This is a genomic window from Pseudomonas alkylphenolica (assembly GCF_016009175.1).
Taxonomy (GTDB): Bacteria; Pseudomonadota; Gammaproteobacteria; order Pseudomonadales; family Pseudomonadaceae; genus Aquipseudomonas; species Aquipseudomonas alkylphenolica_B.
Window position 1 is genome coordinate 55,104 of record NZ_JADUCM010000019.1, and the last position, 43,090, is coordinate 98,193.

A 43,090-nucleotide genomic window follows, 5' to 3' on the forward strand; every position below is an offset into this window, starting at 1 on the left:
CGCTGCTCTGTGAAGGGCAGTTCCTGGTGGCCTGTGTGCGCGCCGATACTTTCAAACCCCGGGCCATTCCCCCAGCGCTGCGTACGGCATTTGCCGAGGCTGGCGATCCGGGTACTCATTCAAATGCAGGAGATTAAGCGTGGAAGCTAACGTCGTCGACCATACCTCCATGTGGAGCCTGGTCAGCAATGCCAGCATCGTGGTGCAGCTGGTCATGCTGGTTCTGGTTGCCGCATCGGTAACGTCATGGATCATGATTTTCCAGCGCAGCACCATGCTGCGCGCCGGTCGTCGAGCCCTGGACAGCTTCGAAGAGCGCTTCTGGTCGGGTATCGACCTGTCCAAGCTGTACCGTCAGGCCGGTAGCAATCCGGACCCGGACTCGGGTGTCGAGCAGGTGTTCCGTGCCGGCTTCAAAGAGTTCTCGCGTCTGCGCCAGCAACCGGGCGTTGATCCTGATGCGGTCATGGAAGGTGTCGGGCGTGCGATGCGCGTTGCGATCTCCCGTGAGGAAGAGAAGCTCGAGCAGAGCCTGCCGTTCCTGGCAACCGTGGGTTCCACCAGCCCGTACATCGGTCTGTTCGGTACCGTATGGGGCATCATGAACTCCTTCCGCGGCCTGGCCAGTGCTCAGCAGGCCACCCTGGCCACCGTTGCCCCGGGTATCGCCGAGGCGCTGATTGCCACCGCCATCGGCCTGTTCGCCGCGATTCCAGCGGTTATTGCCTACAACCGTTTCGCTGCCCGCAGTGAAGTCTTGATCGGCCGTTACTACACGTTCGCCGACGAGTTCCAGGCCATCCTGCACCGTAAAGTGCACACCAGCGAAGAGTGATCAGGTAAAAGCCCATGGCCCGAGTTCGCCACAAACGCAAGCCGGTCGCCGAGATGAACGTGGTGCCTTACATCGACGTGATGTTGGTACTGCTGGTCATCTTCATGGTGACCGCACCCATGCTCAACCAGGGCGTCAAGGTTGATCTGCCCAAGGTTTCCAGCGAAGCCTTGCCGCAGGACAACAACGTTCAGGTCCTGACCATTTCGATCAAGGCTGACAAGACCTATTACTGGAACCTTGGCAGCGAAGTCGACACCGACAAGCAGATGGACAAGGCCATGACCTTGCCGCAAATGACCGACGCCGTGACCAAGATCATTGCCGCCGGACGTGATCAGGGCAAACAGACCCAGGTCTTCATCCGTGGCGACAAGTCTGTCGACTACGGCGCGGTCATGGGTGCCATGGGCGGGTTGCAGAAGGCTGGTGTCGGTAACGTTGGCCTGATTACCGAGGCGCCCTGATGCAACAGCGAGAGCCATCCGCCTCGGAAAGCTATTTCTGGCCCAGCGTCTGGGCCATTGCGCTGCACGTTCTGGTGTTCGGCATGCTGTTCGTCAGTTTTGCCATGACCCCTGAATTGCCGCCGGCCAAGCCTATTGTCCAGGCAACCCTGTACCAGCTGAAATCGAAAAGTCAGGCCACCACCCAGACCAATCAGAAGATTGCGGGTGAAGCGAAGAAAACCGCTTCGCGCCAGACCGAAGAAGAGCAGATGGAGCAGAAGAAGGTCGAGCAGCAGGCAGTAAAAGCTGCGGAACAAAAGAAAGAAGAAGCTGCTCAAAAGGCGGAAGAAGCGCGCGCCGAAGCCGAAGCGAAGAAAGCCGAGGAAGCCAAGAAGGCTGACGAAGCGAAGAAAACCGCCGAAGCCAAGAAAGCCGAAGAGGCGAAAAAGGCCGCCGAGAAGCAGCAGGCAGACATCGCCAAGAAGAAGGCCGAAGAGGAAGCCAAGAAACAGGCTGAGGAAGAGGCCAAGAAAACGGCGGCAGAAGAAGCCAAGAAAAAAGCAGCCGAGGACGCCAAGAAGAAGGCGGCCGAGGATGCCAAGAAGAAAGCAGTGGCCGAAGAGGCGAAGAAAAAGGCTGCTGAAGACGCGAAGAAGAAAGCCGCAGCCGATGCGGCCAAGAAGAAGGCACAGGATGCAGCCCGCAAGGCGGCAGAAGACAAGAAAGCCCAGGCTTTGGCCGAGCTGCTGTCTGATACCACCGAACGGCAACAGGCATTGGCTGACGAGCAAGGCGACCAGGTAGCCGGCGATTTCGACGACCTGATCCGTGCGCGTGCAGCTGAAGGCTGGGCACGTCCCCCTTCTGCGCGCAAGAACATGACGGTGGTTCTGCAGATCGGCATGTTGCCAGATGGCACCATTACCTCGGTGAGCGTAGCCCGCTCCAGTGGTGACGGTCCGTTCGACAGCTCGGCTGTTGCAGCGGTGAAGAACATTGGTCGCCTAACCGAAATGCAGGGCTTGAAACCGAGCGAATTCAATCCCTATCGTTCATTCAAGATGACATTCACACCTGAGGATCTAGCCTTGTGATTAAACTTCTTCGAGGACTGCTGGTCGCTCTCTGCTGCGTAGCAGGGATCGCCATGGCAGAAGAAAAGAACATTCTGGTCACCAGCGGTAGTGACCGCGCCACGCCGATCGCGGTCGTGCCGTTCGGTCTGCAGGGCGGCAGCGTGCTGCCGGAAGACATGGCTGACATCATCGGCAATGACCTGCGCAACTCTGGTTATTACTCGCCGATTCCGCGCCAGAACATGATCAGCCAGCCAAGCCAGGCCAGCGAAGTCATCTTCCGTGACTGGAAAGCGCTGGGTGCCCAGTACGTGATGGTCGGCAGCATCGTGCCGGCAGGCGGTCGCCTGCAGGTGCAGTACGCGCTGTTCAACGTCGCCACCGAGCAGCAAGTGCTGACCGGCAGCGTCTCGGGCAGTGTCGATCAGCTGCGCGACATGTCGCACTACATTGCTGACCAGTCGTTCGAGAAACTCACCGGCATCAAGGGTGCGTTCTCTACTCGCATGCTGTACGTGACGGCCGAGCGTTTCTCCACCAACAACACCCGCTACACCCTGCAGCGTTCGGACTACGACGGTGCGCGTGCGGTGACCCTGCTGCAGTCGCGTGAGCCGATCCTGTCGCCACGTTTTGCACCTGATGGCAAGCGTATTGCCTATGTGTCGTTCGAACAGAAGCGTCCGCGTATTTTCGTACAGCACATCGACACTGGTCGTCGTGAGCAGATCACCAATTTCGAAGGCCTCAATGGTGCACCCGCCTGGTCGCCGGACGGTTCGCGCCTGGCATTCGTGCTGTCCAAGGACGGCAACCCGGACATCTATGTAATGAACATGGGTTCGCGTCAGCTGTCGCGCGTTACTGCAGGCCCGGGTATCAATACCGAGCCGTTCTGGGGTAAGGATGGTTCCACCATCTACTTCACTTCCGACCGCGGTGGTAAACCACAGATCTATAAAACCAGTGTTTCTGGTGGTGGTGCCGAGCGTGTAACTTTTGTAGGCAACTACAACGCCAACCCTAAACTTTCGGCGGATGAAAAGACCCTGGTGATGATTCATCGTCAACAAGGTTTCACCAACTTCAAGGTGGCGGCGCAAGATTTGCAACGCGGTAGTGTAAAGATTCTCTCGGAAACAAGTCTTGATGAGTCTCCTACTGTTGCGCCCAACGGCACCATGCTAATCTACGCCACCCGCCAGCAGGGCCGGGGAGTCTTGATGCTCGTCTCTCTCAACGGACGCGTGAGGCTCCCGCTTCCTACCGCTCAAGGCGAAGTCAGAGAACCGTCCTGGTCCCCTTACCTGAACTGATGCGGCGCTTCACGCTTTACGCTTTACGTTGTACTTAACACATTGGGGTTCATTAGGAGTTTCACGATGGAAATGCTGAAGTTTGGTAAGTTTGCTGCGCTGGCTCTGGCCATGGCCGTAGCCGTAGGTTGCTCTTCGAAAGGCGGTGACGACGCAGGTCAAGGCGCTGTCGACCCTAACGCTGGTTACGGTGCCAACACTGGCGCTGTTGACGGCAGCCTGAGCGAAGAAGCTGCTCTGCGCGCAATCACCACCTTCTACTTCGAATACGACAGCTCGGACCTGAAGCCAGAAGCCATGCGCGCTCTGGACGTTCACGCCAAGGATCTGAAAGGCAACGGCGCTCGCGTCGTGCTGGAAGGCAACACCGACGAGCGCGGTACTCGCGAATACAACATGGCTCTGGGCGAGCGTCGTGCGAAAGCCGTTCAGCGCTACCTGGTACTGCAAGGCGTTTCTCCTGCCCAGCTGGAACTGGTTTCCTACGGCGAAGAGCGTCCAGTTGCCACCGGCAACGACGAGCAGTCCTGGGCTCAGAACCGTCGCGTCGAACTGCGTAAGTAATTCGATATGCGAATGTGCCGTCGTGCTGTAACCGTCCTGGCGCTCAGCCTGCCACTCGTGGCATGGGCTGAGGTTCCTGTTGTTGATGACAACGCTGGCTATAGCGGCGCAAGCAGCTATCCGCCATCGGGTTATGGTACGAACGGCGCCTACGCCGGGGGAGGGGTTACGGCCCCTGCCTCGGCGCAGGGTCAGCTGTTCATGCAACTGCAGCAGATGCAAGATCAGTTGTCGCGTCAACAAGGCATCATCGAAGAGTTGCAAAACGATGTGGCACGCATGAAACAGGAGAGCCTGGAGCGTTACCAGGACCTGGATCGGCGTATTGGAAGCGGTGTTGCACCTGCCGCCACTCCTGATAATTCCGCTGCCGGTGGCGCTGCCGCCGCCGGTGCTGCTGCAGGCGCTGCCAGCGCGCAAGCTCCTGCAGCCAGTAGCGAACCTGGCGATCCGGCCAAAGAGAAGCTCTATTACGACGCTGCCTTTGACCTGATCAAAGCCAAGGATTTCGACAAGGCCAGCCAGGCGTTCAACGCCTTTCTGCGCAAATACCCCAACAGTCAGTACGCGGGCAATGCCCAATACTGGCTGGGTGAGGTGAACCTGGCCAAAGGCGACCTGCAAGCTGCAGGGCAAGCCTTCGCCAAGGTCAGCCAACTGTACCCGAAGCACAACAAAGTGCCGGATTCCCTGTACAAGCTGGCTGACGTTGAGCGCCGCCTGGGGCACACCGACCGGGTCAAAGGCATCCTGCAACAAGTCGTGACCCAATACCCGGGTACCTCGGCCGCCCAGCTGGCCCAGCGCGACCTGCAGAAGCTCTGATTCAAGCGTTTCAAAGAAACCCGCGCTCGCCGCGGGTTTTTTCGTTAGAATCTCTGCCCTTTTATTTGAATACGCTGCTGCGAACTGCGCGATGCCGGGTTCTCAGCAGTGCCTGACGGAGGCGGACAGCCTGTTTAGCTGTTACGCCCGTGGCGACTATGCAAGACACATTACGTATTACCGAGGTTTTTTACTCTTTGCAGGGTGAAACGCGTACCGCTGGCCTGCCCACGGTATTTGTCCGTCTCACCGGCTGCCCGCTGCGCTGCCAGTACTGCGACAGCGAATACGCCTTCAGCGGCGGCAGCATTCGCACCCTCGATTCGATCCTTGAGCAGGTTGCCGGCTTCAAGCCGCGCTATGTCTGTGTCACCGGTGGTGAACCGCTGGCCCAGCCCAATGCCATTCCTTTGCTTACACAGCTCTGTGATGCCGGCTACGACGTTTCGCTGGAAACCAGTGGTGCGCTGGATATTTCCAAGGTGGACGCTCGCGTCAGTCGGGTTGTCGACCTGAAAACCCCGGGGTCCGAGGAAGTGCACCGCAACCGCTACGAGAACATCGAGCTGCTGACCGCCAATGATCAGGTCAAGTTCGTTATCTGCTCTCGCGAGGACTACGACTGGGCGGTGTCAAAGCTGATTCAGTATGGTCTGGAGAAGCGCGCGGGTGAGGTGCTGTTCTCGCCAAGCCACCATCAGGTGAGCGCCACGGACCTGGCGGACTGGATCGTGGCAGACAATTTGCCGGTTCGTTTTCAGATGCAGCTGCACAAGCTGCTGTGGAATGACGAGCCAGGGCGCTGACAGGAGTGAATGCAATGACTGAGAAACGTGCGGTAATCCTGCTTTCCGGTGGCCTGGATTCGGCCACTGTGGTGGCCATGGCCAAAGCCGATGGCTATAAGTGCTACACCATGAGTTTTGACTACGGCCAGCGTCATGGCGCCGAGCTCGACGCTGCGGCGCGTGTAGCCCGTGACCTCGGTGTAGTCGAGCACAAGGTGATCGGCTTGAACCTGGACGGTATCGGCGGTTCGGCACTGACCGACAGCAGCATCGACGTGCCCGAGGCCCCGACTGAAGGCATACCGGTAACCTACGTGCCGGCACGCAACACGGTGTTCCTGTCCCTGGCCCTGGGCTGGGCCGAGGTGCTCGACGCACGGGATATTTTCATCGGTGTGAACGCCGTGGACTATTCTGGTTATCCAGACTGCCGTCCAGAGTTTGTCGAGGCGTTCGAGCGCATGGCCAACCTGGCGACCAAGGCCGGTGTAGAGGGGCAGGGCTTTCGCATTCAGGCGCCGCTGCAGAACCTCAGCAAGGCGCAGATCGTTCAGGCCGGCATGGTCCGTGGCGTGGACTACAGCCTGACGGTTTCCTGCTACCAGGCGGACGATGAAGGCCGTGCCTGTGGCAAATGTGACAGCTGCCGCCTGCGTGCCGATGGCTTCAAAGCGGCCGGTGTAGAAGACCCAACACGATATTTTTAAACTTTTTTGCGATGGGGTGTTGATTTCCTGTTAGAAATCAGTATTATACGCGCCATCCAACGGGTCGTTAGCTCAGTTGGTAGAGCAGTTGGCTTTTAACCAATTGGTCGTAGGTTCGAATCCTACACGACCCACCATACGCTGTAAGAGAGAGCCCGCGTCCTGAGAAGGTCGCGGGCTTTTTCGTTTTCGGCCATTTTTCCTTACCAGTGGGTGCGCGCGCCGTGTTGTTCAGATTAATTCTGGTCGCCATGTTGTTGGCGATTTCTGCATGCAGTTCTCAACCCACCGGCTCAGGTGGCGACACCGCCAAAGTGGTGGGCGGTGCCTACAAGGTCAAACGCGGTGATACGCTGTATTCGATCGCTACACGCCATGGCTGGAACTTCAAGGAACTGGCGCGCTTCAATGGCATCAGCCCGCCGTACGCGGTCAATGTCGGCCAGACCATCCGCTTTGGCGGTTCGAAAACCACCACCACACGTACCACGGCCAGCGCCAGCAAAGGCAAACCGGTCGCTGCAACCACCAAGGTAACCTTGCGCGGCTGGGCCTGGCCGCTGCAGGGGCCGGTGATTGGCCGCTACTCTGCCGCCGACAAGCTCAACAAGGGCATCCGCATCGCCGCCACTGCCGGGCAGCCGGTGTTCGCCAGCCTGGATGGCAAGGTGGCGTTTGCGGTGAACATCCGTGGCTATGGCAACCTGATCATCCTCCAGCACGGCGTATCCCACGCCAGCGTGTATGGCCACAACAGCAAAATGCTGGTCAAGGAAGGGCAGACTGTCAGCAAGGGCCAGAAGATCGCCGAAGCCGGGGACCTGGATACCGATCGGGTGCAGTTGTACTTCGAGATTCGCCAGAACGGCAAACCGATCGATCCGTTGAGCGTGTTGCCAGCAGCCAGCTGATGGGCTGCTGCATCTACCAGACGTAGTTCACACGCAATGTCCAGGTGTTCACATCGGGTGACTTGTCCCGCTCCGACACTGTGTCGGTATAGGCAATCATGCCGCCGAACTGCGGCGAGAGCATAAAGCCCATGCTGGCGCCTGCCAGCACGTTCTCCTGCTTGTTATCCTGGTTGACGCCGTCGACCTTGGTTTCGCCGCCGGTGCTGTAGGTGGCGTCCAGCGAGGCCCAGAGGGCGCGGTTGATGGTGTAGCTGTAATGCCCCTCGATGGCATACAGCGGCTTTTGCTCAAGCTTGCTGTCGCCAAGGTAGTCGTCGTTGTCGCCAAACAGTGAGACCCAGGTGTTGACCTCCAGCCAGGTCGGGCCAAACGGCGTGCCAAAGCCGACTTCAGGTTTGAATACCCAACGGTTGGCACCGATGTTGATCACCCGGTCTTTGTCGTAGTCGCCGTTGGGGATCGTCAGCCACATTGCACCGGTCATGAAGGTTTCCGGCGTCCAGGTGGCAAACTCTTCGGCGGTCAGCGCCGGGCCACCAAAAAAGTTGTGGGCGAAGACGATTTGCGTGTCGCCCAGGCCTCCGTTGTGTTTGGTGCCGCTGAAAAAGCGCGCATCGTCGAATGATGCCGCTACATCGGCATAAGGCTGGATCAGCTGGATCGCGCTGTTGCGTCCGGCAATGTCGAATGAGCGTGCCAGGCGCAGCAGGTAGAGGTCGGCATCCAGCGACAGGCCGTCAATCGGCAGGGCAGTATCGATGGGGGTGTTGGTGTCGATACGGTTGTAGTAGCCAAAAACCATGTTCAGGTCGATGGGAATGTTCTGCCAGTCGCGTGCGTTGTCTGCCTGGCTCAGCATCGACATTGTGCTCAGTGCCAGCAGCGATACTGAAAAACTCACCCGTCTTAGATTCATCATGCTTTCCCGGCGATGCTACGCGATCATTTGTATTTGATGACAATGCCCTTGAGCTTGCGCCCATCGATGGTTTGCACGTCACGGCTCCACAAAGGCCCGCTGACGTACGCCGACACTGGCTGGATGCGATCGTAGACCACCACCACCGCGTCGCCACCGATACTGGCGGCCTGCTCACGCAGTTTCTGCTCGACGTCGGTAATTGGCGGGGCCGGTTCGATACTGGCGTCGATGACGATTTCACCGAGCCGTGTATGGGGCCGCAATGGCTCGGTACGCAGTACCTGGACGCTGCTGGCGGAGGTCGGTGCGGCATGCGGCACGCCAACGTACTCGGTGGTGCGCGCGTCGATGCTGGTGCAGCCGGCAATGGCCAGCAGCACTGCGGCGAGAAGTGTGCTCCGGGTGAGGAGCCTGCTACCTGTGATCATCCCGCGATTCCCTCCGGGGTCGGTCATGCGTTGAGACAAAGGCTTAACTGAAAGTAGCTGCAATTAAGGCAGTCGCAAGCGCCCCGGAGAGAATCCAGGTTTTGTGACGTCAGCCCAGTACCTCGCGCAGGCGGTACCACAGCATGCCAAGCGCCAGCAGCGGCGAACGCAGGGCCTTGCCGCCCGGGAAGGTCATATGCGGCACGGCGCTGAACACATCCATGCCGTGGCTGTGACCGGCATCAATGGCCTCGGCCAGCAGGCGTGCGGTCCAGTGCGTGACATTCAGGCCGTGGCCGGAATAGCCCTGTGCATAGAACACATTGGGGTGCTGGGACAGACGGCCAACCTGTGGAAAGCGGTTGGCTGTAATGCCGATCTTGCCGCCCCACTGAAACGCGACGCGGGTGTCTGCCAGTTGCGGGAAGACCTTGAGCATCTTCGGTCGCATGTAGGCGGCAATGTCCAGCGGATCGCGTCCGGAGTAATGGCAGGCGCCGCCGAACAGCAGGCGTCGGTCTGCCGTGAGCCGGTAATAGTCCAGGCCGACTTTCTGGTCGCACAACGCCAGGTTCTGTGGGATCAGCGTGTTGGCCAGCGCCGGGGACAGCGGCTCGGTGGCGATGATGTAGCTGCCGGCCGGCAACACCTTGCCGCTTAGCCGGGGTTCTAGCTCGTCCAGGTGGGCGTTGCAGGCCAGCACCAGGCTGCCGGCGCGCACGCTGCCCTGAGCGCAGCGCACGTGCACGGTGCTGCCGTGGTTGAGTTCGAGCACCGGGCTGTGTTCGAAAATCCTCACGCCCAGCGACTTCGCCACGCGCGCCTCGCCAAGCACCAGGTTAAGCGGGTGCAGATGGCCCGAGCCGCGGTCGATCAAGCCGCCGGCGTACACCGAGGAGGCGACTACTTCATGCATGCGTTCCGGGCCGACCAGCTGCGTTTCGTGGCGGTAGTCCAGGGCGGCGAGGCTCTCTTGCTCGTCACGAAAGGCGGCGAACTGTGCCGGCGTGTTGGCCAGTTCGCAAAAGCCCCAGCGCAGGTCGCACTCGATGCCATGCTCGCGGATGCGGTTGGCAACCACCTCGACCGAGTCGATTCCGGCGCGTTGCAGGTACTTCACCCCTTCCTGGCCTACGTAGCGGGCAAAGCCATCGACTTCATGACCGATGCCACGGATCAGCTGGCCGCCATTGCGACCACTGGCGCCCCAGCCAATACGCCGGGCTTCGAGCAGGATCACCGACAACCCGCGCTGAGCCAGTTCAATGGCGGTGTTGACGCCGGTAAAGCCGCCGCCGATAACGCACACATCGGCGCTCAGCTCACCTTCGAGCACCGGATGTTCCGGCATGTCAGCGACCGTCGCCCGGTAGTAGGAGCTGGCATGTTGTGCAGCAGGGTTCATAGTGGCTTCCCGGTTCATTTGTTCGACTTCACTTTGCTCCAGGAGCGGGTCATCAAGCGCATGATTGCCGGGGTCGGGGTGTTGGAAACATACAGCTTGTCCAGCACTGCCTGCGGTGGATACACCTCGGGGTTGTTGACCAGATCGGCATCCATGTACTGCTTGGCCGGCGGGTTGGCGTTGGCGTAGCCGACGGTGGCGCTGACCTTGGCGATGACTTGAGGGTCCAGCAGGTAGTTGATGAAGGCGTAGGCCTGTTGCGGGTTGCTGGCGTCAGAAGGAATGGCCAGCAGGTCAAACCACAGGTTGGCGCCTTCCTTGGGAATGGCGTAGGCAATGTTGACGCCGTTGTTGGCTTCCTTGGCGCGGTTGGCGGCCTGGAATACATCGCCGGAGTAGCCGAAGGCCACGCAGATATCACCGTTGGCCAGGTCCGAGACGTACTTGGAGGAGTGGAAGTAAGTGATGTACGGGCGCAGGGTCAGCAATTTGGCCTCGGCCTTTTTGTAGTCCTCGACACTATTGCTGCGTGGGTCCATGCCCATGTAATTGAGGATCGCCGGGAACAGTTCATCCGCCGAGTCCATGAAGGACACGCCGCATTTGCTGAGCTTCTTGAGATTCTCCGGTTCGAACATCACCGCCCACGAGTCGATGTGATCGATCCCCAGCACCTGCTTGACCTTGTCAACGTTGTAGCCGATGCCGTTGGTCCCCCAGAGGTAAGGCACCGAATGCTGGTTGCCGGCGTCGTTCTCTTCCAGGGCCTTGAGCAGCACCGGGTCGAGGTTCTTCCAGTTGGGCAATTGCTCGCGGTCGAGTTTCAGGAACGCGCCAGCTTTGACCTGGCGCGCCAGAAAGTGGTTGGAAGGCACGACGACGTCGTAGCCGGTGCGACCGGCCAGCAACTTGCCTTCCAGGGTTTCGTTGGAGTCGAACACGTCATAGATGACCTTGATACCGGTGCTGCCCTGAAAGTCCGTCAGGGTGGTATCACCGATGTAGTCGGTCCAGTTGTACACGCTGACACTGGGCTGGGCCTGGGCCGCGGCGCTGACCAGCAGCGCCAGGGTTGCACTTGCAACTGTTTTCAATGAACGCATATCGACGCCTCTTCGAATTGTTTTATCGATGTGTTGTACGCGGCACGGCTCAGACGCTGAGCAGCAGGAACTCCCGCTCCCAGGAGCTGATCACGCGCTTGAAGTTTTCGTGTTCGGCGCGTTTCACCGCCACATAGCCACGCACGAACTTGCTGCCCAGGTGCTGCTCCACGCTCGGGCAGTCTTCCATGTTGGCCAGGGCGTCTTCGATGGTGATCGGCAGGCGCAGGTTGCGCCGCTCGTAGGCACGGCCTTGCACCGGGGCGCTGGGGTTGATCTTCTCGACCATGCCCAGGTAGCCGCACAGCAGGCTGGCGGCGATGGCCAGGTAAGGGTTGGCATCGGCGCCCGGCAGGCGGTTTTCAACACGCATGGCGTCCGGGCTCGAGGTCGGTACGCGCAGGCCCACGGTGCGGTTCTCTTCGCCCCACTCGACGTTCACCGGTGCCGAGGTATCGGGCAGGAAGCGGCGGAACGAGTTGACGTTCGGGGCGAACATCGGCAGCACCTTGGGGATGTACTTCTGCAGGCCGCCGATGTGCTGCAGGAACAGCTCGCTCATCTGCCCGTCTTCGTTGACGAAGATCGGCTTGCCGGTGGCGATGTCGACCACGCTCTGGTGCAGGTGCATGGCGCTGCCCGGCTCGTCGCCCACCGGCTTGGCCATGAAGGTGGCGGTGACGTTGTGCTTGAGCGCTGCCTCGCGCATGGTGCGCTTGAACACCGTGATCTGGTCAGCCAGGTCCAGGGCGTCACCGTGGCGGAAATTGATTTCCATCTGCGCCGGGCCGTCTTCGTGGATCAGGGTGTCGAGGTCCAGGCCCTGGGCTTCGCACCAGTCGTAGACGTCTTCGAACAGCGGGTCGAATTCGTTGGCGGCATCGATGGAGAACGACTGCCGACCGCTTTCCGCGCGGCCCGAGCGGCCCAAAGGCGCTTGCAGCGGCAGGTCGGGGTCTTCGCAGCGCTGGGTCAGGTAGAACTCCATCTCCGGTGCGACGATTGGCTGCCAGCCCTTGTCGGCGTACAGCTTCAGCACTTTTTTCAGGACGTTGCGCGGCGACAGTTCAATCGGGTTGCCTTGCTTGTCGAAGGTGTCGTGGATCACGATCGCGGTCGGCTCGATCGCCCATGGCACCACGTAGACGGCGGCGGAGTCCGGGCGGCAGACCATGTCGATGTCGGCCGGATCCAGCAGGTCGTAGTAGATGTCGTCGTCGACGAAATCCCCGGTTACCGTTTGCAACAACACACTTTCCGGCAGGCGCATGCCTCGCTCATGCAGGAACTTGTTGGTGGGTGCGATTTTGCCGCGGGCGATCCCGGTCAGGTCACTGACCACGCACTCGACTTCGGTAATCTTGTGTTCTTTCAGCCACGCAGACAGCTGATCGAAAGGGGCATTCATAAAGACCTCGTTATTGGTTTTATTCCGCGCCAGGACCAGCGATCAAGGCCGGTATGCCGTCTGGACGACTTCCCCTGCAGCGCGTTGAGGTCTATCTTGGGTGACGCTTGCGTATCGATCTATCCACTTTCTGCAGGACAAAACGCACCAAAAGAGTGCGTAAAGAGCGACTCATGACCGCGGTAAATCCGTTTCAGGTACAAGCTTTCAGCACCGCCGACGTCGGTGAACAGGTGCGTGCGACCCCCAGCTGGACCCAGCATTATCAGCAAATGTCCCCCGGGCATTTTGCCGGGCAGATCCGCTGCCTGGACCTGCAGGGCGTGGAGATTTACGAGGAGTCGATGAACACCCGGGTCGAGCAGAATTTCAGCGCGCCGGCGGGGGCATTGGCCTTTTGTTTTGATCGCACCGATAACAGCCTGTACCTGCTCAACGGCGAAAGCCGCAATATCTGGATCACCCCGGAGAACTATCAGGAAGTGGCCGTGGTGTTCGGCCCGGAGTTCGTTCAGCGCCATGCCCTCGACATCAACCGTCTTGAAGGCTTGTTCATGGCGCCGCTCAATTCGCTGCAGAATGCGCTGTTCAGCCGCTGGCTGAGCGGTACCCTGACGCGCCTGGGGCAAGCTGTTGACGTGCCGAGCCGTGACGCGCTGGCCGAGCAGCTGTTCGACGACTGCCTGTTCATTCTCGACAACGCCTCGGCGTGCCTTGATCGCGGTGCCCTGTGGCGGCGTTCCGAGGAGCGCACGATCATGCGCCGGGTGGGCGAATGGGCCGCCGACTGTCCCGAAGAGACCCTCAACCTGCTGGAACTGGCAGACATCGCCGGCGTGTCCCTTCGCCAGCTGCAACAAGCGTTCAAGGCCTTTACCGGCATGACCCCGGCACACTGGTTGCGCCTGCGGCGGTTGAACAGCGCGCGCCGCGAGTTGCTCGGTTGCCGGGCAGGCGGCAGTACCGTGGCCGAAGTGGCCATGCACTGGTCGTTCTGGCACTTGGGCCGGTTCTCCAGCAGCTACCAGCAGTTGTTCAAAGAGTTGCCCAGCGAAACGCTAAAACGCGCGCAGCAGCGCAGCTGAACGGGTAAAAGCCGTGCATCTGATGCTGTCGGCGATAGCGCCTGCAGTGGTATGTTCTATCCAATAAATGAAGTCGATAGATTGGAAAGACCATGCCAAGAGCCTCCCACCAAGACCTGCGTCGCGCGTTTCGTAAACTCCTTGCTTCTCCTGCCTGCTACCACACGGCCTCCGTGTTCGATCCAATGTCAGCGCGAATCGCCGCCGACCTTGGCTTTGAGGTAGGCATCCTGGGTGGTTCGGTCGCTTCTCTGCAGGTGCTGGCTGCACCTGATTTTGCCTTGATCACCCTCAGCGAGTTCGCCGAACAGGCCACGCGTATCGGCCGGGTAGCGCAGCTGCCGGTGATTGCCGATGCCGACCATGGCTATGGCAACGCCCTGAACGTCATGCGTACGGTCACCGAACTTGAGCGCGCCGGCATCGCAGCGCTGACCATTGAAGACACCCTGCTGCCGGCCCAGTTCGGGCGCAAATCCACCGACCTGATCAGCATTGCCGAAGGCGTTGGCAAGATCCGTGCGGCGCTGGAAGCGCGTGTCGATCCGGAGCTGTCGATCATCGCCCGGACCAACGCTGCACTGATCCCGGTCGAGGAAGTCATCGCCCGTACCGTGGCCTACCAGAATGCCGGGGCCGACGCCCTGTGCATGGTCGGCATCCGCGACTTCGAGCATCTCGAGCAGATTGCTGCCCACCTGAGCGTGCCGCTGATGCTGGTGACCTACGGCAACCCACAACTGCACGACGACGCACGTCTTGCCCAGCTGGGCGTACGCATTGCCGTGGACGGCCACGGCGCGTACTTCGCTGCGATCAAGGCGACCTACGACTGCCTGCGCGAACAGCGCAAGATCACCAGCAGCGCGTCGGACCTGAGCGCCACCGAACTTACCCATACCTACACGGTGCCGAACGACTACATCGTCTGGGCTCGTGAGTTCATGGATGTCAACGAATAGGCCCGGTGCCTTGTAGCAACACCCTTTAACAAATGGACGAACGGAACAATTCATGAAGAAAACAACAGGTGTACTTGGGCTCGTCGTTGTCGTGGCCGCAGCGTGCACGGCAGGGGCCTGGTACACCGGAAAGCAGTTGCCAGAGGTGCTCAGCCAGGCCGTGGCGCAGGCCAATGCGCAGCTCAAGCTGTCGGCCGGCGATGTCACCCTGGAGCTGGCGTCGGTGGAATCGCACCTGTATTCGAGTACCGTGCATTACCGCATCAAGGCCAACAACCTGATGGTCGGCGAGGAACTGCGCAGTTTCGAACTGGGCTTTGTCGATCGCGTCGAGCACGGCCCTTTGCCATGGTCGCGGCTCAAGGCGTTGAAGCTCATGCCGGTCATGGCCTACAGCAACTATGCCCTGGAAAAGGACGCGGTCACCGCGGACTGGTTCGCCGCCAGCGGCGATGTTCCGCCGATCTACGGCCACAACAGCCTGGGGTACGACGGTTCGACCGACGGCACGTTCATCATGCCGCCAATGGAATTGAGCGAAGCGGGGCAATCGCTGGTGAAGTTCTCCGGGTTGAACGTGCAGGCGACTGGCACGCGCAACGCCGAGCAAGTCACCTTAAGCGGCAACTCGGCGAACTTGAACTTCAACCTGGTTGACCAGCGCGGTGCGCCAATGAAGATCGCGCTCAAGGACCTGAGCCTGGTCGGCACCATGAACAAGGCGGCCTCGGGGTTCTATTTCGGCAAGACCAATATGGCCCTGGGTGAGGTCAGCGTGGCCACGGGACCACAGCAGAAAGTGCTGCTGATGAAGGGCCTGGAGCAGAACAGCCAATCCGAGGCGCAGGGTGCGAAGTTGTCCGGCACTGTTGCCTACAAGGTGGCCGATATCAGCTTTGATGGCCAGCCGGTCGGTTCCAGTGAAATGCTCTGGCGCTTGCAGAATCTTGATATGGACGCCCTGCAGGCGCTGGCCGCCTGGCACCAGAGCCGGCTGCCAGAATTTCAGGCAGCAGCGGCCCAAGGCGAGGTATTCCCGTCGTTGCCGATGACCGAGGCGGAAAAAACCCAGGTTTACGGCAACGTCCAGCAGGTGCTGGCGGCCAAGCCGCAGATTGCCCTGGAGAACTTCTCGTTCAAGACGGCCAATGGCCAGAGCCGTTTCAGCCTGAGCGTCGACCTGGCCAAGCCAGCGTCCCTGGAGCTGCCACCGGCGGAGCTGTACAAGCAGATGATCGCCCAGGTGCAAAGTTCGCTGCAGTTGTCCAAACCGATGATCGGCGACCTGGCTGTGCTGCAGGCCCGGCTGGCCGGTCAGAGCGATGCGCAGGTGTTGTCTGCCCAGGCATCCCAGGCCGGTGAAATGGTCGGCATGATGGCGGTGCAAAGCCAGATGGCCACGGTGCAGGGCAACGATATCGTCACCCGCTTGCATTACGTTGATGGCATGGTCGATTTCAACGGCCAGAAGTTGACGGTAGAGCAGTTTGCCAGTCTGATCATGGCGAATCTTGGGGCCATGCGCCCGAGCGAAGGCTGAGGTGGCACTGCGGGGCGACAGGCGTCGCCCCGCAGTCTGTTTCACTAAAAAAACCTTTTGAATTCATCCGATTATCTGTAGCCTTCGGCATCCCATAAAAACCCGAGGCCGCAGAAGGTCTTTGGTTCTGTCTGCAATGCCATTGAGCGCCTTGCCTGCAGAGCCGCTAACCGATTTGCCAGGGCTCGGTGATACACTCGACTTACGCGCACAAGCGCCTGCAGGTCCAGCGATCATGACCCAGATTTCCGAACGCCTTTTGGTCCAAGCCCACCTCGACGCCAAGCAGCCCAAGCCGCTGACGCCCGAGCAAGAGGCCGACTACCGCGCCGCCATTGCCGCCGAACTCAAGGCGCAGAACGCGGTGCTGGTTGCCCATTACTACTGTGACCCGGTAATCCAGGCCTTGGCCGAGGAAACCGGTGGCTGCGTGTCCGACTCACTGGAAATGGCCCGCTTCGGCAACAAGCACGAAGCCAGCACCGTGATTGTCGCGGGTGTGCGCTTCATGGGCGAGACCGCAAAAATCCTCAATCCGGAAAAGCGCGTGCTGATGCCGACCCTGGAAGCGACCTGCTCGCTTGACCTGGGTTGCCCGGTGGAGGAGTTCTCGGCGTTCTGCGACAAGCACCCGGAACGTACCGTGGTGGTTTATGCCAACACCTCGGCGGCGGTCAAGGCGCGTGCCGACTGGGTGGTGACTTCCAGCTGCGCGCTGGAAATTGTCGAGAGCCTGATGGATAACGGCGAAACCATCATCTGGGGACCGGACCAGCACCTGGGTCGTTATATCCAGAAGCAGACCGGTGCCGACATGCTGCTGTGGGACGGTGCCTGCATCGTTCATGAAGAGTTCAAGTCGCGCCAGCTGGCCGACATGAAGGCGCTGTATCCGGAGGCTGCGATCCTGGTGCACCCGGAGTCGCCGGAGTCGGTCATCGACCTGGCGGACGCGGTGGGCTCCACCAGCCAGCTGATTGCCGCTGCGCAAACAATGCCGAACAAGACCTTCATCGTGGCCACCGATCGCGGCATCTTCTACAAAATGCAGCAGCTGTGCCCCGACAAGGTCTTCATCGAGGCGCCTACCGCCGGCAACGGCGCGGCCTGCCGCAGTTGCGCGCATTGCCCGTGGATGGCCATGAATACCCTGGAGCGCACCTTGCAGTGCCTGCGTGAGGGCAGCAACGAGATCTTCGTCGAGCCGGCGCTGATTCCCCAGGCGATCAAGCCGCTCAAGCGCATGCTCGACTTTACCCAGGCAGCGCGAATGAAGCTTTCGGGCAACGCCTGATACCTGATCGCCAGCAAGCCGGCTCCTCGTAGGAGCCAGGCTTGCCGGCGAATCAGGCGACGCGGATTACCTGCTGGCCAGCGTTATCGTTCTTCGCGAGCAAGCATCGCTCCTACAGGGCCGCGGTGTGATCTGCAGGCGTCAGCGGTGGCTAGCCTTAGTGCATCATGTCCTTGACCATCCGCTGCTGCTCGAGCAGCTCGCGCTGACGCGCATCGATCTTCGACGCTAGCACAAAGTTGTTGCCCGCCCGCTGCTTGGCGTAGTCGAGTTGCTGCAGCGCCTGGTCAAAGTCGCCGACCAGGGCAAAGTATTCGGCACGGGCCTGGTGCAGGCCGATGGTGTTGCCGGACAGCCCGCGAACCTCGGCCACGTCGTACCACACGTCCGGGTCTTCCGGACGGTTCTTGAGCAAGGCATCCAGGGCTTTTTCCGCTTCCGCCGGCCGGTTCTGCTTGAGCAACAGGTCAATGCGCGCCTGCTGCAGCGGGTAGTTGGCCGGGTACAGCGAGCGCATGCGCTCGACCCGTTGCTGGGCATCGGCGAGGCGATTGTTGGTGATGTCCAGGTCGATCTGCGCCAGGTTGTAAGTGACGTCGTTGGGGGCCTTGTCCAGCAACGGCTTGAGCGTGTCGCGGGCCTCGTTGAGGCGGCCGCCCTTGATCAGCGCAAGCGCCAGGCCGTAGCGTGCCGAGTCGAGTTTCGGGTCTTCATCCAGCTGCGCGCGAAAGCGCTTGGCAGCCAGGCCCGGTGTACCTTCGTAGATCAGCGCGACGCGGGCGCGGATCAGTTGATAGCGCGCGCTGTCTTCGGTACCGCCCTTGGGCGCCTGTTCGGCACGGTTGCGGGTGTCGGCGATACGCGATTCGGTTACCGGGTGAGTCAGGAGAAATTCCGGCGGCTTGGCGTCGTAGCGGTACTGGCGCATCAGGCGCTCGAACATGCTCGGCATGTTGCGCGGGTCGTACCCGGCCTTTTCCAGGTTGAGGATCCCGATACGGTCGGCTTCCTGTTCGTTCTGCCGGGAGAAGCGCCGTTGTTCCTGAATGGCGGCGGCCTGGGTCCCGGCAATCGCCGCAATACCGGCATCACCGGCACCGGCGGCGGCAGCGACGATACCGGCCAGCAGTGCCGCCATCATCGGCAACTGCATGCGTTGTTGGGCTTCAACACCGCGGGCAAAGTGGCGTTGCGACAAGTGCGCCAGTTCGTGCGCCAGTACCGAGGCGTATTCGCCTTCGGTCTGGGCATTGAGGAACAGGCCACCGTTGACCCCGACGATCCCGCCGGGGGCGGCGAAGGCGTTGAGTTCGCGGCTGTCGATAAGGATGAATTCAAGGCGGCGGTCTTGCAGCTGGCTGGTTTCGGCCAGGCGATAGACGCTGGTTTCGACATAATCCTTGAGCTGGGGATCGTTCAGTTGATTGACATTGCCCCGCAGCAAACTGAGCCAGGCGCGGCCCAGCTGGTGTTCCTGTTGCGGGGAGACAATGGCAGAACTGGCGTCGCCCAGTGACGGCAGGTCGTCGGCATGGCCAGGCAGCGCCATCAAACAGGCCAGCGTCAGCAGGGTAGGGCGCAGTAAATTCATGCACGAAGCTCTGGTCGACAAAGAACCTTACTGTAGCTGGCTCACACGTTGGCGACCAGTGGCGGTATTCTACGTGGCTTGATCGAGCATGCCTGACTGGAGCCACTGATGAGCGATACCCCGACGTTTGACGCCGAACTCGATGCCTGCGGCCTGAACTGCCCGTTGCCATTGCTCAAGGCGAAGATGGAGCTCAATCGCCTGGCCAGTGGCGCGGTACTCAAGGTGCGGGCCACCGATGGCGGATCGCAGCGCGACTTTCGCACTTTTGCAAAACTGGCCGGTCATACGCTGTTGCTCGAAACAGCCGAAGACGGTGTTTACACCTACTGGCTGCGCAAAGCCTGAGTTTTTCCCTAAGGATCATTAATGTTCAAGGTGCTTCGCGATTGGATGCATCGCTACTTCTCCGATGAAGAAGCAGTGGTGCTGGTGGTCTTGCTGTTTCTGGCCTTTACCGCCGTCCTGACCCTCGGCGGCATGCTCGCACCGGTATTGGCCGGTATGGTGCTGGCGTTTCTCATGCAGGGGCTGGTCAATGCCCTGGAGCGCCTGCGGGTGCCGACCCGCTATGCGGTAGGCGTGGTGTTCACGCTGTTCATGGGCGCCCTGGCGGTCTTCCTGCTGGTACTGGTGCCGTTGCTGTGGCACCAGTTGATTACCTTGCTCAACGAGCTGCCAGGGATGCTGGGCAAGTGGCAGTCGTTGTTGCTGCTGTTGCCTGAGCGCTACCCGCACCTGGTCTCGGATGAGCAGGTGCTGCAGGCCATCGAGGCAATGCGTGGCGAGATCGGCAAGTTCGGGCAGTGGGCATTAACCTTCTCGCTGTCCAGTCTGCCGCTGCTGGTCAACATCATGATCTACCTGGTGCTGGTGCCGATCCTGGTGTTCTTCTTCCTCAAGGACCGCGAGCTGATTGCGCGCTGGGTCAGTGGCTACCTGCCGCGCGAGCGCAAGCTGATGACCCGGGTAGCAGAGGAAATGAACCGGCAGATTGCCAACTACATTCGCGGCAAGGGCATTGAAATCCTCATCTGCGGGGTGGCGACCTATATCGCATTCATCGCCCTGGGGCTCAACTACGCAGCGCTGCTGGCCTTGCTGGTGGGGTTGTCGGTGGTGGTGCCTTACGTAGGGGCGGTGGTGGTCACCGTGCCGGTCACCCTGATTGCGCTGTTCCAGTGGGGCTGGGGCGATCAGTTCATCTACCTGATGGCGGTATACGCGATCATCCAGGCGCTGGATGGCAACGTGCTGGTGCCCTTGCTGTTCTCCGAGGCAGTGAGCCTGCATCCGGTGGCAATCATCTGTGCAGTGCTGCTGTTCGGGGGCTTGTGGGGGTTCTGGGGGATCTTCTTTGCGATCCCGCTGGCGACGCTGTTCAAGGCAGTACTGGATGCCTGGCCGAGGCAGGAGCCAGCAGTGGCGCCGTTACTGTAACCAGACTGCAGGAGCGGATGAGTCCGCTCCTGCGGCGGTTTCAGGCCTTGTTCAACGCCTGCGCTTCAGCGAGCACGGCGTCCACGTGCCCCGGAACCTTCACGCCACGCCACGCCTTGCGCAGCACGCCGTGCTTGTCGATCAGGAAGGTGCTGCGGTCCACGCCCATGTATTCCTTGCCGTACAGCTTCTTCAGCTTGATCACATCGAACAGCTGGCACAGGGCTTCGTCCTTGTCGCTGATCAGCTCGAACGGGAAACCTTGCTTGGCCTTGAAGTTCTCGTGCGACTTGAGGCCATCACGCGACACGCCGAACACTTCGGTGTTGGCCGCCTGGAACGCTGCGTACTGATCGCGAAAGCCCTGGCCTTCGGTGGTGCAGCCCGGCGTGCTGTCCTTGGGGTAGAAGTAGATCACCACCTGTTTGCCGGCAAGGCCGGACAGGCTGACGCCCTGGCCACTGGTGGCCTGCGCCTGGAAGTCGGCGACGGGTTGGTCGAGTTCAACGGCCATGGATGAGCTTCCTTACAGTGGGTTTTGTGGGCGCCAAGGTTCGATCAGTGCATCCAGGTTCAGGGCGTCGGAAAAGTCCAGGAACTGCTCGCGCAACCAGCTGATCTGGGTGCCGGCCGGCAGGGTCACGGTCAGCGTCGCATTGAGCATGGTGCCGCCGGTCTGAGGCGCCTGATAGGTGTCGCAGGTCAGGTTTTCCAGCTCGACATGGTGGTCGATGAAGAACTGGCACAGCTCGTTGATGATGTCCGGGCGGTAGGCGGCACTGACGTAGGCGACATACGGCAGCGACAGCGGGCGGACTTCGAGCTCGGCGCTGCGCACCACGTTCACGGTGAAGGCGTGTTTTTTCGCCAGGCCCGGCAAGGCACCTTCGAAGCGGGCCAGGGCGTCCCAGCTGCCAGCGACCTGCAGCACCAGCGCGCTGCATTCGCCATGACGGGTCAGGCGCGAGGTGACGACCGAGCAGCGATTATCGTTGCTGGCCCGGCACAGGATATTGGTCAGTTCCATCGGATTGGGGCCGAGGGCACTGATGACAAGGAATTGTTCGCGAACGGTGGGGGTGGACATGCAGCATTCCTAAAGCGATGAGCGGTCGGTACCTGACGGGTCAGAAAGGCGTGTGGGCGTGGTCCCGGGGCTCAGGATCGAGGCTTTGGGCACTGCCTGCGCAGGTTGTCGGCAGCCCGGCGGGCCGCTGTGTACCGATCAAAGACAGAAGGGTAGCGAAAATGGCCGCCGAGGGGAATGCTCCAGCCGCCTGCTTCGCTTGTGCAAGGCCGATGGCGCCAGTACCATTACCGCTCTCTTTTTCCGGCAGGAGCAGTTTCATGATTGCGGGCAGTATGGTGGCATTGGTCACACCCATGGATGCACAAGGGCGTCTTGATTGGGACAGCCTACGCAAACTCGTGGACTTCCACCTGGAAAATGGCACCCACGCCATTGTTGCCGTCGGTACCACCGGCGAGTCGGCGACCCTGGATGTCAAAGAGCACATTGAAGTCATCAAGGCTGTGGTCAAGCAGGTCAATGGCCGTATCCCGGTAATCGCCGGTACTGGCGCCAACTCCACCAGTGAAGCCGTGCACCTGACCCAGAACGCCAAGGACGCCGGCGCCGACGCCTGCCTGCTGGTGGTGCCGTACTACAACAAGCCGACCCAGGAAGGCCTGTACCAGCACTTCAAGCACATTGCCGAAGCCGTGGACATCCCGCAGATCCTCTACAACGTACCCGGCCGCACCTCCTGCGACATGCAGGCCGAGACCGTGATCCGCCTGTCCAGCGTGCCGAACATCATCGGCATCAAGGAAGCCACCGGCGACCTGAAGCGCGCCAAGGCCATCCTCGATGGCGTGAGCAGCGACTTCATCGTGCTGTCCGGTGATGACCCGACTGCCGTCGAACTGATCCTGATGGGCGGCAAAGGCAACATCTCGGTTACCGCCAACGTCGCCCCGCGCGAAATGGCTGACCTGTGCGAAGCCGCCCTTGAAGGCAAGGCCGACGAGGCCCGTGCCATCAACGAAAAACTCATGCCGCTGCACAAGCACCTGTTCTGCGAGGCCAACCCGATTCCGGTGAAGTGGGCGCTCGTTGAAATGGGCCTGATGCAACAAGGCATCCGCCTGCCACTGACCTGGCTGAGCGAATCCTGTCACGACATCGTCCGCCAGGCCCTGCGCCAGTCGGGCGTGCTGGTTTAATTGAGGAAGTACACCGCATGAAGCGATTGGCTGGTCTGTCCGCCCTTGCATTGATCATCTCCAGCACCAGCGGTTGCGGCTGGCTGTGGGGTGAAGAGGGTTACTTCCGTGACCGTGGTAGCGATTATCTGGAGGCCACTCAAAAGGCGCCGATGCAGCTGCCACCTGATGTCAGCAGCGCCAAGCGCCTTGATCCACTGCTGCCGATTCCACGCAATGTCGCCGACGACAACGTCAAGGGCGAGTTCGAGGTACCGCGTCCACTGCCGTTGAGCGCCGGTTCCGACATCAGTGATTTCAGCCTGCAGAAAAGCGGCAGTGCACGTTGGGTCCTGGCCCAGCGCGCGCCGGCCGAAGTCTGGCCGGTTGCCCGTCAGTTCTTTGAAGACAACGGCTTCCGTATTGCCGAAGAGCGCCCGCAGACCGGTGAGTTCAACACCACCTGGCAGCGTTTCGACGAGCTCTCCACGTCCATGGCCAAGCGCCTGGCCAGTGCCTCGAGCAGCAGCGACAACGAAGTGCGTGCGCGTATCCGCATCGAACCGGGCGTGCAGCGCAACACCAGTGAAGTCTACATCGTGACCGTCGAGCGTCCGGCTGGCAGCACTGCCGACCAGGCGTTCCCTGCGTCCTCCGACAACACCGGTGTCGATGCCATCCTGGTCGACGAAATGCTCGCCAGCATGACCCGCAGCGCCGAGAAGGGTGGTTCGGTGTCGTTGCTCGCTGCCCGTGATTTCGACGCCCCGAGCCGTGTCAGCCTGAGTGAAGACGGTAGCGGCAACCCGGTACTGAACCTGGGCGCCGACCTCGATCGCGCCTGGTCCAGCGTCGGCCGTGCCCTGGAGCAGGGCGAGTGGCGTGTCGAAGACATCAACCGCAGCCTGGGCCTGTACTACATCAACCTGGCTGAAAAGGCCGATGCCAAGGATCAGGAGCCTGGTTTCTTCAGCCGCCTGTTCGGCAGCGCGCCGAGCAAGGAAGAGCGTGAAGCCCGTGCCGAGCGTTATCAGGTTCGCCTGAGCAAGGTCGGCGACAGCGTTCAGGTCACCGTCGAGAAGAACATCAACACCGTGGCCCCGGCTGACGTCGCCCGCCGCGTGCTGAGCGTGATTCAGGACAACCTGGGTTAAGTGCGCTTCGCCGTACTTGGAAGTGGAAGCCAGGGAAATGGCACGCTGATCGCCAGTGGCAACACGCTTGTCCTGGTCGATTGCGGCTTTTCCCTGCGCGAGACCGAGCGGCGCCTGGCGCTGCTCGGCGTTCATGCCCAGCAATTGAGTGCCGTGCTGGTCACCCACGAACATGCCGACCACGTGCATGGGGTGGGGTTGCTGTCGCGGCGCTACAATGTACCGGTCTACCTCAGCCAGGGCACCTTGCGCGGCATGCGCAAGCCGGTCGAGGCAGCAGGCTTTCTGGCGGCAAACGAGCAATTGCAGATCGGCGGCCTGACCGTTCGCGCCGTGGGCGTGAGCCACGACGCGCTGGAGCCGTTGCAGTACGTGTTTGACGACGGTAGCCGACGCTTCGGCGTGCTGACCGACCTTGGGTCCTACGATACAACCGTACTGGAGCATTACCGCGGCCTGAATGCCTTGCTGATCGAGGCCAACCATTGTCGCGACCTGCTCGGACGCGGGCCTTACCCGATGTTTCTCAAACAGCGGGTGGGTGGCGACTACGGACATTTGAACAACCATCAGGCCGCGCGCCTGGTGTCGGAGCTGGACTGGCAGAACCTGCAGCATCTGGTGCTGGCCCATCTCAGTAGCAAGAACAACCAGCCACAGCTGGCCCGGCAATGTTTCGTCGACACCCTCGGGTGCGACCCGGACTGGCTGCAAGTGGCCAACCAGGATTGCGGGCTCGACTGGCGTGATATCGTCTAGCCCATCTTATTTAGCAAGCGGAGCCCATCATGGAAAAACGTGAAGAACTCTACCGCGGCAAAGCCAAGTCGGTTTACAAGACCGACGACGCTGACCGCTTGATCCTGCTGTTTCGCAACGACACCTCGGCGTTCGACGGCAAGCGTATCGAACAGCTCGATCGCAAGGGCATGGTGAACAACAAGTTCAACGCCTTCATCATGCAGAAGCTTGAAGAAGCCGGCATTCCTACCCAGTTCGACAAGCTGCTGGGCGACAACGAGTGCCTGGTCAAGAAGCTCGACATGATCCCGGTTGAATGCGTTGTGCGTAACTACGCAGCCGGCAGCCTGGTCAAGCGTCTGGGCGTGGAGGAGGGCATCAAGCTCGAGCCTTCGACGTTCGAACTGTTCCTCAAGAACGACGAAAAAGGCGACCCGTTCATCAATGAATCGCACGTGGTTGCGTTCGGCTGGGGTACCGCCGAGCAGCTGGTGAAGATGAAGGCCCTGTCGCTCAAGGTCAACGAAGTGCTGAACAAGCTGTTCGACGACGCCGGCCTGCTGCTGGTCGACTTCAAGCTCGAATTCGGCGTGTTCCACGGCGAAATCGTCCTGGGTGACGAGTTCAGCCCGGACGGTTGCCGTCTGTGGGACAAAGAAACCCGCAAGAAAATGGACAAGGACCGCTTCCGCCAGGGTCTGGGCGACGTGATCGAAGCCTACGAAGAAGTTGCCAAACGCCTGGGCGTGCCGCTGTAAGCGGCAAGTTCACGCAAGCGCCTGATACCACGCGAATTTTTTTCGCAAACAGGCTTTGCCTTTCGGCAAACTGCTGGTATCATGCGCGCCACTGGAGAGATGCCGGAGTGGCCGAACGGGACGGATTCGAAATCCGTTGTACTGGCAACAGTACCTAGGGTTCAAATCCCTATCTCTCCGCCATACATCAAAAAGCCCCTGAATCGAAAGATTCAGGGGCTTTTTGTTTTCCGTCAGATTAATTGCTGCGCCCGTTTTTCAGTCAAGCACAGAAGGTCGCAGACACCCCATCGCCATCGCCACCAGGCTATCAAGCAGCGCTGTTGATTCGAGCTGCGCCGGCATGTCTTCCAGCACTGAGCGGATCACACTACGCAATCCCTGGCCAAGCAAGTAGGCGGACAGGGCATGGTGCTCCGTGGTGATCTCGTGCGCGTACATGTTCAGCAGCGGCAGCCATGTCGCTTCGATGAACTCCCCCGTTGTGCGGTAGGGCGCGCGCCACCTGCCCAGGTGCAGCGCGGAGTGATAACGCAGGTGAAAGGCCCGGTTCAGCTTGAACAGCCGTGTTTCGACGCGAATGATGTTGGCCAGAATATCCCGCAGCGCCGCCTTCAGGGACACGCCGACCAGGCGCTCGCGCACCCTCAGCAATTCCTCCGCTTCCTCGTCCAGCACGCGCTCGTACAACAGGGCAACGATGGCGTCCTTGTTGGGAAAGTACTGATAGATCGACCCCACCGCGACCCCCGACAGTTCCGCAATGCGGTTGACGCTGAGTGCCTCCTCGCCGGCGTCATCAAGAATTTGCAGGCATGCCTGTTCGACGGCCTCGACCAGTGCCCGGGAGCGTGATTGCGTCGGGCGTTTGCGCAACGAAGGGAGTTGCGCCGGCGAGGGTGGGGTGTCCGTTGTCGGTCCGCTGTTTTTCTTGTTCATTCAAACCCGAGTGTTGTTTTAGATGGTGGCTCGCCATCAGTTTTTTATTATAAGAATCAAATAGTTATGTGTAAGTCGGCGCGCGCGGGAATGCGAATATCTGGGCGCCGGTACCTGTGGGTATGATCGTTCCCGTCGACCGGACGACCACTTACTGCGCAGTCTATGCGCCTGACAAGACCTGATGCTGCAACCCTACCGGGAGATTGCCCATGTCGTCATCCTTCATCGTTCGGCCCCTTGGCCCCAGCCTCGGCGCCGAAGTGCTTGATCTGGACCCTGCCTCTGTCGTGCTGCCGCAAACGCTGGCTGCCATCGAGGCGGCATTGGTTAAACACGAAGCCCTGGTGCTTCACGTTCCTGGGCTGACACCCGAACAACACCTGGCGATTGCACGGTATTTTGGTGAGCCCGAAGTGCACACGTTCTATCCCAATCTGGGCGAGGGCTTCGAACAGATCACGGTCATCGATTCCAAGCTGGGCGACCGGGCCGATATGTGGCACCACGACGAGAGCTTTTTGCCCAGCCCGCCAATTGTCACCATGACCCATGCGCAGATTCTGCCTGCATGTGGCGGCGATACCTGCTGGATCAGCATGACCACAGCCTATGACGCGTTGTCGGCGCGCATGCAGCAGTACCTCGAAGGCCTCCATGCCTGGCACGACATGAACGGCCCGATGACAGCCGCCTTGCGTCAGAACGTGGTCACGCACGCGCGCTACGTCGAGGTCATCAGCATGAACCGCCGGCACCTGCATCCACTGGTCATCCAACACCCGGTGTCAGGGCGCAAGGCGCTGTACCTGAGCCCGACCTACACCACCCATATCGACGGCCTGGCCACCCCCGAAAGCGATGCGATCCTCGCCTACCTGCATGCGCATTGCCAACACGTTCAATTCGGTTTCCGCCATCGCTGGCGCGTGGGTGACATGGTGCTATGGGACAACCGCAGCGTGCTGCACAACGCCATTCTGGACTACCAGCCGCACCAGCGGCGCATGCAGCGTACCTCGGTGTTCGCTCGCGGGCCGTTCCACGCGTAATTCATTGGTGAGCTGATCACCGTGTGCAACGGTCGCTGAAGAGGAAACCGTTATGTTGAAGGATGTTCTGAACCAAGAAATGCTCGCGCGCTACATTCCCAGGCCCGGCCGCCATGCGCTGCTGCCTGCGTTGACCCCGCACCAGCGTGTGGCGTTGCTGTGCCGGGTGTTGTATCGAGAGGGTTACAACGACCACATCGCCGGTCATATCACCGTTCGCCAGGACGACGGTACCTACCTGGCCAACCCCTGGGAACTCACCTGGGGCGAAGTCACCGCCTCGGACATCGTGCGCCTGGACCAGCAAGGCAAGGTGATCGAGGGGGAATGGAACATCACGCCGGCCATCAACCTGCACATGGACATACACGCGGTACGGCATGATGTCGACGTGGTGATCCACAATCATCCGCAGTGGGGCTCGGTGTGGTCGGCGGCCGGGCGCATTCCGCCGATCTACGACCAGACCTCCGCCCTGGTCGACAGCGACCCGGTGCTTTATGACGAATATCGCGGCACAGTCGAAGACATGGCGCTGGGGCGCGCCGCCGTGGACGCATTGGGCACACATAAATGGGCGTTGCTCGCCAACCACGGCGTGCTGGTGGTGGCCAACGGTATCCGCCAGGCGCACTTGCGTGCGATCACCCTGGAGTGGCGCAGTCGCCTGGCCTGGCATGTCGAGGCACTCGGCGGCGGCTCACCGTTGCCCGCCAGCGTCGTGCAGGCAACTGGCGGACGCACTGACGCCAATGGCTTCCCGTTCCTCTGGGAAGCCATGGCGCGCGAGGAGATCCGGCGCGATCCGTCGGTGCTCGACTAAGGGCTCTCGCCCCGGTCGTGGCGGTCAGATGTTGTCTGGCTTTGCCTTGATGCTGAGCGCGGCTTCCTGCGCGCGCTCGGCCTTGTCCATCGGCAGCTGGTCGAACTCGCGGATGCCGTCCTTGCGGTACGGGTTGCCGATCCAGCGCGGGGCCACCACGAATTCCGGGTTCACCAGGCTCTTGGCGGGCTCGTAGCGGTCATAGCTCAACCCGGCAAGATCGGACAGGGTATGGATCAGGTGCGAGCTGCTGTAGGCGCGGTTGGTCATCGACTTCAGGTCGCGCGGGTTGGCGGCCTGCCAGCTCGGCGAGGTCCAGACCAGGAACGGGATGGTGTACATCGGCCGGGTCGGATCGCCTTCGTTGCGCCCCAGGCGGTCGTGCTTGCCGGAGCTGTACACGTCTTCACCATGATCGGACAGGTACATCAGAAAGCCGTTGGTGGTGCTTGCCGAATAGCGTTTGATCAGGCTCGAGACCACGTAGTCGTTATACCGCACGGCGTTGTCGTAGAAGTTGTAGGTTTCCACCTGGTCCGACGTCAGCTTGGCCGGCACGCCCTGGCGATCCTTGAAGTGCTCGTAGGCCTCAGGATAGCGGTAGCGGTAGTCCATGTGCGTGCCCAGCAGGTGGACGATGATGAACTTCTTTTGCGCCGGGTCCTGGAGGGCTTTCTCGAAGGGGGCGAGCACCACGTCGTCGTACTGGCTGGCATTCTGGTTGCGCTGGTTGTTCAGGTAGACCGGCGCGTCCGTCTGCTGGGAGAAGGTGGTCAGCATGGTGTTGCGCTTGGTCATCGTCTGCTGGTTGGTGATCCAGAACGTCTTGTAGCCCGCCTGTTTCATCAGGTTGATCAGCGACGGGTCAGTCATGAAGCGGTCAGGGTGCTGCTGGTCGCCGAAGGTCAGGATCTGCTGCATCACCTCGATGGTGTAAGGGCGCGGCGAGACGACATTCTGGAACACAGTCAGGCCCGAGTCGCTGGCGGCGAGGGCGTCGAGGTTCGGCGTGGTCTCGCGGTTGTAACCGTACAGGTGCATGTGCTCGCGGGTGGTGGACTCGCCCAGCACCAGCACCAGCGTGCGTGGCGCATCACCGCTGCTGTCCTGAAGGTGCTGCAAGGGCGGCAGCGAAGCGTTCTGCTCCAGCAGTTTCTGCATGTTGTCCAGTTGCTGGCGATACTGCTGGTAGCCAACGACCAGTTGCCAGGGGACTGCCGGCTCCATGCGCAATTGCACCTTTTCAACGGCGTCGGCGAAGCTGCGCTGCTGGGTGACCAGCTGCTTATAGAACGGATAGACCAGGTTGGCGGCCAGCAGCAGGATCACCACCGGGACGCGGCTGCGCACGGAAAGCGTGACCGGCCGCAGGCGCTTCCACAGCAGTACGGCGACCACGGTGTAGAGCAGCAGCGCCAGGCACAGGCCGACACTGAAGTACTGGCTGAAATATTCCCCGGCTTCGGCGCTGTTCGATTCGAACATCACGAAGATGACGCTCTGGGAAAACTCCTGGTGATAGATGCCAAAGTAACTCAGGCCGACCAGCGAGGCCGCCCAGAGCACTACGCCGATGATCGCGGCAATCGTCCGGGTGAACTGTGGCAACAGCAATACCGGCACGAACCACAAGGTGCTAAGGAACAGCGCATCGCGAAAGCCGGCGAAACCGGTGGTGCCGCTGAACAGCAGTAGTGCCTGGGTGACACCGGAGAAGTACCAGAAAAACAACAGCAGCCAGCCCAGGCCGGCCCAGTCCACGCCTTTGCGCGCGGGAGAAAATGTAGTTGCTGACACGTAAGCCTCGTCGGTCCTTGGCGGCCGCCGAAACTGGGAGCTACCGGAAAACTGGGCAGGTTAATGGGCTGGGCGTGAAAATAACGTCAACGGGTTTGATGTATCCATTGGCTTTTGTCCTACAAGCCAGGCGACATGTTCAGTAAAGCCCTTTCCAGAAGGTGAAGATGAGATCTGCTAATATGTCGCGCTTGAAAAAGTACCTGCCTGGTTGCTGGTGCATGCCGGTCGAGCCGGGTGCTGGCTCGCGCCATCCTTCATCACGTCTACAGTGATGCGAAACACTGCTGAAACAGTGGGCACTTCCCATTGTTCCAGGCCATTCACACTGCAAAGGTAGCGGTTGCCCTCTGGCACCGAAGTCTTTGCAGACTGAGCAGGGCCCTTTAGCGGCCCCGCGCTTTACTTGGGAACGTACAATGACAGCCGTGATCAATGCACTTAATACCTTCTTCTGGGGGTATGTCCTGATCTATGGCCTGCTGGCCGCAGGTATCTACTTCACTGTCCGCTTGGGCTTTATACAATTTCGTCATTTACCCGAGTTTTTTCGCTCGGTACTGCGTGCCCCGGCGAAAGATGCCAGCGGTATTACCCCGTTCCAGGCCCTATGCACCAGCCTGGCCTCACGGGTAGGTACCGGGAACCTTGCCGGTGTGGCGGTGGCCATTACCCTTGGCGGCCCGGGGGCGGTGTTCTGGATGTGGGTGGTGGCGTCGCTGGGCATGGCCACGGCCTATGCCGAAAGCACCCTGGCACAGCTCTACAAAGTACGTAACAGCAACGGTGAATACCGTGGGGGGCCGGCGTTCTACATCGCCAAAGGCCTGAATGCGCCGTGGGCGGCGGCGATTTTTTCGGTGTGCCTGATCATCGCCTTCGGCCTGGTGTTTGGCGCAGTGCAGGCCAACTCGATAGCCGACGCCACCCTCGGCGCCTTTGGCGTGCCGAAACTGACCACGGGCGTGGTGGTGGCGGCGCTGGCCGGTGTGGTGATTTTTGGCGGGATCAAGAAAATCGCCCGCCTTGCAGAACTGGTGGTGCCCTTCATGGCCGGCGCCTACCTGCTGGTGGCAGCCTACGTGATTGTGACCAACCTGGGTGACGTGCCCGCGGTATTGATGTTGATCGTCAAGAGCGCCTTTGGCCTGGATTCTGCGGTGGGCGGTATCGCTGGCGCCATGCTCAACGGGGTCAAGCGCGGCCTGTTTTCCAACGAGGCGGGGATGGGCTCGGCGCCGAACATTGCCGCAGTGGCTACGCCCAACCCTCACCATCCGTCTTCTCAGGGTTTTGTGCAGGCGCTGGGTGTGTTCATCGATACTTTGCTGATCTGTACCGCCACGGCTGTGATGATCCTGCTCTCCGGGGTCGTCCCGGGCCCTGAAATGACCGGGATGCCACTGACCCAGGCGGCCATGAACGTCCACATCGGCTGGGCCGGTCAGTATTTCATCGCCATCGCAATCTTCTTCTTTGCCTTTACCTCGATCATCGGCAACTACACCTACGCTGAAAACGCCATGGTGTATCTGAAGCTCAATTCTCGCGTGGGCCTGACGGTGCTGCGAATTGCCGCGCTGTTGATGGTGGTCTGGGGCGCTTATGAAAGCGTTGCCAACGTGTTCGATGCAGCCGATGCGGCAATGGGCCTGATGGCGACGATCAACCTGATTGCGATCTGCCTGCTGTCGGGTGTGGTGGTCAAGCTGACCCGTGACTACTTTGCCCAGCGCGCCGCGGGTACGCCGGAGTTCAATGCCAGCGATTATCCGGAGCTGGCCGGCAAGATCGATGCAGAGATCTGGGGTGGGGCCAAGGGTTCCGAGCAGCCTCTGCAACCGGTGCAGGACCGGTAGGCAGGTTGGGGCTGCTTCGCAGCCCATCGCGGCCTATGGCCGCTCCCACAATGTCGGTGCATACCTAGTGGGAGTGGCCCCAGCCAATCGCTGGACTGACAGGCGCAACCGGCCCACCCGTCAGAGCCTTGCGATGATTGGATTCGCCTTGCGGCATGAGCGGAATGTGAAAGCAATGGGCGTGACTTGTGCGGATCATCTGACTGGGAATCCTTCCGGAGAGTCCGCATGCTTGTATCACCTATCCTTTTTTCTCCTGTCCCCCAGCGAATTGACGCAGCAGACCAGCCCGCTTCTGCCCCAATGAGCCTGAATATGTCTACCTATCTGCTCGCCCGGGCCGGTGCTTTTGGCCCGGAGTTTTTAGTTTCTTGTGAAGGGCAGCCTGTCCAGGGATTACACCTTTCTCCTCTTCTCGACAGCCATTTGGTTAGTGCGCTCCAGGTGCTCGGGCAGCCTGATCACGAAGAAGCGGTCCAGGCAATATTCCGGATGTTGACGAGGCAGCCTATGCCACAGGGTTTTGAGAGCGATCTCCGTGATTTGATGAGTCAGACGCAAGTAACGCCAGTAACGCAATCAATGCCTGGTGCGAGCAACGCCACCATTGACTTTGGCGCATTGTTGGGCTTTGTCGAACGAAATCCGGGCCAGGCGTTGAGCAGACCAGAAATATTGGTATTGCTGATTACCTGGCTTGATTGGGAAGCTAAAGGCAATGAGCACTGGGTAGCCTTTCGCGAGAAAGTAGCTCAACAGCCCATCATTTCAATGGGTGACTTGGCGGTATTAACCGCGGCAGATGTTGACGAGGTATTAGCACAGTCATCCATGTCACCGCTCTGGAATGAAATTGAAGAGATGTCGGCGGCAGTCCCCGAGTTACATGTTGACGAGGACTTTGAGGACATCCTCGGAGCGGATGTTTTCGAGACGATGCTGGCGCTCCCCGGCACGGCCCTCCCCAACGGGGGTGTTGCTGAGGTGTTGAGGAGTCTGGATGTGCAGCTTGAGGGTTCACTGCAAGAAGAATATCCGTTCCTTGCCGCGCAGCTTTCCAATGTTCCAGGAAGCTAGTACCGAAGTCGCAAACTAGGACAAACCGGACTCTGGGCAACTGACGCATATCGGTTGAAGCAGAAGCGGGCTTGTCTCGCGATGCGATGTGACGGGTACATCGCAATCGCAGCCAAGCCCGCTTGTCAGGTGTTCGGCAGGGTTACTTCAGATGGGCGACGATCTCGTCCTTGATCTGCAGGCGCTTTTTACGGAGCTGGGTGACCTGGTCGTCAGCGGCGCTGCTCTCTTCTGCCGCGACCACCTGCGCATCGATGGCTTTGTACTTTTCACTCAGTTCGCTGAGCCGTGGGTCGGTTTTCTTCTTGGCGTCGAACGCGTCTCTGGTCATGTTCAGGTCTGCGAGCAAATCGTGCTTGACCGGCATTTCTTCACCTCTCCGGGGTTTTGGGATGGAAGTCATGAACTATGAGAATAGACGTCTTTGCCGGGTTTAGCGGCTGGAGTAGTCTGTTGTCACATTTCTGATTACAAGGCCCTTGCCATGCCTCACCTGCACGTGGAATACACCGACAACCTGCGCGAACTGGACGTCGATCGCCTGCTGCTGCGCCTCAACCACGCCCTGGTTGGCAGCGGTCAGTTCTCCGATGAAGCAGACATCAAGAGCCGTGCGGTAGTGCTCAGCGGCTTTCGCGTGGGGATTGCCCCGGGCGAGCGCGCCTTTGCCCATGTCAAGCTGGCGATCCTCAGTGGCCGTTCGGCAGAGGTGAAGCGCCAGTTGTCGGCAAGCCTGCTGGAGGTGCTGAAGGAGGCGATCCCGGAGCAAGCCGGGCTGGATATCCAGTTGTGCGCTGAGGTGCTGGACATTGATCGTGATGCTTATTCAAAGCTGCGCATGCCGGGTTGATGTTTTTAAGTGAAACTTATGTGAAAAAAATGTAATGAATAACTAATGTGAAAAAATCGTAATGAACAAATAGACGTCAGCCGACCAAATGTTGGCGTCTTTTTCACGAAAAATTGATGGCATGGTTATTACTGTTCGGGCTGCTCAAGAGTGGTGCTGCAAAGGCGCCCTTACCGACCATTAACCAAGCGAAGCACAATGTTCAAGATCAAACCACTGCGGGCTGAATGGGTCACGCTGCTCGCCAGCCTGTACTTCCTGATTGCCTTCAACTCTGTGCTCTGGACGCATCTCTCCAGTATCGTTGCGCCCGGTACGTCGGGGCTGCTGCTGCGTCTGGCATTCGGTGTACTGATCTTTTGTGCATTTAACCTGGTATTGACCTTTGTCGCGTTTCGCGGTGTGTTGAAACCGGTACTTATCGTGTTGTTGATGGCCGGCGCCGGCGCGGCTTATTTCATGAATCAATACGGTGTATTGATTGATGTGGGTATGTTGCGCAATACCGCTGAAACCAATGCGACAGAAGTTAGAGACCTGCTGTCTTTGAAGTTGGGTCTTTATATTGTCGTGCTCGGTTTGCTGCCTTCGCTGTTGCTTTACTATACGCCCATCAACTACCGGGTCTGGTACCGCGAACTGTTCGGCAAGTTGCTGGCCAGTGTGACCTGCGTCGCGTTGCTCGGTGTGGTGGCGATGCTTAATTATCAGGGGTTGGCCTCGCTGTTTCGCAATCACCATGAAATCCGCCTGATGCTGGTACCCAGCAACGTGGTCGGCGCTTCGATCGGTTATGTCGGTGAGCAAGTAGGTACTGCGGCCAAGCCGTTTGCCAAGATCGGCGAAGATGCCCAGCGTGCGCCGGCCTGGCAACAGCATGCACGCAAGTCGTTGACGGTGCTGGTGGTGGGCGAGAGCGCCCGGGCGCAGAACTTCGGTCTGCTCGGCTATAGCCGTGACACCACGCCGGAGTTGAGCAAGCAGGATGGGTTGATTGCATTCAGTGACGTGCACTCCTGCGGTACGGAAACGGCTGTATCGGTGCCCTGCATGTTCTCCGGCTTTACCCGCAAGGACTACCAGGCGACCAAGGCGAAGAACCAGGAAGGCCTGCTCGATGTGCTGCAGCGTGCGGGGTTGGCCGTGCACTGGCGTGACAACCAGTCGGGGTGCAAGGGCACGTGCGACCGTGTCCAGTTCGAAGACGTGAGCAATGCCAAGGACACCGACCTGTGCACCAACAGTGAGTGCCATGACGAGATTCTGCTCAAAGGCCTGGATTCGATGCTCGACAACCTGCAGCAAGACACCGTGCTGGTGCTGCACCAGATGGGCAGCCATGGCCCGGAATACTTCAAGCGCTACCCGATGAAGTACGAACACTTCACCCCGGTGTGCCCAAGCAATGCGTTGAACCAGTGCAGCGAGCAAAGCATCATCAATGCGTATGACAACACCCTGGTGTATACCGACCATGTACTGTCGTCGCTGATCGATGTTCTGCGCAGCAAGCAGGACAAGGTCGACACCGCCATGCTTTATATTTCCGATCATGGCGAGTCGCTGGGTGAGTACAACCTGTTCCTGCATGGCACGCCTTATATGCTGGCGCCGGAGCAACAGAAGCACGTGCCGATGCTGGCGTGGTTCTCCGACAGTTACCGAAAGGAATTCGCGGTCGATACCGACTGTCTGAACAACGCACGCAACGAGCCGCTGAGCCAGGACAACCTGTTCCACTCAATGCTTGGCCTGCTGCAAGTGCGCACCAGCGTCTACGATCCGCAACTGGACATGTTTGCCAGTTGCCGTCCGGCCGTGGCGCAACACTGAACACACACGCAGGCCAGGCAGGGATAGCGGTCGAGCGGTTTCCCGGCAATGGCCTGCGCCGTATATACTGCGCGCCATTGTTTGTGGGAGAGCCCTGTGGCCATCGAAATACACTGGATTTGCGACGATAGCAGCCTTGCCGAACACTGCCTGCAGTGGCGCAAGTTGCCCTTCGTGGCAGTCGACACCGAGTTCATGCGGGTTGATACCTTCTATCCGATTGCCGGGTTGATCCAGGTCGGCGACGGGGCGCGAGCCTACCTGATCGACCCGTTGCGGATCGGCAACTGGCAGCCGCTGGCCGAACTGCTTGAAGACACCCAGGTGATCAAGGTGTTGCATGCCTGCAGCGAAGACCTGGAAGTGCTGTCGCGCCTGACCGGCAGCCTGCCAAGCCCGTTGTTTGATACCCAACTGGCCGCCGGTTACCTCAACCTGGGCTTCTCCATGGGCTATTCGCGACTGGTCCAGGAAGTGCTGGGCATCGAGCTGCCCAAGGGCGAGACCCGCTCCGACTGGTTGCAGCGTCCGTTGTCGGACACCCAGGTCAGCTACGCCGCCGAAGATGCCGTGCACCTGGCCGAGCTGTACGAGCGCCTGCGCCCGCAACTGTCGGACGACAAGTACGCCTGGGTACTGGAAGATGGCGCCGAGCTGGTGGCCCAGCTACGCCGCGAAACCGATCCTTATGAGCTGTACCGCGACGCCAAGCTGGCCTGGAAGCTTTCCCGCGCCCAGTTGGCCGTGCTGCGTGAGCTGTGCGCCTGGCGTGAGCGTGAAGCGCGTGCCCGTGACCTGCCACGCAACCGCATCGTGCGCGAAAACGCGCTGTGGCCCATGGCCAAGACCCAGCCAGACTCGCTGTCGGCGCTGGCGAAAATCGAAGACATGCACCCGCGCACCATCCGTCAGGACGGTGAGTTCCTGCTCTCGCTGATCAAGCAGGCCGCCAGCGTGCCACCGGCGCAGTGGCCGCCGGCCGTTCCCGAGCCGCTGCCGATTGAAGCCTCGGCGCTGCTCAAGCAACTGCGCGCCATTGGACAGGCTGAAGCCGAGCGTCTGAACATCGCCCCGGAGCTGATGCTGCGCAAGAAAATACTCGAGTTGCTGCTCAAGAGCGGCTACCCCTCAGGACCTTATCAATTACCCGATGCGCTGCGCGGCTGGCGCCGTGAGCGAATGGGGCAAGCGCTGCTCGATTGCCTGGCCAGTGCTGGAGAACCGCAATGAAACGTATCTGCTCGATCTACAAGAGCCCACGCAAGAACGAAATGTACCTCTACGTGCTCAAGGCCGACGGCCTGGAGCGCGTGCCGGAAGGTTTGCTGCCGTTTTTCGGCAAACCGGTGCATGCCTTCGACCTGGTGCTGACCCCGGAACGCACCCTGGCCCGCGAAGACATCACCAAAGTGCTGGAGAACCTCGAGCAGCAGGGCTACCACCTGCAGATGCCACCGGTCGAAGACGAGTACATCGAGCACCTGCCCGAAGAGCTGCTGCGCCGCAACGACCCGGTCTGAACCCGGCCCGCCTGCTGTGATGCCGCCAGGGCCTGAGGTCCGGCGGCCTTCGTTGTTTCTGCCAAGGTTGTTAGAACATGCGAGTTTTGATCGCTGAACAGGATCATCCCCTGTACGCCCGCCTGCTGCGCGAGGCCGCCCCGGACCTCGAGGTGCTGACCAGCGGCGACTCGGCCGAACTGGCCGACCAGGCCGCCCAATGCCCGATCTGGCTGGGGCAACCTGACTTGCTGGCGACCTTGTTGCGCCAGGGCCACCAGCCACAGTGGCTGCAGTCGACCTGGGCCGGGATCACACCCCTGCTGGCTGACGGCCTGCAGCAAAACTATCGTCTGACCCGCGCGGTTGGCATCTTTGGCCAGGTAATGGCCGAGTATGTGCTGACTTACCTGCTCGTGCATGAGCGCGAAGTCACCGCGCGGCTGGTCAGCCAGGTCGAGCGCAAATGGGACGACCGGCCCGGCCGCAGCCTGGAAGGGCGGCGAGTATTGATCGTCGGCACCGGTGACATTGGTCAGCGGGTGGCTGAGTTTCTGCTGCCGTTTGGCGTGAAACTCTACGGTATCGCCAGTCAGGCCCGTGAGCAGGCGCCTTTTATCGAAGTGGCTGCGTTGAGCGAACTGCCGCGTCTGGTCGGCGAGGTCGACTATGTCGTCAACCTGTTGCCAGACACGCCGTCAACCCACGACCTTTACGATGCTGCGCTGTTTGCGCGTTTCAATCCCGAGGCGTTGTTCATCAATGCCGGACGGGGCGTGGCAGTGGTGGATGGCGACCTGGTCGAGGCCCTGAGGTTGGGGCATCTTGCCGGCGCCGTGATTGACGTTTGCCGTCAGGAGCCATTGCCGGCACGTCATCCGTTCTGGACCGCCTGGGGGTTGCTGCTGACCGGGCACAGCTCGGCACCGACCTCGCCAACGGCGATGGTGCGTTTGTTTGTCGAGAACTTGCGGGCCTATCAGGCGGGCGAAGCGTTGCGTGGGGAAGTGGATTTCCTGCGCGGGTACTGAAAAACACGAAAAGCATCGCCAGCAAGCCGGCTCCTACGCGAATTTCGATGTAGGCGCCGGCTTGCTGGCGATCAGGCCTTACAGGCTGAAATCACCCTCGGCGGCCAGTTCGCTCAGCGAGCGGCGGGGGCTAGGCACTTCGCGGGCTTGCAGGCCTTCAGCCAGGCTGGCCTTGTCACCCAGTTTGCCAATCGCCACCGCGGCATGAAGGGCGTAGCCTTCAGGAATCTTCAGTTCCTTGCGGGTCAGTTCCTGATCGAACCCCGCCATGCCATGGGTGTGCCAGCCGCTGATGCTGGCCTGCAGCGCCAGGTGGCCCCAGGCGGAACCGGTGTCGAAGGTGTGCCACAAGGCCGGTGTTTCTTCGCTGGCGCCAGGGGCGGTGAAGGTGGTCTTGGACAGGACGATTACCAGCGCTGAGGCGTGTTGCGCCCAGCTGCGGTTGAACTCGTTGAGCAGGCCCAGGTAACGCTCCCAGTTCGGGGTGTCGCGACGGGCATAGAGAAAGCGCCATGGCTGCGAGTTGTAGGCCGAAGGGGCCCAGCGCGCGGCTTCAAGGAAACTCAGCAGGGTGGCTTCGCTGATGGGTTCGGCGGTGAAGGCGCGTGGCGACCAGCGATTGATGAACTGTTCGTCGATGGCATGTTCGGCAACGCGAGGATTAGCACTCATGGCGAGTTCCTGACAAGGTGAAAAGGTAGAGGTCAACCGCCGGTCAAACTACTGCCTCGCGCCAGCCCTGACAAGCGGTCTGGTATTGCTGCAAGACTCGCCCTAGACTGGCGCCGCCACCGTGCAGCACCACTATTGAAACAGGACAACCGTTACATGAACGCCAGCGCCGACGCCTTCTGGACGCGTAAAACCCTCGAACAGCTCGACCGCCGGGAGTGGGAGTCGCTGTGCGACGGTTGTGGCCTGTGTTGCCTGCAAAAACTTGAAGACGAAGACGACAACAGCGTTTATTACACGCGTATCGCCTGCAAGATGCTGGATCTCAAGACGTGCCAGTGCAGCGATTACCCGAACCGGCTCAAGCATGTCCCCGACTGCATCCAGCTGACGCCGGGCAAGGCCGATCAGTTCAAGTGGTTGCCGACGACGTGTGGTTATCGATTGGTCAGCGAAGGCAAGGATCTGCCGAGCTGGCACCACCTGGTGTGCGGTGATCGCGACCAGGTGCACAAGCAGCGTATTTCCCAGTCTGGTCGCATGCTGAGCGAGAACAGCGTCGATGAAGATGACTGGGAAGACCATCTGATTTTTCGCGCCGGCTGAGTCGCCCGGGTTACCGGGTAGCGCGTCTGGGGGAACAAGGAGTTTCTGTATGCGTGTGCGTTGTCATTGGTTGCTGGCTCTGGTGCTGTTGGCCAGTTCGTCGGCCTGGGCAAAAAAGGTCAATCTGGATTATCACGTACGGTTGTTGCCCCAGAGCGGGCAGGCCGAGGTGCGTGTGGTCCTGGCCGAGGGGGCGGCGGTACGCAGCCTGGACTTCGACCTGGGCAAGGCCGGCGCCTACAGCGACTTCAAGGCAGACGGTCAATGGCAATTGCAAGGCGACGGCTTTCGCGGTCGTTGGCAGCCGGCGCCTGGGAAAAGCCAGCTGAGCTACCGCGTGCGCCTGGCGCACCCTCTCGCCAAGGGCGGCTACGAAACGCGGATGACAGCGGACTGGGCGCTGTTTCGCGGTGATGACCTGGTGCCCCCGGCCCGGCTCGACCAGCAGGATGGCACCGAGTTGGTGGCGCGCCTGAGTTTCGAACTGCCCAACGGCTGGAAGAGCGTCGAAACGCCCTGGCCACGCATCGGCAAGCAACGCTTTCGCATCGACAATGTCTCGCGTCTGTTCGACCGCCCGACAGGCTGGATGATCGCCGGTACCATCGGCACGCGCCGGGCACGCCTGGGCGAGACCGAAGTCAGCGTTGCCGCACCCCAGGGCCAGGGCATGCGCCGCCTGGACAACCTGACGCTATTGACCTTCGTCTGGCCGCAACTGCAAGCCGTATTCCCGCGCAATCCGCCCAAGTTGCTGCTGGTCGGGGCGCGCGACCAGCTCTGGCGCGGCGCTCGCGCCGGGCACAACTCGATTTACCTGCACAGCAGCCGCCCGCTGGTCAGCGAGAATGGCTCCAGTCCGTTGTTGCGCGAACTGGTGCATGTCTTTGCGCAGATCAACGATCGTCAGGCCAGCGACTGGATTGGCGAAAGCCTCAACGAGTACTACGCCATCGAGCTGCTGCGCCGTGCAGGGGGTATTACCGAAGACCGCTATCAGGCATTGCAGGCGGGGCTGGAGCGTCGCGGCGCTGGCGTCACCAGCCTGCGTACCGAGCAGGCCGATGCGGCGATTACGGCGCGCGGCGTGTTGCTGTTGCAGGCGCTGGACCGCGAAATTCGTCTGCACACACACAACCAGCGTTCGCTGGACGACGTCAGCCGCGCCTTGATGCGCCTCAACAGCGTGAATACCGAAGAGTTCGTTCAGCTCAGCGAAAGCGTGCTGGGTCGCGCGTCCGAAGTACTCTCGAGCAAGCTGTTGCGTTAACTTTTCGGGTTTTTCAGCGAATCGTTACCGGTGACCGTGGCGGTACGGGTAGCGGCGTCGGCGCTGGCCCTGAGGGCGTCGAGCTCGGCGCCGGTGCGCTCGATGTTCGCCCGCAGGTTGTCGAGGTCGTTGCGGCCGCGTTCCAGCAGGCTTTTAACCGAACTGTGGCCGGTGATACCGCGGGCCAGGGCGACACCGCCAATGGCAACCTGAATCATGCCCAGCAGGCCGCCACGCCGCAGGCCCTTGCCGACCATGATCACCCCGCCAGCCACGGAGCCGGCGCGCTCCCAGCCCTGTACGTTGTGCTCGGGTTTGTCTTGCAGGGCACGAATCAACGTCTTGGTGTCGGACATGGTCATTCTCCTGGTGGGCGATGATATTCAGCAGACCATCGCAGGCGCCGGGCTGTTCCTTCGGCTTACTTGAATTTCGGCCCGGAGCGCGTATTCAGGCCCTTGGCCAGGCGGTCGTAGAGCACCACGTTGACGGTGGCGGCAAGGTTCATGCAGCCATTGGTCGGGATGTAGATCGTCTCTTCGCACCAGGCGCGCACGCTCGGGTCGAGGGAGCCGTCTTCAGGGCCAAAAATGTAGATGGCCCGGTCCGGGTGGGTATATTCGGGCAGCGGGCGGGCGCCGTCGATCAGCTCGACGGCCACGGGTGTGCAGCCCAGGGGGATGATTTTTTGCAGGTCGTCGATGCCGATCAGCGGAATGTCGTAGTGCACACGCTTGGTGTCGGTGACGAAGTCCCGGGCGCGCTCGTAACGCTTGCCGGTGTAGAACACCGAGTTGACGCCGTAGCAACCCGCTGCGCGCATCACCGAACCGACGTTCTCCGCTGACTTGGGGTTGAACAGACCAATGCAGCTGTACCGTTTGTTCGCCACGTGCCGGGGCCCTTCGCAAAAAAGAACGCGATTATACGGGCTTGCCGGCAGCTGTGGGGCAGGGGATTGCGATCAGTCTTTTTTCAGCAGGCCGGCCAGCCCGGCAAACGGGTTGTGCGTGGCCTTGGCGATGCTCGGGCTGCTGGTAGAGCCTTCGCTGAAGTACTGCTGGTCGGTGTACCGCGAATGCTCGTTATCGTGGCAGTACAGGCACAACAGCTCCCAGTTGGAGCCGTCCTGGGGGTTGTTGTCGTGGTTGTGGTCACGGTGGTGCACGGTCAGTTCGCTCAGGCGCTTGCCGGCGAACTCACGGGCGCAACGGCCACACACGTGCGGGTACATTTTCAGGGCCTTGTCGCGATAGCCCATTTCCTTGTCGCGCTTGGCGTCGGCAAGGATACGGTCGAGCCGTGCGGTGGCAGAGGCAGAGGATGCCGAACTCATGGGATTACCTTTTCTCGGGCTTGTTACGGTTATACCTTGAAGTTTAGCGTGATGGCGCTCGATTCGGACAGGCAAACCGCTGCACATGGGAGTAGCCTGTCGGAAGGTACTAGAAGGAGACTGCGCATGCGTTGCTCAACCCTTGCGATCCTCACCCTGGTCAGCCTGCAGTCCGCCATGGCCGCCGACCTGCAGCCGCGCACCATTGCGCCGGTGCCGGGCGCGCCGGGCACGGCGACGCCGACACCGTATCCGCAGCTGACGCCCAGCACGATACCGCGCGCCGGTGATGCCCGGCCGGGGTCGCCGTTATTGCCCTCGATTTCCGTACCGACGCCGCCCAGGGATCAACCCTTGCCGGGGCGGACGCCCCAGGACAGCAAGGACAAGGCGAAAGCCGACTAGACCTGCGAAAGGCGCTGGCCGTCCTGCATGCGCAGGCGCCGGGACAGCGCCACGGCCAGGGCGCGGATGATCTTGGCGGCTATCTTCGGTGCATCGTTGATCATCTTTTCCAGCGAGTCTTTGCCCAGGCTCAACAGTTGGCAATCGCTGGCGGCCACACAACTGGCCGAGCGCCGCTCACCGTCGAGCACGGCCATTTCACCAAAGGCCCGGCCCTTGCGCAGGGTGGCGATTTCGACCTGACGTTGCTCGCTGTCGGTCTTGCGCACCGAGACCACGCCGTAGTGGATGATGCACATGAAGGTGCCGGCATCGCCCTCGGCAAAAATCGCTTCGCCGGCGCCGAGGGTGGTAATGCCGAAGTAACCGGCGGCGTGCTGGAAGTCGACGGGCTGCAGCTGATCGAACAGGCCACAGTCCATGAGCATGTCGCGGATTTCGTTGTTCAGATGAGTCGGTTCGTGCATGTTCGGTGGTTTCTTGTTGGTGTGTGGGGCTCGCCAGCAAGCCGGCTCCTACGTCCTTCGTAGG

48 protein-coding genes and 2 tRNA genes (1 of these 50 running past the window's edge) are annotated in these 43,090 nt (G+C 60.7%); 34 read left to right on the forward strand and 16 right to left on the reverse strand.

All coding sequences use genetic code 11. The features are described from left to right. The 11 genes from ybgC to I5S59_RS16985 all read left to right on the forward strand — a co-directional run. On the forward strand, nt 1–137 hold the 3' portion of the coding sequence (gene ybgC / locus I5S59_RS16935) for a tol-pal system-associated acyl-CoA thioesterase (RefSeq protein WP_128322364.1). The gene continues 319 nt to the left of window position 1, outside the view; only the last 137 of its 456 coding nucleotides appear in the window; the start codon falls outside the window, past its left edge; the stop codon is at nt 135–137. A gap of 2 nt (nt 138–139) precedes the next feature. Next, a complete protein-coding gene (tolQ, locus tag I5S59_RS16940) occupies nt 140–835 on the forward strand; it encodes a protein TolQ (protein WP_128322363.1) in 696 nt (231 codons plus the stop codon). A 14-nt stretch (nt 836–849) separates the two neighbouring features. Next, nucleotides 850–1,302 carry a protein TolR gene (gene tolR, locus I5S59_RS16945; protein ID WP_065761580.1) on the forward strand — a complete coding sequence of 151 codons (453 nt, stop codon included), beginning with the start codon at nt 850–852 and terminating at the stop codon, nt 1,300–1,302. Then, a complete protein-coding gene (gene tolA / locus I5S59_RS16950; protein ID WP_197877641.1) occupies nt 1,302–2,378 on the forward strand; it encodes a cell envelope integrity protein TolA in 1,077 nt (358 codons plus the stop codon). Before tolR ends, tolA begins: the two co-directional genes overlap by 1 nt. Nucleotides 2,379–2,431: 53 nt before the next feature. Next, entirely contained in the window at nt 2,432–3,676 is a 1,245-nt protein-coding gene (gene tolB, locus I5S59_RS16955) for a Tol-Pal system beta propeller repeat protein TolB (protein WP_232239803.1), read from the forward strand. A gap of 66 nt (nt 3,677–3,742) precedes the next feature. After that, on the forward strand, nt 3,743–4,240 hold the full coding sequence (gene pal / locus I5S59_RS16960; protein ID WP_028943075.1) for a peptidoglycan-associated lipoprotein Pal: 498 nt from the start codon (nt 3,743–3,745) through the stop codon (nt 4,238–4,240). Nucleotides 4,241–4,246: 6 nt separating this feature from the next. After that, complete coding sequence (gene ybgF, locus I5S59_RS16965; RefSeq protein ID WP_197877642.1) at nt 4,247–5,065, forward strand: tol-pal system protein YbgF; 819 nt, start codon at nt 4,247–4,249, stop codon at nt 5,063–5,065. Between the two features lie 158 nt (nt 5,066–5,223). Continuing rightward, nucleotides 5,224–5,871 (forward strand): 7-carboxy-7-deazaguanine synthase QueE, encoded by a 648-nt coding sequence (gene queE, locus I5S59_RS16970; RefSeq protein WP_197877643.1) that lies wholly within the window; start codon nt 5,224–5,226, stop codon nt 5,869–5,871. 14 nt (nt 5,872–5,885) lie between these two features. Continuing rightward, entirely contained in the window at nt 5,886–6,560 is a 675-nt protein-coding gene (gene queC / locus I5S59_RS16975; protein WP_197877644.1) for a 7-cyano-7-deazaguanine synthase QueC, read from the forward strand. 61 nt (nt 6,561–6,621) lie between these two features. Continuing rightward, nucleotides 6,622–6,697 (forward strand) — tRNA-Lys (locus I5S59_RS16980). Between the two features lie 87 nt (nt 6,698–6,784). Beyond that, on the forward strand, nt 6,785–7,471 hold the full coding sequence (locus tag I5S59_RS16985; RefSeq protein ID WP_197877645.1) for a peptidoglycan DD-metalloendopeptidase family protein: 687 nt from the start codon (nt 6,785–6,787) through the stop codon (nt 7,469–7,471). 13 nt (nt 7,472–7,484) lie between these two features. On the opposite strand, the gene I5S59_RS16990 is transcribed toward I5S59_RS16985, so the two are convergent. The 5 genes from I5S59_RS16990 to I5S59_RS17010 form a co-directional block, all read right to left on the reverse strand. Further along, the gene (locus I5S59_RS16990; protein WP_232239812.1) at nt 7,485–8,339 is read right to left on the reverse strand and encodes a transporter; all 855 of its coding nucleotides are present in this window, start codon (nt 8,337–8,339) and stop codon (nt 7,485–7,487) included. 77 nt (nt 8,340–8,416) lie between these two features. Then, nucleotides 8,417–8,824, reverse strand: coding sequence for a hypothetical protein (locus I5S59_RS16995; RefSeq protein ID WP_197877647.1), 408 nt, complete (start codon nt 8,822–8,824; stop codon nt 8,417–8,419). Nucleotides 8,825–8,933: 109 nt separating this feature from the next. Beyond that, the gene (locus I5S59_RS17000; protein WP_197877648.1) at nt 8,934–10,229 is read right to left on the reverse strand and encodes an NAD(P)/FAD-dependent oxidoreductase; all 1,296 of its coding nucleotides are present in this window, start codon (nt 10,227–10,229) and stop codon (nt 8,934–8,936) included. 14 nt (nt 10,230–10,243) lie between these two features. Continuing rightward, nucleotides 10,244–11,332: a polyamine ABC transporter substrate-binding protein gene (locus I5S59_RS17005; RefSeq protein ID WP_197877649.1), complete on the reverse strand. Its 1,089-nt coding sequence runs from the start codon at nt 11,330–11,332 to the stop codon at nt 10,244–10,246. 49 nt (nt 11,333–11,381) lie between these two features. Then, on the reverse strand, nt 11,382–12,740 hold the full coding sequence (locus I5S59_RS17010) for a glutamine synthetase family protein (protein WP_128322352.1): 1,359 nt from the start codon (nt 12,738–12,740) through the stop codon (nt 11,382–11,384). A gap of 173 nt (nt 12,741–12,913) precedes the next feature. Between I5S59_RS17010 and I5S59_RS17015 the strand changes: the two genes are divergently transcribed. The 4 genes from I5S59_RS17015 (at nt 12,914) to nadA (ending at nt 17,621) form a co-directional block, all read left to right on the forward strand. Then, nucleotides 12,914–13,825, forward strand: coding sequence for a helix-turn-helix domain-containing protein (locus I5S59_RS17015; RefSeq protein WP_197877650.1), 912 nt, complete (start codon nt 12,914–12,916; stop codon nt 13,823–13,825). Nucleotides 13,826–13,917: 92 nt separating this feature from the next. Beyond that, nucleotides 13,918–14,787 (forward strand): isocitrate lyase/PEP mutase family protein, encoded by an 870-nt coding sequence (locus I5S59_RS17020; protein ID WP_128322350.1) that lies wholly within the window; start codon nt 13,918–13,920, stop codon nt 14,785–14,787. 52 nt (nt 14,788–14,839) lie between these two features. Beyond that, a complete protein-coding gene (locus I5S59_RS17025) occupies nt 14,840–16,327 on the forward strand; it encodes a YdgA family protein (protein WP_197877651.1) in 1,488 nt (495 codons plus the stop codon). Nucleotides 16,328–16,562: 235 nt separating this feature from the next. Further along, nucleotides 16,563–17,621 carry a quinolinate synthase NadA gene (nadA, locus tag I5S59_RS17030; RefSeq protein ID WP_197877652.1) on the forward strand — a complete coding sequence of 353 codons (1,059 nt, stop codon included), beginning with the start codon at nt 16,563–16,565 and terminating at the stop codon, nt 17,619–17,621. A 157-nt stretch (nt 17,622–17,778) separates the two neighbouring features. Here the strand turns inward: nadA and I5S59_RS17035 are convergent, their stop codons facing one another. Next, the gene (locus I5S59_RS17035; protein ID WP_197877653.1) at nt 17,779–19,212 is read right to left on the reverse strand and encodes a M48 family metalloprotease; all 1,434 of its coding nucleotides are present in this window, start codon (nt 19,210–19,212) and stop codon (nt 17,779–17,781) included. Nucleotides 19,213–19,320: 108 nt separating this feature from the next. On the opposite strand from I5S59_RS17035, the gene I5S59_RS17040 reads away from it, so the two are divergent. Both I5S59_RS17040 and I5S59_RS17045 read left to right on the forward strand, forming a co-directional pair. Beyond that, nucleotides 19,321–19,560: a sulfurtransferase TusA family protein gene (locus I5S59_RS17040; RefSeq protein ID WP_128322346.1), complete on the forward strand. Its 240-nt coding sequence runs from the start codon at nt 19,321–19,323 to the stop codon at nt 19,558–19,560. A gap of 21 nt (nt 19,561–19,581) precedes the next feature. After that, nucleotides 19,582–20,652: an AI-2E family transporter gene (locus I5S59_RS17045; protein ID WP_128322345.1), complete on the forward strand. Its 1,071-nt coding sequence runs from the start codon at nt 19,582–19,584 to the stop codon at nt 20,650–20,652. Between the two features lie 40 nt (nt 20,653–20,692). On the opposite strand, the gene I5S59_RS17050 is transcribed toward I5S59_RS17045, so the two are convergent. Next, the gene (locus tag I5S59_RS17050; RefSeq protein WP_197877654.1) at nt 20,693–21,166 is read right to left on the reverse strand and encodes a peroxiredoxin; all 474 of its coding nucleotides are present in this window, start codon (nt 21,164–21,166) and stop codon (nt 20,693–20,695) included. 12 nt (nt 21,167–21,178) lie between these two features. Further along, nucleotides 21,179–21,739: a glycine cleavage system protein R gene (locus I5S59_RS17055; RefSeq protein ID WP_128322343.1), complete on the reverse strand. Its 561-nt coding sequence runs from the start codon at nt 21,737–21,739 to the stop codon at nt 21,179–21,181. A gap of 260 nt (nt 21,740–21,999) precedes the next feature. Here I5S59_RS17055 and dapA point away from each other — a divergent pair, with 260 nt between their 5' ends. The 5 genes from dapA to I5S59_RS17080 all read left to right on the forward strand — a co-directional run bounded on the left by dapA (nt 22,000) and on the right by I5S59_RS17080 (nt 25,693). Continuing rightward, nucleotides 22,000–22,878 (forward strand): 4-hydroxy-tetrahydrodipicolinate synthase, encoded by an 879-nt coding sequence (gene dapA / locus I5S59_RS17060; RefSeq protein WP_197877655.1) that lies wholly within the window; start codon nt 22,000–22,002, stop codon nt 22,876–22,878. Between the two features lie 17 nt (nt 22,879–22,895). Continuing rightward, the gene (bamC, locus tag I5S59_RS17065; protein ID WP_128322341.1) at nt 22,896–24,011 is read left to right on the forward strand and encodes an outer membrane protein assembly factor BamC; all 1,116 of its coding nucleotides are present in this window, start codon (nt 22,896–22,898) and stop codon (nt 24,009–24,011) included. Next, nucleotides 24,012–24,770: an MBL fold metallo-hydrolase gene (locus tag I5S59_RS17070; RefSeq protein WP_197877656.1), complete on the forward strand. Its 759-nt coding sequence runs from the start codon at nt 24,012–24,014 to the stop codon at nt 24,768–24,770. A gap of 29 nt (nt 24,771–24,799) precedes the next feature. Beyond that, nucleotides 24,800–25,510 (forward strand): phosphoribosylaminoimidazolesuccinocarboxamide synthase, encoded by a 711-nt coding sequence (gene purC, locus I5S59_RS17075; RefSeq protein WP_038613804.1) that lies wholly within the window; start codon nt 24,800–24,802, stop codon nt 25,508–25,510. A gap of 93 nt (nt 25,511–25,603) precedes the next feature. Continuing rightward, a tRNA-Ser gene (locus I5S59_RS17080) sits at nt 25,604–25,693 on the forward strand. A gap of 75 nt (nt 25,694–25,768) precedes the next feature. On the opposite strand, the gene I5S59_RS17085 is transcribed toward I5S59_RS17080, so the two are convergent. After that, complete coding sequence (locus I5S59_RS17085) at nt 25,769–26,449, reverse strand: TetR/AcrR family transcriptional regulator (RefSeq protein ID WP_197877657.1); 681 nt, start codon at nt 26,447–26,449, stop codon at nt 25,769–25,771. 212 nt (nt 26,450–26,661) lie between these two features. On the opposite strand from I5S59_RS17085, the gene I5S59_RS17090 reads away from it, so the two are divergent. Then, nucleotides 26,662–27,501 carry a TauD/TfdA dioxygenase family protein gene (locus I5S59_RS17090; RefSeq protein ID WP_197877658.1) on the forward strand — a complete coding sequence of 280 codons (840 nt, stop codon included), beginning with the start codon at nt 26,662–26,664 and terminating at the stop codon, nt 27,499–27,501. Between the two features lie 52 nt (nt 27,502–27,553). Continuing rightward, nucleotides 27,554–28,324, forward strand: coding sequence for a class II aldolase/adducin family protein (locus I5S59_RS17095; protein WP_197877659.1), 771 nt, complete (start codon nt 27,554–27,556; stop codon nt 28,322–28,324). A gap of 24 nt (nt 28,325–28,348) precedes the next feature. Here I5S59_RS17095 and I5S59_RS17100 read toward each other — a convergent pair whose 3' ends face one another. Then, the gene (locus I5S59_RS17100; protein ID WP_197877660.1) at nt 28,349–30,121 is read right to left on the reverse strand and encodes a phosphoethanolamine transferase CptA; all 1,773 of its coding nucleotides are present in this window, start codon (nt 30,119–30,121) and stop codon (nt 28,349–28,351) included. Nucleotides 30,122–30,540: 419 nt separating this feature from the next. On the opposite strand from I5S59_RS17100, the gene I5S59_RS17105 reads away from it, so the two are divergent. Continuing rightward, nucleotides 30,541–31,980 carry an alanine/glycine:cation symporter family protein gene (locus I5S59_RS17105; protein WP_197877661.1) on the forward strand — a complete coding sequence of 480 codons (1,440 nt, stop codon included), beginning with the start codon at nt 30,541–30,543 and terminating at the stop codon, nt 31,978–31,980. Nucleotides 31,981–32,295: 315 nt separating this feature from the next. Then, complete coding sequence (locus tag I5S59_RS17110) at nt 32,296–33,057, forward strand: hypothetical protein (protein ID WP_197877662.1); 762 nt, start codon at nt 32,296–32,298, stop codon at nt 33,055–33,057. 142 nt (nt 33,058–33,199) lie between these two features. Here the strand turns inward: I5S59_RS17110 and I5S59_RS17115 are convergent, their stop codons facing one another. After that, complete coding sequence (locus tag I5S59_RS17115) at nt 33,200–33,424, reverse strand: YdcH family protein (RefSeq protein ID WP_197877663.1); 225 nt, start codon at nt 33,422–33,424, stop codon at nt 33,200–33,202. A 117-nt stretch (nt 33,425–33,541) separates the two neighbouring features. Between I5S59_RS17115 and I5S59_RS17120 the strand changes: the two genes are divergently transcribed. The 5 genes from I5S59_RS17120 to I5S59_RS17140 all read left to right on the forward strand — a co-directional run bounded on the left by I5S59_RS17120 (nt 33,542) and on the right by I5S59_RS17140 (nt 38,270). Continuing rightward, entirely contained in the window at nt 33,542–33,907 is a 366-nt protein-coding gene (locus I5S59_RS17120) for a 5-carboxymethyl-2-hydroxymuconate Delta-isomerase (protein WP_197877664.1), read from the forward strand. Between the two features lie 198 nt (nt 33,908–34,105). Further along, the gene (locus tag I5S59_RS17125; protein WP_197877665.1) at nt 34,106–35,740 is read left to right on the forward strand and encodes a phosphoethanolamine transferase; all 1,635 of its coding nucleotides are present in this window, start codon (nt 34,106–34,108) and stop codon (nt 35,738–35,740) included. A 96-nt stretch (nt 35,741–35,836) separates the two neighbouring features. Further along, on the forward strand, nt 35,837–36,970 hold the full coding sequence (gene rnd / locus I5S59_RS17130; RefSeq protein ID WP_197877666.1) for a ribonuclease D: 1,134 nt from the start codon (nt 35,837–35,839) through the stop codon (nt 36,968–36,970). Beyond that, entirely contained in the window at nt 36,967–37,260 is a 294-nt protein-coding gene (locus tag I5S59_RS17135) for a YcgL domain-containing protein (RefSeq protein WP_128322329.1), read from the forward strand. Before rnd ends, I5S59_RS17135 begins: the two co-directional genes overlap by 4 nt. Nucleotides 37,261–37,337: 77 nt before the next feature. Then, a complete protein-coding gene (locus I5S59_RS17140; RefSeq protein ID WP_197877667.1) occupies nt 37,338–38,270 on the forward strand; it encodes a D-2-hydroxyacid dehydrogenase in 933 nt (310 codons plus the stop codon). Nucleotides 38,271–38,348: 78 nt separating this feature from the next. Here I5S59_RS17140 and I5S59_RS17145 read toward each other — a convergent pair whose 3' ends face one another. After that, nucleotides 38,349–38,942 (reverse strand): nitroreductase family protein, encoded by a 594-nt coding sequence (locus I5S59_RS17145; RefSeq protein ID WP_197877668.1) that lies wholly within the window; start codon nt 38,940–38,942, stop codon nt 38,349–38,351. 156 nt (nt 38,943–39,098) lie between these two features. Here I5S59_RS17145 and I5S59_RS17150 point away from each other — a divergent pair, with 156 nt between their 5' ends. Both I5S59_RS17150 and I5S59_RS17155 read left to right on the forward strand, forming a co-directional pair. Further along, complete coding sequence (locus tag I5S59_RS17150; RefSeq protein WP_197877669.1) at nt 39,099–39,548, forward strand: YcgN family cysteine cluster protein; 450 nt, start codon at nt 39,099–39,101, stop codon at nt 39,546–39,548. A 55-nt stretch (nt 39,549–39,603) separates the two neighbouring features. Further along, on the forward strand, nt 39,604–40,818 hold the full coding sequence (locus I5S59_RS17155; RefSeq protein WP_197877675.1) for a hypothetical protein: 1,215 nt from the start codon (nt 39,604–39,606) through the stop codon (nt 40,816–40,818). Here the strand turns inward: I5S59_RS17155 and I5S59_RS17160 are convergent. The 3 genes from I5S59_RS17160 to I5S59_RS17170 all read right to left on the reverse strand — a co-directional run bounded on the left by I5S59_RS17160 (nt 40,815) and on the right by I5S59_RS17170 (nt 42,154). Continuing rightward, nucleotides 40,815–41,174: a YgaP family membrane protein gene (locus tag I5S59_RS17160; RefSeq protein ID WP_197877670.1), complete on the reverse strand. Its 360-nt coding sequence runs from the start codon at nt 41,172–41,174 to the stop codon at nt 40,815–40,817. The two genes, I5S59_RS17155 and I5S59_RS17160, sit on opposite strands and share 4 nt — an antisense overlap. Nucleotides 41,175–41,239: 65 nt before the next feature. Continuing rightward, on the reverse strand, nt 41,240–41,710 hold the full coding sequence (locus tag I5S59_RS17165; protein WP_045187641.1) for an RNA methyltransferase: 471 nt from the start codon (nt 41,708–41,710) through the stop codon (nt 41,240–41,242). Between the two features lie 72 nt (nt 41,711–41,782). Next, a complete protein-coding gene (locus tag I5S59_RS17170) occupies nt 41,783–42,154 on the reverse strand; it encodes a YajD family HNH nuclease (RefSeq protein ID WP_197877671.1) in 372 nt (123 codons plus the stop codon). Nucleotides 42,155–42,280: 126 nt separating this feature from the next. Between I5S59_RS17170 and I5S59_RS17175 the strand changes: the two genes are divergently transcribed. Further along, nucleotides 42,281–42,559, forward strand: a complete 279-nt coding sequence (locus I5S59_RS17175; protein WP_197877672.1) for a hypothetical protein — start codon at nt 42,281–42,283, stop codon at nt 42,557–42,559. Here I5S59_RS17175 and I5S59_RS17180 read toward each other — a convergent pair. After that, a complete protein-coding gene (locus tag I5S59_RS17180; protein WP_197877673.1) occupies nt 42,556–43,026 on the reverse strand; it encodes a Crp/Fnr family transcriptional regulator in 471 nt (156 codons plus the stop codon). The genes I5S59_RS17175 and I5S59_RS17180 overlap by 4 nt on opposite strands. Between the last annotated feature and the right edge of the window lie 64 nt (nt 43,027–43,090).

Coding starts and splice junctions, on each gene's coding strand:
- I5S59_RS17045 (WP_128322345.1), top strand. CDS start 19,582: ATGTTCAAGGTGCTTCGCGATTGGATGCATCGCTACTTCTCCGATGAA.
- I5S59_RS17160 (WP_197877670.1), bottom strand. CDS start 41,174: ATGTCCGACACCAAGACGTTGATTCGTGCCCTGCAAGACAAACCCGAG.
- I5S59_RS17145 (WP_197877668.1), bottom strand. CDS start 38,942: ATGAGTGCTAATCCTCGCGTTGCCGAACATGCCATCGACGAACAGTTC.
- I5S59_RS17000 (WP_197877648.1), bottom strand. CDS start 10,229: ATGAACCCTGCTGCACAACATGCCAGCTCCTACTACCGGGCGACGGTC.
- nadA (WP_197877652.1), top strand. CDS start 16,563: ATGACCCAGATTTCCGAACGCCTTTTGGTCCAAGCCCACCTCGACGCC.
- I5S59_RS17110 (WP_197877662.1), top strand. CDS start 32,296: ATGTCTACCTATCTGCTCGCCCGGGCCGGTGCTTTTGGCCCGGAGTTT.
- queC (WP_197877644.1), top strand. CDS start 5,886: ATGACTGAGAAACGTGCGGTAATCCTGCTTTCCGGTGGCCTGGATTCG.
- tolB (WP_232239803.1), top strand. CDS start 2,432: ATGGCAGAAGAAAAGAACATTCTGGTCACCAGCGGTAGTGACCGCGCC.
- I5S59_RS17035 (WP_197877653.1), bottom strand. CDS start 19,212: ATGAATTTACTGCGCCCTACCCTGCTGACGCTGGCCTGTTTGATGGCG.
- I5S59_RS17135 (WP_128322329.1), top strand. CDS start 36,967: ATGAAACGTATCTGCTCGATCTACAAGAGCCCACGCAAGAACGAAATG.
- I5S59_RS17090 (WP_197877658.1), top strand. CDS start 26,662: ATGTCGTCATCCTTCATCGTTCGGCCCCTTGGCCCCAGCCTCGGCGCC.
- I5S59_RS17015 (WP_197877650.1), top strand. CDS start 12,914: ATGACCGCGGTAAATCCGTTTCAGGTACAAGCTTTCAGCACCGCCGAC.
- I5S59_RS17105 (WP_197877661.1), top strand. CDS start 30,541: ATGACAGCCGTGATCAATGCACTTAATACCTTCTTCTGGGGGTATGTC.
- I5S59_RS17020 (WP_128322350.1), top strand. CDS start 13,918: ATGCCAAGAGCCTCCCACCAAGACCTGCGTCGCGCGTTTCGTAAACTC.
- I5S59_RS17175 (WP_197877672.1), top strand. CDS start 42,281: ATGCGTTGCTCAACCCTTGCGATCCTCACCCTGGTCAGCCTGCAGTCC.
- I5S59_RS17120 (WP_197877664.1), top strand. CDS start 33,542: ATGCCTCACCTGCACGTGGAATACACCGACAACCTGCGCGAACTGGAC.
- tolA (WP_197877641.1), top strand. CDS start 1,302: ATGCAACAGCGAGAGCCATCCGCCTCGGAAAGCTATTTCTGGCCCAGC.
- I5S59_RS17115 (WP_197877663.1), bottom strand. CDS start 33,424: ATGCCGGTCAAGCACGATTTGCTCGCAGACCTGAACATGACCAGAGAC.
- ybgF (WP_197877642.1), top strand. CDS start 4,247: ATGCGAATGTGCCGTCGTGCTGTAACCGTCCTGGCGCTCAGCCTGCCA.
- I5S59_RS17140 (WP_197877667.1), top strand. CDS start 37,338: ATGCGAGTTTTGATCGCTGAACAGGATCATCCCCTGTACGCCCGCCTG.
- I5S59_RS17085 (WP_197877657.1), bottom strand. CDS start 26,449: ATGAACAAGAAAAACAGCGGACCGACAACGGACACCCCACCCTCGCCG.
- queE (WP_197877643.1), top strand. CDS start 5,224: ATGCAAGACACATTACGTATTACCGAGGTTTTTTACTCTTTGCAGGGT.
- I5S59_RS17095 (WP_197877659.1), top strand. CDS start 27,554: ATGTTGAAGGATGTTCTGAACCAAGAAATGCTCGCGCGCTACATTCCC.
- pal (WP_028943075.1), top strand. CDS start 3,743: ATGGAAATGCTGAAGTTTGGTAAGTTTGCTGCGCTGGCTCTGGCCATG.
- tolR (WP_065761580.1), top strand. CDS start 850: ATGGCCCGAGTTCGCCACAAACGCAAGCCGGTCGCCGAGATGAACGTG.
- I5S59_RS17055 (WP_128322343.1), bottom strand. CDS start 21,739: ATGTCCACCCCCACCGTTCGCGAACAATTCCTTGTCATCAGTGCCCTC.
- purC (WP_038613804.1), top strand. CDS start 24,800: ATGGAAAAACGTGAAGAACTCTACCGCGGCAAAGCCAAGTCGGTTTAC.
- I5S59_RS17010 (WP_128322352.1), bottom strand. CDS start 12,740: ATGAATGCCCCTTTCGATCAGCTGTCTGCGTGGCTGAAAGAACACAAG.
- bamC (WP_128322341.1), top strand. CDS start 22,896: ATGAAGCGATTGGCTGGTCTGTCCGCCCTTGCATTGATCATCTCCAGC.
- I5S59_RS17050 (WP_197877654.1), bottom strand. CDS start 21,166: ATGGCCGTTGAACTCGACCAACCCGTCGCCGACTTCCAGGCGCAGGCC.
- I5S59_RS17170 (WP_197877671.1), bottom strand. CDS start 42,154: ATGAGTTCGGCATCCTCTGCCTCTGCCACCGCACGGCTCGACCGTATC.
- I5S59_RS17025 (WP_197877651.1), top strand. CDS start 14,840: ATGAAGAAAACAACAGGTGTACTTGGGCTCGTCGTTGTCGTGGCCGCA.
- I5S59_RS16990 (WP_232239812.1), bottom strand. CDS start 8,339: ATGTCGATGCTGAGCCAGGCAGACAACGCACGCGACTGGCAGAACATT.
- I5S59_RS17150 (WP_197877669.1), top strand. CDS start 39,099: ATGAACGCCAGCGCCGACGCCTTCTGGACGCGTAAAACCCTCGAACAG.
- I5S59_RS17180 (WP_197877673.1), bottom strand. CDS start 43,026: ATGCACGAACCGACTCATCTGAACAACGAAATCCGCGACATGCTCATG.
- I5S59_RS16995 (WP_197877647.1), bottom strand. CDS start 8,824: ATGATCACAGGTAGCAGGCTCCTCACCCGGAGCACACTTCTCGCCGCA.
- I5S59_RS17125 (WP_197877665.1), top strand. CDS start 34,106: ATGTTCAAGATCAAACCACTGCGGGCTGAATGGGTCACGCTGCTCGCC.
- dapA (WP_197877655.1), top strand. CDS start 22,000: ATGATTGCGGGCAGTATGGTGGCATTGGTCACACCCATGGATGCACAA.
- I5S59_RS17005 (WP_197877649.1), bottom strand. CDS start 11,332: ATGCGTTCATTGAAAACAGTTGCAAGTGCAACCCTGGCGCTGCTGGTC.
- I5S59_RS17040 (WP_128322346.1), top strand. CDS start 19,321: ATGAGCGATACCCCGACGTTTGACGCCGAACTCGATGCCTGCGGCCTG.